The sequence below is a fragment of the uncultured Eubacterium sp. genome, assembly GCF_945980375.1.
Lineage (GTDB): Bacteria > Bacillota > Clostridia > Oscillospirales > Acutalibacteraceae > Eubacterium_R.
Map to the genome: position 1 here is coordinate 57,672 of NZ_CAMFQO010000002.1, position 57,671 is coordinate 115,342.

Here is a 57,671-nt window from a genome sequence, read left to right on the forward strand (position 1 = left end):
TATTGCATATATTCTTTCCGGGTCGGTAAGGTTTAACAGCTCCGGCAGTTCACCTGCCTTAAGGTTGAGCATTGAGCCCATTCCACCATCAAAATAAGTTATCATAAATCCAGTCCTATAAATGCCGTAACGCTTTTTGTAGGCACCATTTCGCAGGTGTCGGTCAGCGTTAAGCCAATTCTTTTTTGTAATTCAAGTAATGAAAAAAACTTTTTCTGTTCGGTTATATCAAGGTCAAAATATCCCGGTGAATATCTCTGACGCAGTGTACAGCCGTATTGTGCGGTAATGCTTTTTTCTGCATCGTCGCAAACCTCCTCGATTTTTTGTGCCGAGGCTGCCTGCAACGCCATTGCAAGCGCAACATCTGTTGCCGATGCGATTTTTATCTGCCTGTCACATTCTGCACCAAGCGTTGCACCAAGCAGGGCAACCCTTGTACAGCCCTTTAGGTTTTGTGCAAGGCGGGTGCTGAAAAATTCTGTATCACCGATAATCAGCGAGGTGTCCGTTACCGTGCAGTCGAAAATCCTGTACAGAGTTTTCGGCACACAGCTTGCTTCAATGGTTTCTATCGCTTTGTCAACAAGAGCCAATATTTGCTCGTTGTCGGTTTTTGACGATGTTCGCATATAGCGAAGAATTTCTGCCTTATTCATTGATAATGCTTGAAAGTCCGTTCATAATTGCCATTGCAACATCGGGCTTGTTCATTGTGTAAATGTGGATGTTGTTGAAGCCGTTTGCCATAAGGTCAATGATTTGGTCGGTGGCATAGATGATGCCTGCCTGCTTCATCTTGTCGGGGTCGTCACCGAAGCGCTCCATAATTCTAAAGAACTTTGCAGGCACGCTTGAATTGGAAAGCTCTATGCTTCGCTTAACCTGGTTTGCATTTGTAATGGGCATAATGCCTGCAATGATGGGCACATTGATGCCCTTGATTTGACACATCTCGTAAAAGTTAAAGAATTTTTCGTTATCAAAAAACATTTGAGTTGTAAGGAACTCAACACCACAGTCAACCTTTTCCTTGAGGTGTGCAATATCATCAACTCTGTTTTTGCTTTCGGGATGAACCTCCGGATAGCAGGCACCGCCTACGCAGATGTTGGGGTTGATGCTTTTAATCTCGTTTACAAGCTGATAGGCGTTTGAAAAGTATTGCCTGTCGGTAAATTCAAAGCCCTGCGGAATGTCACCGCGAAGCGCAAGGATGTTTTCTATTCCGTTTGCATCAAGCTCCGATACAACCTGATGAATTTTGTCCCTTGACGATGTAAGGCAGGTCAGGTGAGAAAGAGGAGTAATACCGCAATCCTTAACCTCGTTTGCAATCTCTGTTGTAAAGCCTGATGTTGTGCCTGCCGCACCGTAGGTAACAGACATAAAGTCGGGGTTGTATTTGCACAATTCCCTAACGGTTTGCTTGGTGGTTTCAAGCTTGTCCCACTGCTTTGGCGGGAAAACCTCAAACGACACCGTAACTCTGTTGTCCTTTAATATTTTGCTGATTTTCATACCCGTGTCCTCGTATATATAAATATGTATAAATTATATACTTTTAATACCCACTTTGTCAATAGGAATTAAAAGGACATATTTCTGCATAAATTTACTTGTTTTTGTTGCAAGTTGAGTATAATTGTGATAAACTGAATTTATATTATTCATATTATTTTGTATGGAGGCTATTTATGGATTTAACAAAAATTATCAACAAAAAAGATGAAGCCGCAAAGTATATGATTGATGAAATCACTCACATCATTAAAACCTTTGAAAAAAGAGACCCCGGCTCTGTCGGCGAGCGTCAGTCCTGCGAATATATGGCAGAGGTTCTCAAAAAGGATTGTGGCTGTGAAACTGCAGAGGTTGAATCGTTTAAGGAAAATCCGGGCTCATTCTACGGATGGATTTATTTTACAATCACATTTGTAATCGTAGGTATTGCATTATCATTCTTTGCGCCTATTCTCAGCATTATTCTTATCGTTGTAGGCTTGTTCATTGTTCTTGCACAATTCGGCTTTTATAAAAAGCTTATTGATAAGTGCTTCCCTGAAAAAACAGGACACAACGTAACAGCTATTAAAAAATGCACAAGCGGTGCTCCTAAAAGAAGAATTATGTTTAACGGTCACCCTGACGCAGCTTGGGAATGGCCTATGAACTACAAGTTCGGCGGTGTCGGCTTTGAGGGACACGCAATCCTTTGCGGTGTCGGTGCAGTGTACTACGCTGTTCTTTGCATAATCAAATGCGTAAAGTACGGCTTGTTCGGTACTGTTCCTGTGTCAGAGCCTATCGTTAAGGCAGGCCTTATCGGTCTTTTGTTCCTCATTCCTCTTGTTGGCCTTTATTGGATGGTTAACTATCGCAGAGTTGTTGACGGTGCAAACGATAACCTTTCGGGTTGTTATATGGGTATTGCAGTTATGAAAATGCTAAAGGACGAGGGCATCGACCTTGAGGATACCGAAATCGGTTGTATCCTTACAGGCTCAGAGGAGGCAGGCCTTCGCGGTTCAAAGGCTTGGTGCGAGGCACATGCAGGCGAATTTCAGGATTGTCCTACTATGATTATTTCGTACGACACTATCCATGATCCAAAGTATCTTATGGTAAATTACCGTGACCTTAACGGTACAGTAAAGGCAGACAAGGATTATTCGGATTTGTTTATGGAGGCTGCCAAGGCTGTTAATGTTCCTTGCAAGAAGGGTTGGGTTCCTCCACTCGGCGGTGCAACCGACTCGGCAGCATTTGCACAGGCAGGCTTTAGAGCAGCAGGTATCACAGGCCTCAACCATAATCTTGAGGATTACTATCACACCCGTCGTGATACATATGACAATATGAACGAGGAAGGCCTTGCAAATTGCTATGCCGCAACAGTAAAGGCAGTAGAAATGTTCATCAACGGCGCAAAGCAATAAGCTTGATAAAATGGTCTGAACCACGCCAAATAAAATAAAACAAACCAAATTGGCTCCCCTTGTTGTAAGGGGAGCTGTCACCGCAGGTGACTGAGGGGATAAAAAAACAGATTGAACATCGTGTTCAATCTGTTTTTGTTTATTATTCATTATCGTTGTCGCAGCAGTCACAGCCGTCTGATTTTTCCGGCGGGAAAAATTGCTCCACAGGGAAGTCGATGCCCTGAAATGCTGTGCAAGGGTCCTGTGTTGAACAGCTGCATTCTCTGTCGGGGATGCAAAAATCATATGCAGGGATTGTCATTTGCACATCTCTTTCCATCTGGATGATAGAGAATAGGCCAAGGGTAACAAGCACTGCTCTGCTTGACGCAACGGGGATAGGACCCTCGCCTGAGCTCTGCATAATGCATTGCGGGAAGCAGGTGCACAACGGCACAGGACAGTTGCAGGTGTCCACAACATCGCAGGCAAGCACAACAGGGTCAACTGCCTGCACCTTTGCGGTTGGGTTTGCATATTGCGGAGCCTCGGGGCAATCTGTTTTTTCGTCGCAGTAATTGGATGTAAAAATTTTAACATCGCCCTCTGAGCCGTACAAAATGCACTTCTTTTCAAATTCGGCATAGCCCACGGCAATTTGAGGAGTTGTGCACGGTGCCGTATAGCAATCAAAGCAAAGCATAAAGTAAAAGTGAACCGTTGCACTGTAAAAGCCTCGGTTAAAAGGCACCTCGTCAACATCAATGCTGACTGCCTTAATGGTGGCGTTACGGCATTTTACCGATGCTGCCTCGTCAATAAGTCTTTGGCTTGAGCCGAAAAATGTAACTCTTAAATCCTCAAGGCAGTCCTTGCTGACGCAGGAATCGTAGATTCGCTTTGTATCTATGCACACTGCCTCATTTATTTTTCTGTTGCAATCGTTAATGATAGGATTGTCGGGCATAAAAAAATCTCCTTCACGGTAATGTAAGATAAGGATTTAATCCTTTACTTCAATCCATACTATGAAGGAGCTTTTATTTTGTGAATATTAATCCGCAAAGAATCTGAATTCCGTTACGGTTTTGAATTCCTCGTTTGCCTTTACAAATTTTGCAGGGAATTTGTCGGCGTGATGCAGTGTGTCGGGATAAAACTGGGTTTCAAGGGCGGCACCTCTGCGGAAGGTAACCTTGCCGTTTGATGCCTTGCCGCAATCGCTCTCTCTGTCAAGCCAGCCGCCGCAGTAAAGCTGAATACCCGGCAAATCGGTGTAAACCTCAAGCCTTCTTCCGCTTTCTCTGTGTTCAAGCACGGCAGCCTGCTGCATGGTAAAATCCTTTTTGTACAAGCAGTAGTTGTTGTCGTATCCTATGCCGTCAATGACAGCCCTAAACGGCTCGTCAATTCTTTCGCCGATTTTTGTGCTTTGGGCAAAATCCATCATTGTGCCCTTTAGCTTGCCGAGCTCACCTGTAGGGAGCTGGTCACCGTCGGTCTCTGTAAAATAATCGGCATTGATTTTAAGGTAGTGATTTTGCACATCCTCGTCGGCATTGCCCGAAAGATTAAAATACGCGTGGTTTGTAGGGTTTGCAACCGTGTCCTCGTCACACAGTATTGTGTATTCAACACGCAGGGTGTTGTCGTCGGTTAGGGTGTACTTAACCTTCATTGTAAAATTACCGCCGAAGCCGTCCTCACCGTCGGGAGAAAAGCGAGAGAAGGTTACAAAATCATCGCCGACCTCCTCTACATCCCAAGGCGTAAAGCTGAAACGACCTCCGCCGTGCAGGGTCCATCTTCCTTGGTTCATAGGTGTTTTGTATTCCTTGCCGTTAAAGGTGAATTTTGCATCTCTGATTCTGTTTGCCCATCTGCCGACAACAAGTCCCTGATATCCAAGGTCGGGATTTGTATAGTCCTGCGGATTGTCAAAGCCGAGAACAACATCGGCGAGAGTGCCGTTTTTGTCCGGCATATAAAGGGACTGAATACCTGCGCCGAGGGTTTGGAGCGATACGCACGCACCGTTTTTGTTTGTTATTTTGTAAAGGTCAATTTGAGCTCCGTCGGCAAGAGTGCCGAATATTGATTTGGTAACCATAGCAATTCTCCTGTTAGGTATATAAATGATTGTATATTAATTATAGATTAAATCTTTTTTAATTTCAAGTAGGGTAACTTGACAATTTAGGTTAAAATTATTAATATTGAGATGTTACAAAGGAGAGTAAGCTATATGGATACTATTATTGCTGTGTTGCGTTATGTGGCACCTGTTGCGGCAGTTTTTATTCTTGCAACGTGTGTAATATCGTTGTTTCGTAACCGTCCGCGAGTGCACAGGCTTGCAAGACTTATTGACCAAAACGACGGCACGATAATTGAAATTACACATTGGGAAACGTCAATAGGCAAAAGCAAGGCAAACGATATTGTTTTGCCGTTGCCGACTGTTGCGCGCTTTCACGCGGTTATTGCAAAAAAGCGCAGGGATTGGGTTGTTACCGACACATCTGCAAGGGCAATCGGTATACTTGTAAACGGCGAAAAGGTTGACGGCAGTGCCGTTATTGAAAATGAGGACATCATTACCATCGGCAACATTCCGCTTAAGTTTGAGTGTGAGGAGGCATTGAGCGCAAGCAGTAAAAGGGAGCTTCGCAATCAGGCACAGCCGACAGCTCAAAAGGGCAAAAATGTTGCATACGGTGTGCTTGTGGATATAAAAACCAAAAAGCCGATTTACCTGAAAAAGCAGGATGTGCTTATCGGCAGAGGTGAGGATACCGATATTCGTATCCCAAATCAAACGGTCAGCTCACATCACGCGCGTATATACAAAACCTCTCGCGGCTGGGCTCTCACGGATTTGGACAGCCACAACGGCACAAAGCTAAACGGCAGGTATCTGTCACAATCTCAGCTTATTTTTGACGAGGATATGATAACCTTCGGAGACAGGGTTTTCATCTTTTATGAAAGGTAAATTATGGAAGAAAAAAGAAAAAGGCAGGTAAGAATAAAGCCTGTTAACAATTTTGCATTGATGATATTGCTGTCGTTGTTCCAGCTTGCAACAGGCTTTGCCGGAGCAAACTGCACAGGTGCTTTTGAGCCAAAGGTCTTTTTGTCGCTTGTGCTTTTGATAGCAACCGAATGGGTGTATCTAATCTTTTTTTACACCGTTTTTCACAGAAGAAATTTTGAGCTTGAAATAATTGCGTTTTTCCTGTCGGGTGTAGGTCTTGTAACGGTAGGCAGTCAAAATACCGACCAGGGCTTTAAGCAATATTTTATGATATTGGCAGGGTTGTTGGTGTTTATCTTTTTGATGTTCCTGCTTGGCCACGTTGATTTTTGTATGAAGATACGTGTTATTGTTGCGGTGGGTGCGTTGCTTTTGTTGCTCGTTAACCTTGCTATTGCAAAGACAACCCTCGGCGCACGAAATTGGATAAGTATAGGCGGTATCACTCTTCAGCCGTCTGAGTTTGTAAAGGTTGCCTTCATCTTTGTCGGCTCCGCAACGCTTGAAAAAATACAAACCTCAAAAAACATTATTGCTTTTATCGGATTTTCGCTTGCTGTTGTGGGCTCGCTCATTATAATTAAGGATTTCGGCACGGCGCTTATTTTCTTTGTTACGTTCCTGATTATTGCGTTTATGAATTCAGGCGACATCAAAACAATCATCCTTGCCGTTGCATCGGGTGTAATGGGCGGTGCGATTGTGCTTAAATACAAAAGCAACATAATGCGTCGCTTTGCCGTTTACCGTCATGTTATGGAGGCAGAATATTACAACACCTCCGGCTATCAGCAAAGCCGTGTGCTTGTTGGCCTTGCAAGCGGTGGATTGCTCGGTCTCGGCATCGGCAACGGTAATGTTCGTAATATCGGCGAGTCAACAAACGACCTTATCTTCGGCGTAATTTGTGAGGAGTGGGGCTATCTTTTCGGCATAGCACTTGTGCTTTCGTTTGTATGCATTGCGGTGTCGGCTCTGGTTAATTCAATAGCATCGCGTTCAACCTTTTATTCGATAGCATCAATTGCCGGTGCAGGTATGCTGTTGTTCCAGACAGCACTTAATATTTTCGGCATTACAGACATTTTGCCTCTCACGGGTGTAACCCTGCCGTTTGTCAGTCAGGGTGGCTCAAGTATGATTTGCTGTTGGGCAGTGCTTGCGTTTATTAAGGCTTCGGATGTTCGTACCTACAATTATCTTGGGGGTGCAAGGAAGAAATGAAAATGATTACCAAAAGAGGTATTTTCCTCTGGATTATGTCTGCTGCTTTTTTGGTGGGGCTTGTGTTTATGACAGTGTCACTTGTGCAAAACGGCGACACTTGGGTTATGAAAAGGTTTAATCACCATGTTTACAGTAACGGTGAGCTTATCGGCGCAGGCACAATTTATGACAGGGACGGCGAAATCCTTGCTCAAACCGTGGACGGTGACAGAGTTTATTCCGACTCTGCAACTACAAGAAAAGCCACCCTCCACGTTGTAGGTGACCCAAAAAACTTTATCTCAACAGGTGTTCAGTCTGTGTATTCCGCAAGGCTTACAGGCTACAGCCTGATGTTCGGCGTGCATAACATTCAGCGCTACGGCAAGGGTAACGACCTAAAGCTTACCGTTGACCGTGAGGTTTGCGACGAGGCTTACAAGGCACTCAACGGCAGAAAGGGCACTGTAGGTATAGTAAACTACAAAACAGGAGATATTGTTTGCTCGGTTTCGTCTCCGTCGTATGATGTTGATGACGTTCCGGACAATCTTTTAACAAGTGACAAATACGAGGGTGTATATATCAATCGTCTTTTGGGTGCCCATTATGTTCCGGGTTCAACCTTTAAGCTTGTTACGGCGATTTGCGCGATAGAGAACATACCCGATATTTATTCAAGAGAATGGGCGTGCCACGGTGAGTATCAACCCGAACAGGGCGTGCCTATTAAGTGTAACGCAAACCACGGCGGACACATTAACTTTAACGACGCCCTTGCAAAGTCCTGCAATGCGGCATTTGCACAAATTGCTATTGAGCTTGGGCAGGACAAGCTTTCCGCTACTGCAAGGGAGCTTGGCATAGGCTCTGCCGTAACTGTCAGCGGAGAAATAGATTCCTACGCAGGTTATTTTGAATTTTCCGACAAGGTAAAAATGGGTGTAGACTCTCTTGGTTGGACAGGTATCGGTCAGGGCAATACGCGTATTGCGCCTATCACAATGCTTCGTATTGTATCTGCTGTTGCCAACGATGGCACAGCCGTTTCGTTCAATATCGTTGATTCTTTAGCCAATCAGGCTGGCAAGGCACTTGACTTTACACTGCCAAGCAATCGACTTGCTATGATAAGTCCCGATGTTGCCTCCAAAATGAAGCAAATGATGAGGTATAATGTTACGGACCATTACGGCGAGTCAAGGTACAAGGGCTTAAACCTCTGTGCAAAATCAGGTACGGCACAGATTGACAGCAACGACGACCACAACATTGCGTGGTTTACAGGCTTTATGGATGATGACAAGCATCCGTATGCGTTTGTTGTAGTTGTGGAAAACGGCAATTCAGGCTCGCAAACAGCCGGTCCGGTTGCAAAGCGAGTTCTTAATAAGCTTGTAGAAGTAGGCAATAAATAGCAATCCGAACCTTGGTTCAAATTACTTTTTATTGCATAGATTAATTGGTATTTTGCAGTTGGCATTCGCATATAATTCCACGGTGATATTATGCGGATGTTAACTTTTAAGCTAAAGCCAAAAACAGCCTTTGGCATTATTTTACTTCTTACGGGAGTGGTGGTGATAGCCGTGTCGTTCATCGGCAACCATCCTGCAACACCTGCGTCAAAGCAGACAACCGTGTCCTGCAAAACAGCAGAAGAAAGAGTAAATTACATTAACTCCCTCGGATTTGAGACCGATTCAAGCGAGGAAAGCAAGGAAATCATTATCCCTACAAGGTTTAATGATGTTTATAACAAATATAACGAAATTCAAAAAAAGCAGGGGCTTGACCTTGCGGAGTATAAGGGCAAAACCGCGGTTATGTACACCTATCATATTACCAATTACGGTGATAATGATAATGTGATAGCAAATCTCATTGTTTTTGACGGTCAGCTTATCGGAGCGGATTTGTGCGATACCTCTGCGGACAACGGCTTCTTGGTGGCACTTAATGACAAGACTTGACAAAATTTTATCCACACAGCTTAATATTTCACGCACCGATGCAAAGCAGATGATTAAAAAGGGCAGGGTGAGCGTTAACGGTATCCCAGCAAAATCGGGCGATGTAAAGGTTGCCGATGCCGATATTGTGGCCGTTGACGGCAATAAAATATCGTACAGTCGGTTTGTCTATATTATGATGAATAAGCCCAAGGGCGTCATTTCCGCATCTGAGGGCAAGGGCGAAAAAACCGTTGTTGACCTGGTGCCGAGCGATATGCAAAGGCGTGGGCTGTTTCCTGCCGGCAGACTTGATAAGGACACGACGGGCTTTGTGCTGTTAACCGATGACGGTGAATTTGCTCACAGCATTTTGGCACCGTCAAGGCATATTGATAAAACCTATGTTGTTACTCTCGACAAGCCCGTAACACCCGAGGCAGTGGCAGATTTTCGTTCAGGTATGGAGCTGAACGGCGAAAGGCTTTTGCAGGCAGATGCCGAAATTATCAGCGAGGACGCAACTGTTTGCAGGGTTGTTTTGAGGCAGGGGCTTTATCATCAAATTAAGCGAATGTTCAAAAAGCACGGCTTAACCGTGCTTGAGCTTAAACGCGTAAAAATGGGCAATTTGCCCCTTGATGACTCACTTTTGCCGGGTGAATGTAGATATTTGTCACAAAAGGAGCTTGATTTGATTTGTAGCAGATAGGGCAATTTTGGCAGATTTGGCACAATATATTGTGGTTATTTTGACGCGTTAGTCAAATAGCACAAAAAAATAAAAAATAATTAGTAAAAAGGTTGCAATTTTATCAAATCTCTTGTATAATGTATACAATAGGTTTGATATTTTTTTGTGCAGTTATGTGTTATAACTTATGGAGGAGATTTTATGCCTAATAGATTATTTCAAAGCATAATCAATCAAATGCGTGATGCAATCGACAGAACTATCGGCGTGGTAGACGATACCGGAACTGTCATTTCCTGCAGCGAGCTCGGCACAATCGGCGAGGTTCGCAAGGGTGTAGTTGCTGCCGGTGTGTTCGGCGGTGCACAGGTTTGCGTTGACACCTGCACCTACAAGGCATTTGGTGACAGCGTTCATCCGGAATATGCCTGCTTTGTTGACGGCACGGACGAAATCAGCCGTCGCTTTGCTTCTATTATTGCGGTTGCGCTTGACCAAATTAAAAAGAATAATGATGAAAAATTTGACCGTTCAAATTTCATCAAAAATGTAATTCTTGATAATATTTTGCCGGGTGATATTTACATCAAATCCCGTGAGCTTCGCTTTAACAACGATGCCACAAGGTGCGTGTTTATCATCCGTACGGCAGAACGCACAGACGTTTCTGTTTACGATGTTGTTCAAAATTTCTTCCCGGATAAAACCAAGGATTTTGTAATTTCTGTCAGCGAAACCGACATTGCCCTCATCAAAGAGGTGCGCCCAAATGTAGAATCAAAGGATTTGGAAAAGCTTGCGCAGTCCATCTGCGACACCCTTTCAACCGAGTTCTACTGCAAGGCCACCGTGGGTATCGGCTCCTGCGTTCAGGGTATTAAGGATCTTGCAAAGGCGTTCAAGGAGGCACAGGTTGCCCTTGAGGTTAGCAAGGTGTTTGATAACGAGCGCACAATTATTAATTATGACAATCTCGGCATTGCCCGTCTTATTTATCAGCTTCCTACAACTCTTTGCGAGATGTTTCTTAAGGAAGTGTTCAAAAAGGGCAGTATCGAATCTCTCGACCAGGAAACCCTGTTTACTATTCAAAAGTTTTTTGATAACAACCTTAACGTGTCGGAAACCTCAAGAAAGCTTTTTGTACACAGAAATACACTTGTTTACCGTCTTGAAAAAATCAAAAAGCTCACCGGCCTTGACCTGCGTGAGTTTGATGACGCTATCGTTTTCAAGGTAGCACTTATGGTAAATAAGTACCTTGATTCCACCCCGGTTAAGTACTGATTCTCTATACCTATTATATCGCTTTTCGGCTCCCCTTATAGCAAGGGGAGCCGTTTTGTTTTTTAGGCATATTATTTAGGCTAAATGTTTAATATATACAGTACTGTTTCACCTTTCACATAATCATTTTTCTGTATTCGGTTGGTGTCATATTTTTCTTTCGCTTAAACAAGCGATTAAAATAGCTGAGGTCGTTAAATCCGCAGGAAAAGGCAACATCCGTTACCGACAGATAAGGCAGTCTTAACTGCTCCGCCGCACATTCTATGCGATAGTAATTCAGATAATCTATCGGGGTTTTGCCGGTTGCCTGCTTAAATGCACGGCAAAAGTATTGCGAGTTCAGGTTTGCCTCTCGTGCCAAATCATCAAGCGTTAACGGCTTTGCGTAATCGTTGCGGATTTTGGTAAGCACACGTTTGATTTGCTTGTTCTTTCGGTAAACATTGCCTGACGATGACGGCTCCGTCTGCTGTCTCTGCTCAAGCAATCCGCCCACTAACTGCCACAAAAGCCCCGTGGTGTTGAATGTGTAGGCTTCGCTTTCCTTTTCCATATTCTCAAACAGCTCGTCAATAATGGCACCGCACCTGCTGCCGGCGTCAAAAACCAATTCGCACACAGCGCCGGAGTCGATTGATTTGTTGTACTTTTCAACACATTGAGGCGATTGTGCCAAAAAGCTTTCAATATCAAAAACAACACATTCGTATATGCACCTTTGCGGTGTACCGCCGTGAATCAGCCCTCCGGGGATAAAAACACTTTGCCCCTTTTCTACGCCGTATTGCTTGCCGTTAACGGTGAGCTCAAGCCTGCCGTCAAGGACAAGTATCAGCTCACATTCCATATGCCAATGAAACGGCATTTCGTACTGAGGGTGGCTTTTGTCAACATAGTACAGTTGAATGGGAAAGCCAAATGTTCCACGCCTTTGATTTTCCTGATAGCCCAAATATCTCATACTGCTCTCCAAATATTATCCGAAAAAAGTCAATATTGTCCTATTACATATCATTATACGCCTTGTAGCATACAAAAATCAACAGTATAATATAAATATAATATTGTTTTGAAAGGAAATGCAATATGGATATTGAAATTATTAAAGACCAAATATGTGATGTTTGCCACAAAATGTGGCAGCTCGGCTGGGTTGCCGCAAATGACGGCAATGTCAGCGCAAAGCTTGACGACGGCACAATCCTTGCCACTCCTACGGGAATGAGCAAGTCCTTTATCACACCCGACAAGCTTATCAGAATTGACGCACAGGGCAATGTGCTGGAGGCGGCAGAGGGCTTGCGTCCTTCAAGTGAAATCAAAATGCATCTTCGTTGCTACGACAAACGCCCGGATGTTACAAGTGTTATCCACGCTCATCCGCCGGGAGCAACAGGCTTTGCAGTAGCTCACAAGGCAATGGATATGTACAATATGATTGAAGATGTTGCGGCTATCGGTGCCGTTCCTCTTACACCATACGGCACACCGTCTACAACAGAGGTGCCGGACGCTATTGAGCCGTATCTTGATGAGCATGATGTTATGCTTCTTGAAAACCACGGTGCCTTGGCAGTCGGCAGTGACGTTATTACAGCATTTTACAGAATGGAAAGTCTTGAGCTTTGGGCAAAGATTACAATTAACGCAGTTATCCTCGGCGGCAGCTGTGACATTAATAACGAGAATATTCAAAAGCTTATTGATTTAAGAAGCTACTACAAAATCACAGGTCGTCACCCGGGCTACAAGGTGTTCAACCCTGACGACGAGCTGTTGCACAAAAAGGAGGATTAATTATGCTAAAGGGCATTAATCCTATACTTTCACCGGAGCTTCTTAAGGCTCTGTGCGAAATGGGGCACGGTGACGAGCTTGTAATTGCCGACGGCAACTTTCCCTGCGAAAGCGTTGGCAAAAACGCTATTGTAATCAGGGCGGACGGTCACTCCACAACAGACATACTTGATGCTGTTTTGTCGCTTATTCCGCTTGATACATACACTGACAAACCGGTTGCGCTTATGGAGGTTGTAAAGGGTGACAACACCCCGACACCGACAATTTGGGCAGAGTACGACAAGGTGCTTAACAAATATGAGCCCGACCATCACGATATTGATATGACAGAGCGCTTTGCATTTTACGAAAGAGCAAAGAACGCATACTTAATCATCGCAACAGGCGAAACCGCTATCTATGCAAACATCCTGCTTAAAAAAGGAGTAGTAAAGGTATGAGCCGAGTATTAGCATTCGACTTTGGTGCGTCAACCGGAAGAGCGATTGTCGCCGAGTACACAGACGGCAAAATCAATTACAGCGAGGTGCACCGCTTTGACAACGAGCTTGTGCAGAAAAACGGGCATTTGTGCTGGAATTTTGAGTACCTTTTGGGCGAGGTGAAGAAAGCCATTGAGCTTGCAGGCAAGGTGGATTCGTTAGCCTTTGATACCTGGGGTGTGGATTACGGCTTGATTAATGCAGACGGCAGTATTGCCGATTTGCCTGTATGCTACCGTGATGACAGAACAAAGGACGTCCCTCAAAAGGTTTTTGAAAGCATCGGACCAAAGGAGCTTTACAGTTTGACAGGCAATCAAATTATGCCTATTAACACTCTTTTTCAGCTCGTGGCAGAGGAAAACAACGATGCCGATATGCTTTTGTTTATGCCTGATTTGTTTGCATACGCGCTGTGCGGTGCAAAATCGGCAGAGCAAACCATTGCATCAACCTCACAGATGCTTGATTTGAACAATGTAAAATGGCAGAGTAAGGTGTTTGATGTAACCGGCAAGGATGCAAAAATCCTGCCGCCTATTGTTGAAAGTGCAACCGTGGCAGGTGAATACAACGGTATTAAGGTTATTAAGGTTGCTGGGCACGACACCCAATGTGCCGTATGCGCTATGCCGAGCACAAGGCAGGAAAGCCCTGCATTTTTGTCCTGCGGAACCTGGTCGCTTATAGGCTGTGAAAACGACGAGCCTATCTTGACCGAAAAGAGTATGGCAGACGAGCTTTCAAACGAGCTTGGTGCAAACGGTAAAATAAACTACCTAAAGAACATCAGCGGTCTTTGGCTTATTCAGGAGATCAGACGTAACTTTAAGGAGGAGGGCAAGCAGTATACATATAACGATATGGAACAGCTTGCAAGAGAGGAAAAGGCATTTGCTTTTTTCATTAATCCCGATGACGATGTGTTTGCTTCTCCGAAAAATATGCCTCAAAAGATTCGCGATTATTGCGAGCGTACAGGTCAGGGCATACCTCAAACCGACGGCGCGCTTGTAAGGTGTATCTACGAAAGCCTTGCAATGAAATATCGATATGCTATCAGGCAAATTGAGGAGAACACGGGCAAAAAATTTGACGTGCTTCATCTTCTCGGCGGCGGTACAAAGGACAGCTTCCTTTGTCAAATGACAGCTGATAGCCTTGATATGCCTGTTATCGCAGGTCCTACAGAGGCAACTGCACTCGGCAACATCATTTTGCAGTTTATTGCTCTTGGCGACATTGCCGATGTTGACGCAGGCAGAGAAATCATTAAAGCACAGGAAAATCTAAAGGAATATAAGCCGGTTAATTCTGCTGAATTTGAAGAGGCTTATCAAAAATTCTTAAACGTAATTAAGTAAATGTAAAGGAGTAATTTTATGAAGTATCCAAAAATAGGCATTCGCCCTGTTATCGACGGCAGATGGGGCGGAGTACGCGAAAGCCTTGAGGCACAGACAATGGGCATGGCAACATCTGCCGCAAAGCTTATCAGCGACAATCTTTGCTATCCCGACGGCACACCTGTACAATGTGTAATCAGCGACACAACAATCGGCGGTGGCGCCGAGGCCGCAAGATGTGAGGAGCAATTTTCAACAGAAAATATTGTTGCAACCCTCACTGTAACACCGTGCTGGTGCTACGGCATGGAAACCTTTGATATGAACCCAAAAACAATTAAGGCAGTTTGGGGCTTTAACGGTACGGAGAGACCGGGTGCCGTATATCTTGCCGCAGTTATGGCTGCATATGCACAAAAGGGTATGCCTGCCTTTTCTATTTACGGTCACGATGTTCAGGATATGGATGACAAGTCTATCCCTGCCGACGTTGCACAAAAAATTCTTAATTTTGCAAAGTGCTCTGTAACAGTAGGCTGGATGAAGAACAAGGCATATGTAAACCTTGGCGGTGTTTCAATGGGTATCGCAGGCTCATATTGCAATGCAGAGTTCTTCCAAAAATACCTTGGTATCCGTCCGGAGTGGGTTGATATGAGCGAAATCATTCGCAGAATCACTCTTGAAATATACGACCATGACGAATTTGACAAGGCTTTTGCCTGGGTAAAGGCAAATTGCAAAGAAGGCTTTGACGTTAACGCAGGCAAGGACCTCCCTGAAATCATTACAAAATCAAAGGTTGTAAATCCCGATAAGGATTGGGAATTCATCACAAAGATGACTATTGTTATCCGCGACATTCTTTTTGGCAACAAAAAGCTTGACGATATGGGCTGGCACGAGGAGGCACTTGGCAAAAACGCAGTTGCAGGTGGCTTCCAGGGTCAAAGAAATTGGACCGACTGGCTTCCTAATGCAGATTTTACAGAGGCTATTATGGCTTCAACATTTGATTGGGACGGCAAAAAGATGCCAACTCCTTTTGCAACAGAGAACGACACTCTTAACGGTGCCGCAATGATTCTCGGCAGCCTTGTTTCCGACTCTGCACCTTGCTTCCATGATGTTCGTACATATTGGAGCCCCGACGCTTGCGAGCGAGTAACAGGTCTGCGCCCTGACGGTGTTGCAAAGGACGGATTTATCCACCTTATCAATTCCGGTGCAACAGCGCTTGATGGCTGCGGCGCATCAAAGAACGAAAACGGCGAGGGCTGTATGAAGCCTTTCTGGAAAATGACAGCAGATGATATTAAGGCTTGCATTGATGCAACCGATTGGTGCCGTGCAAACTATGAATATTTCAGAGGCGGCGGATTTTCATCACACTTCCGTTGCAGAGCAGAAATGCCTGTTACAATGCTCCGTGTAAATATTGTTGAGGGCATCGGACCTGTTCTTCAAATTGCAGAGGGCTATACTGTAGACCTTCCCGATCAAATCCATACAACTATTGACCAACGTACTGATAAGACTTGGCCGACAACATGGTTTGCTCCGAGACTTACAGGCAAGGGTGCATTTAAGGACGTATACAGCGTTATGGCAAATTGGGGTGCAAATCACGGTGTTACCGTTTACGGTCATGTGGGTGACAAGCTTATCACTCTTGCATCAATGCTTCGTATTCCTGTAAATATGCACAATGTTGAAGGCGACAGAGTGTTCCGTCCGCATTGCTGGTCGGCATTCGGCACAGATGATGTTCAGGCTGCGGATTACTCTGCATGTCAAACATACGGCCCACTTTATAAGTAATATACATACAACAAAAACTTCAGCTCCACTTATATCAAGTGGAGCTGTTTCGCTGTACAAAGCCTTGATGTCCATAACAATTCTCCTTGTAATATGATAATTATTACATCACTATTTTTTTTATGTTCAACATAAAATCTTTAGACAATGCGGTGAATTGCCGTGTCGTTTTTTAAGCCTTGACATATTATGAAATGGTGATTAATATGACATTTTGGGGAATAATGATTCCTTTTATCGGCACAAGCCTCGGCTCCGGGTGTGTGCTGTTTATGAAAAAAAGAATGAGCCCTCGCATTGAGCAAATTCTTCTTGGCTTTGCGGGCGGAGTGATGGTTGCCGCGTCGGTTTGGTCGCTTCTCATTCCGTCTATTTCAAGGTGCGCCGGTCTTGGCAGGCTTGCGTTCCTGCCCGCTACAATAGGGTTTGTTTTGGGAGTGTGCCTGCTTCCTGCGGTTGACAGAATTACTCCGCGCCTAAAGCTTGGCAAAACCTCTCTTCTCGCACTCGCTGTTACAATTCATAATATTCCGGAGGGTATGGCGGTTGGTGTTATATTTGCCGGTGTGCTGTATGGCAACTGCGGTGTAACGCTTGCGGATGCTATGGCGTTGAGCATTGGAATAGCTATTCAAAATTTTCCCGAGGGAGCAATAATTTCCATGCCCGTTATGGCGCAAACGGGTTCGAGAAAAAAGGCATTGCTGTACGGCGTGCTCAGCGGTGTGGTTGAGCCTGTAACAGCAGGGGCGACGCTTGTTCTGTTTGGCTTGGCGTCGGTGGCATTGCCTTATCTTCTTGCCTTTGCGGCAGGCGCTATGATATATGTTGTGGTGCAGGAGCTGATACCTCAGGCAAGTCGTCCCGACAATCCCATTGCCTCAACCCTCGCCTTTTCTCTCGGCTTTTTGGTGATGATGATTCTCGACGTCGCCTTTGGATAGTCAACGAAAAAAACCGACTATATACTTAAAAAAGAGCAGGCACGAAACCTGCTCTTTTTGATTGGATTTATGAATTATTGTTTACTCGATGTTTTCAATATATCTGCATTTTGGATAGTTTGAGCAACCATAAAATTGATTACCCGCATTTGCACCTCGAGTAGCCGTTCTTAAAACAAGCTCGGCATTGCATTTTGGACATTTTCGAGGCTGATTATCACTATTGCTTTCTGCCTGTATTGTTTCATTGCAAGTCGTGCTTTTGGCATCATCGTTTGTTTTGATGTTTTCGTCTTTGACAGCGTCGTTATCGTTTGATTGCTCAACCGATTCGTCTTGAATTGATGGCAAGGCATTTGATTGGGGTTCTTTTACGGATTGTGAATCCATCTTGCTTTGAATGTCGGCAATGTGCTGTTGTTTTGTTGCCTCGTCAACTTGTGTGCACGGATAAAGCTTATCATAAATATCGGCAATATCGTTTTTGCTTAACAACGCCGTATCGGTACGGTTGCAGATGTCCGATATAGTAGATGAAACATCGTATCGATTAATTACAAATACATCCTCGCTCGTTGTTTTTATGTCTTTTAATGTGCACCTGTCAGAAAAAGTAATTATTGACCACATTTGAATATCTTCACCGAGAAATGCTTTAAGGTGTTTAATATGAGTTCGGTTTTGCTTTATGGGATTATAAAAGTGTTCCTTGTGGCTTTTGCCCCTGCCTCTCGGCAAGGTTTGGTACCAATTTTTTTGATTTTCATTGCCAAATATCCAACCGCTGTAATTCTTGCTTTCAAAAACGAATATTCCTTTTTGATGAATCATAATAACATCTATTTCCGATGTTTCATCGTTTTCCTTTGGAATATAAACATTGAAAAGGAATTTCGCTCCTTTGTCTTCAAAGGATTTGAGGTATTGGTATGTAAGATATTCACCGTATTTTCCGGTATTGTTCAGCAAAGAAAAATAAGGCGTTTTTGTGTTTTTATAATATGTTCCGGATTTGTATTTCCTAACCTTCTTTGCAAGTGCTATTGCAACTAATATAACAGGAATTAAAATTGCAGGAATAAGATAAATCGCAAGCCGTACAAGCATTTCCACTATTGGTTGAAAAACCTGTTCAATTATTGACATAACTTCACCTCATTTGTACTTGTTACTTACTATTATAGCATATATGTATATAAAAATCGAGTGTTTATAACTCAAATCAAGGCGAAGCCTTGTATATCATCTATTCCGCAGGTAATACAGCCATATGTGCCTACGGCGATGATATACACGCCGACGCGTGATGATATGCCAAGCCTGCGGCTTGGATAAAAAAGAAGTAACTTTTGGCAGACAAAAGTTACTTCTTTTTTGGTCGGAGTGACAAGACTTGAACTTGCGACCCCCAGACCCCCAGTCTGGTGCGCTACCACCTGCGCTACACCCCGATTGCTTTTATTTTTTTTGAAAGGGAGCAGGCATTTGACCTGCTCCCCGTTGGTCGAGGTGACAAGATTCGAACTTGCGACCCCCACGTCCCGAACGTGGTGCTCTACCAAACTGAGCCACACCTCGATGTATTCAGCCCCACACCGTTTGATGAGGGCTGTTTTTTAGTCCTTTTGTTGTGCTTTTGCAAGCTCCTCTGCGAAGGTCATAATCTTGAAGCCGTTTGCATCAGCCTCAGCCTTGTCGGTAATGATATTATAGGCATCAACAAATGCCCACACATATGCAACAACAAAGCCCAAGCCCAATGCCAATGAGCCGATAAGTGCTATCAAAAGCTGTGCAACACCCTTACTGCTGTTGCCGAGATAGAAATTGTGCAATCCCAAAAAGCCGAAGGTTACAGCCAAAAGCACTGCAACATACTTTTTCTTTGGCTTATAGCCGTTTGGATAATCTGTTGATGGTGCAGGATTAATGAGCGCCGGGTCAAAATACGGTGGCTGATTTGGGTTATAATAATTTTGCTGTGCCTCGTATACAGGCTGTGTGTATGCGGGGTTTTCCTGATATGTAGGTTGGTATACAGGCTCCTGCAGCGGTGTTGTTTCAGGCTGCTGAACAGGCTCCTGCTCAGGTACCGCGTTTGCAACGTTTTCGGTATTTGCAGTACAGGTGCAAACCTCACCCTCATATAATTCTCTGCCGCAATTAGGACAATTCATAGTACAACCCCCTTGTTTTAATTTTTGCATATCTATATAATATGCTTTTACACATCAAATGTCAATTTTATTTTGCAGAAAATTTTATAATTTTTTGTTAATAATAAATAAACTAATAGTTATTTGACTATTGAAATATGCAAAAGGTAGGTATATAATATTTTTGATTAAAATCAAAGGAGTAAAAAGGGAGTAGCTATGACAGAATTTATCGGCAAGGATTTTTTACTTGATACCGAATGTGCAAAAAAGCTTTTTCACGAATATGCAGAGAATATGCCTATTTGCGATTACCATTGTCACTTAAGTCCAAAGGAGATTTACGAAAACAAGCAGCCAACGGATATTTCACAGCTTTGGCTGTCGGGCGACCATTACAAGTGGAGAGCAATGAGGAGCGCAGGAATTGATGAATACTACTGCACAGGAGACGCGTCGGGTGAGGAAAAGTTTATAAAATTCGGCGAGGCTTTGCAGTACTGTATAGGCAATCCGCTTTACCATTGGGCTCACATAGAGCTTCAAAGATATTTTGGCATAGACACACCGCTTAATGCAAAAACTGCAAAGGATATTTATGCAAGAGCAAATGAGGCTATCGCAAACGGTGATTTTCGTCCGCAAAGCCTTATTACAAAAAGTAATGTAAAGGTTGTTTGCACAACGGATGACCCTGTTGACAGCCTTGAATACCACGGACTTTTGAGGAACGTTGACGGCTTTGATTGCAAGGTGCTCCCGTCGTTCAGGCCGGACAAGGCACTCAACATTCACCTTGACGGCTTCGCTGAATATATTAATGAGCTCGGCAAAGCAGCAGGTGTTGAAATAAAATCATACAAGGATGTTATTACTGCCCTGCTTAACAGATGCGATTATTTTAACGAGGCAGGCTGTAAGGTTTCGGACCAGGCGTTTGAATATGTTCCGTTTGACCTTGCCGACGACGATGAAATAGAAAAAGTATTTCAGCAGGCAATGAACGGAAACATTCCGTCACAGGCCGACGGTGACAAATACAGAACTGCTGTTCTTGTCGCGCTGGGTGAAAAGTACCACGAGCTTGATTGGGCTATGGAAATTCATATCGGTGCAATACGCAACAATTCAAGTAGAATGTTTAACCTTTTAGGTGCTGACACAGGCTTTGATAGCGTGGGTGACTGCGAGATTGCAATTAATCTTTCAAGATTTTTGGACGCGCTTGATGTGAAATCTGCATTGCCGAAAACTATTTTGTTTAATCTTAACGACAAGGACAACACTGTTCTTGCAACTATGCTTGGCAATTTCCAGGGCACAGAGGCTGAGAGCAAAATTCAATTCGGCCCTGCTTGGTGGTTCCTTGACACTATGGACGGTATGACAAATCAAATGAAATCGCTCGGCAACCTCGGCGTACTCGGCAAGTTTGTCGGTATGGAAACGGATTCACGTTCCTTTACCTCCTATGGCAGGCACGAATATTTTAGGCGAATTATGTGCCGTTTGCTCGGCAGATGGGTTGAGGACGGCTGGTATGCCTACGATGAAGATATACTTGAGGAAATCGTTTGCGGTATCTCATACAACAATGCAATGAAATATTTTGGATTTTGATTTAACTTTATATTTTGAAAGGCTACGGTGATTGTTATGAATCTTAATTTAAGACCAAAGGAAGAATGTACGTTTGACGAGGTTTCACTCGGCGAAATTATGCTTCGCCTTGACCCGGGCGAGGGCAGAATAAAAACCGCTCGCTCGTTCAGAGCCTGGGAGGGCGGCGGCGAGTACAATGTTGCCCGTGGGCTTCGCAGATGCTTTGGTATGAAAACATCTGTTGTTACTGCTTTTGCAGAAAACGAAATCGGTTATCTTATGGAGGATTTGATTCTTCAGGGCGGCGTGGACACATCTCTTATCAAGTGGGTGCCGTACGACGGTATAGGCAGAACCGTAAGAAACGGTATCAACTTTACCGAGCGCGGTTTTGGTATCCGCGGTGCTGTCGGTGCGTCGGACAGAGGCAATACTGCCGCATCACAGCTTAAGCCGGAGGATATTGATTGGGATTACATTTTCGGCACACTCGGTGTTCGTTGGCTTCACACAGGCGGTATTTATGCCGCTTTGTCCGAAACAGCTGCTCAAACCGTAATCACCGCTGTTAAAAAGGCAAAGGAATACGGCACCGTTGTATCATATGACCTCAACTACCGCCCGTCACTTTGGAAGGGTATCGGCGGTCAGGCAAAGGCTCAGGAAGTTAACAGAGAAATTGCAAAATATGTTGACGTTATGATAGGCAATGAGGAGGACTTTACTGCATCTCTCGGCTTTGAGGTTGAAGGCAACGACGCAGACCTCAAGGAGCTTAATATGGACGGCTACTACAAAATGATTCAAACCGTTACAAAGGCATATCCAAACTTTAAGGTTATCGCAACAACTCTTCGTACCGTTAAAACCGCAACCGTTAACGATTGGAAGGCTATCTGCTGGGCAGACGGCAAAATTTACAATTCTCTTGAATTTCCCGGTCTTGAAATTTTGGACAGAGTCGGTGGCGGTGACAGCTTTGCATCAGGTCTTATCTATGGCTTGATGACATATGAGGACGCACAAAAGGCAGTTAATTACGGCGTTGTTCACGGTGCACTTGCAATGACAACACCCGGTGATACCTCTATGGCTTCACTTAAAGAGGTAGAGGCAAAGGTTAACGGCGCAGGTGCCAGAGTACAAAGATAAAACAAAATAACAAAAAGGAAGTATTAATTATGGCAAATAAAATTGAAACCCTTGCAAAGATTCAAGAGGTAGGCATTGTAGCAGTTGTTCGTGCAACATCTCTTGAGCAGGCAGAAAAAATCACAGATGCTTGTATTGCCGGCGGAGTTGCCGCTATCGAGCTTACATTTACCGTTCCTCACGCAGACAAGCTTATTGAAGCAATGCGTGCAAAGTATAATTCAGGCGAAATCATCATCGGTGCAGGTACTGTTATGGACGCAGCCACAGCAAGAATTGCTATCCTTGCAGGTGCAGAATACATTGTGTCACCCTACTTTGACCCTGAAACAGTTAAGTGCTGTAACAGATACGGTGTGCCGTCAATGCCGGGTATTTACACACCTACCGAGGCGGTTCACGCTATGGAGTGCGGTGCAGACGTGCTCAAGGTTTTCCCGGGCGACATTGCAGGCCCTGCGTTCATTAAGGACATTCATGGCCCTATCCCAAATGCTGTTATGATGCCGTCAGGCGGTGTTGATGTTGACAACGTTAAGGATTGGATCAAGGCAGGTGCTATTGCCTGCGGTGCAGGCTCATCGCTTATTGCAGGCGCAAAGACAGGCGATTACGATAAGATCACCGAAACAGGCAAGCTCTTTGTTCAAAGAATAAAGGAAGCAAGAGCAGAAATGGCAAAATAATAGCTTACCTCGGCTTTTTATTCGGCTGAGGGGATAAAAAAGGATTGAACCCGATGTCAAGTTCAATCCTTTTTTTATTATTCTTCATTATTTTCTTCGTCATCAACAAGTGTGCCGAGCAGCCTTATTGCCTTTTTAACCTTTTCGTTATCATCCTGCAGGCCGAGCTCACGGATGTTGTCGCCGATAAGCGTTTCAATTATATCCTCAACCCGTGACAGAGTGGCGATGTATTCGGTTTTGCTTTCGTTTCTTGCCTCTCTGTTTTCAACATCTGCCGAGAATTCCTGCGTAGCCAGACTTTCCTTAAACTCAAGGCGGTCGTTGTGAGCGCTGCGAATAATTTGAGAATCCTTTTCAATTATGAGTGACATAATGCCCTCGGAGTCCCTGTTCATCAGGCGCTTCATTTTTCTGAAGATAAATGTTGCGTCAAACAGGCTTGTAAAGGTTATGTGCTCGACAGAGCTCACCTTGTTTATATATAGGTGTACGCACTCGTTTGAATTTTGTGTTACAATTTCATTGACCTTTTTTAAGAAATCATTGTCCGAAAGTGCAAGCTGTGATGTTTCAAAATTGTACAAAAGATTCATATCACTGTCAAAAACAAGCACCGATTCTTTAATAGCAACAAAATATTCGTTACCATCAAATTCAAATGATATGAGATTGTTTTTGTTTGATATTGCGGATTGTACAGAGTCGGTTTGATTTTTACTTCTGCCAAGCAGCCTTTCAAGCTTTGTTCCCATTTACAACACCTCTTATAAACGTGGATTTATCTTTTTTAATATAGCACAATATGTTTTGCAAAACAAGTATTTGTACAAATTATCGGTTGCAATTTTGTTATTTTTGATAACGGTATAGCCTTGACACGGATACTTTGTTGTTGATACAATAGGATAGGATTATTACCGTTACCCTAAGATTTTTTTGAGAGGTTATTTTATGCAAACATACGAACAGGTAGATAATTATATGAGGGCTCTTGACCTCAAATATTACAAAAACACAAACGACTTTTTGGCAAACCTTATGATGAAAACAGACAAAAATTATGTTAAGGAGCTTGCCGAAACCTTGAATTCGCGTGCACAGGGACAGAATTCGGACAATACATATTTTTACAAGCTGAAGAACAAAAGCCTCGACGGCTCACTTTGTGTGTCGGCTGCGTTTGACAGCGGATTGTTCAGGCACCTCGGCAATATGATAATAGACGAGGCGCAGTATTTTAACGGCACGGTTCTTGACATTGGCTGCGATTGCGGTATGGTAACCTGCTTTATTGCAAAGCAGTATCCTGATTGCAGAGTGGTTGGTGTTGATTGCAATGAGCTTGCCGTTAACAACGCAAGGGAGCTTGCACAAAGACTCGGACTTAACAATGTTGAATTTGCCGTTGCGGATATTTACGATTATACCCTTGATACAAAGGCTGATGTTGTCACCTCCTTCAGAGGTCTGCTTGATATTGCACAAAGGCAAACAAGCGGTGTCAGCGTTATCGGTGAACGCGGTGCAAGAGAAAATGCATATCAGGCTGCCTTTTCTCCGCTTGCAAAATCCATAAGTAATAATATTGCGGATAACGGCATTATAATAAGTATAGAAAGATATACTGCAATGTACGGATGGCTTGGATGGATGCAGGCACTTGCAGAGCAGAATATTTGCCCCATTGTTGACAAATGTGACAAAATGGTGGCGCAGGACATCTCATCCGCAAAAAATTATTCTGTTACATTTGCACAAAAAAATCTAACCTCAACTCCTTTGGAGGCATATAGTAATGTGATGGTAAAATCCTTCAAAAGCGGAGCAGGATGCACCGATGCCGATGCAGAGTTTGCACTGTGCTATGATTCCGATGAGGTTGATTACATAGATGTGTATAAGGGCGAAAAGCTTATCCATCAGTTTGCACATGCCTTGTCAAAGGGCGGAAAGCAGATGTTTTACGAGGCAGATTTGGATTACAGAAAGCTCAAATACTGCAACGAAAAAAAGAGCATCAGGGCTCAGGAGGACTTTGACAGAAAGCTTGCAATGTACAATCCCGAAGAGTTTACGGTAAAGAAGTACAAGGTTAAATATTAACTAAAAATAAATTAAGTCTGCTTTTTATTGTGCAATTTGCACAAAATCGTTTTTTGAAATTGATTAACACGACAAAAATTAATAATTTGTGAATTTTTTCATTGAAAATTGGCAGAAAAAGTATTATTCTTAATTTACAGGGAGCAATCCCCGCAGGAGATTAAATGTTTACGGATTCAATTTTAATTAAGCTTTTAATCGGCGCGGCTTACGGAATCTTCCTTGGAGTTGTTACAATTATTGTTTCAAAAAAGCTAACTCTCAAGAGAACGGACGATCCGGTCAAAGCGGCTCCGATTGATACAACACTATTTAAGATAATGGCTGTTGTTGTGGGAATCATTGCCTCGGTTGCAGTGATGCTAACCTCAACCGACACAGCCCTCGCAATCAGAAATGAGCTTTTGCTCATACCAATCGCATCTATTGCAGTTGTGGACTCTTTGGTAAGGAAAATTCCAAATCCGCTTCTGCTTTATATGATAATTGTTCAGGTAATATATCTTGTGTATTATTCGGTAACAAATGATCCACAGATATTGCTTGCCGCAGGGTTTGGATTTTTTGTAGGATTTGCATCCTGTGCATTCACAACCTTGCTTAAGGTGCCGGTAGGCAACGGGGACACTAAATACTGTGCCGTTTTGGGTATGTGTATTTATCTTCAGTCGTTCCTGCAGTCTATGGTGCTTGTGGGATTAATAGCCATCATTTGCCTTATCTATCTTAAGGCAACCAAAAAGGGCGGAATTAAAACCATGATTCCCCTCGGTCCGTTAATCTCTTTAGCTACAGTAATTTCTATCTGCTTCCCGTATTTGCCGAATTTCTTGGCAGATATGGTGTCGCAGATTGAGATTTAATAAAATCATAATTAAAAATAAATATAAAGGAGTAAATTATTATGATGAAGTTTATCAAAGACGAAAACGGTCAGGGCATGCTCGAGTATGTACTTATCATCGCACTTGTTGCACTTGTACTTATCGCTGTACTTGTTGTAATCAACCAGAAGTCTAAGAAGGCTGGCGACAAGACAAACAATCAGATGGATGCAGTAGAGAACGCTCTTAAGTAATCCTAATTGAAGTCTAAAATCTAAAAATGAATTTGGGGCAGGTTATCCTGCCCCAATATTCATAATTAGGCATAATGTTAAACTTATGTAAATGAATATTAAGAGGTGAAATCTCTTGAAAAAGCTTTATAGCCGATTGTGGCAACACGGAAAATCCGAGGACGGACAATCTATGATAGAATTTGTCATCGTCTTCCCCATATTTATGCTGATACTTGCCATGATTCTCGACTTTGGATGGCTGTTTTATAACAAGCTTAATGTTGAGAATTCGGCACGAAATGCAGCCAGAGTAGCTTGCGTTGAATACACGGAGGTTGCGTATGACGACGAAAACCAGCGCCCTGATGTTACATATAACAATTTGGGTGTGGCAACGGCATACAGCAAAACCTACAACCTCGGCGACTATGCCGCTGTTTTGGGCGGTACGGCGTCGGAGGAGGAACTGGAGAGCTGCGTGCTGTCCGGTCAGGAAATTCGTGTTTTAAGGCAGGTTTCAAACACCGTGCCTATGGATGTTTCGGATGTAACCGTTACAATTGCGTATACCTATGACAAGGAATATCTTACCTCGCCGTCGGTTGCGGAGTATAATGTATCTAACCGTTCAAGAGGTGACGTGGTTGTTCTTGTAAGAGGTACTCATCACGCAATCAGTCCGTTTGTAGCCCTTGCCACAGAACCCGGAGAGGGCAGCAGAATGACACGAATTATAGGCGCAAAGTCTGTCTATAAGGTAGAGGCTAACAGCCTTTCCGAGCAGGAGGGCTCATAAGCACACGGTTATTTCGGCGCTTAGTATTTATTTATAATTCATAATTGAAATAGAGCAGTTATCTGCTCTATATATATAATAAAAAGTTTTGTCAAGACAAAACGAAAAAAGGAGAACAAAATGAAAAAGGTTTATTTAATCGCAGTTGTATTTGCTTTGGTAGCAGGATTTGCTACATATTTCTTTGCAAGCGAGATTGACAAGAAATCAACATTTAAGGATGCCGAAATGGTAACGGTTTTTGTTCCTGTTGCAGATATGGACAGAAACGTTACAATCACCGAGGATATGTTCCTTGAGGATGCAGGCGTGTTTGAGGAAAAGACAGTTGTTGCTGCCGACGTTACAGCTGACGTAGCCACATCAAAGGACCAGCTTATAAATCAGGTTGTTGTTTATCCGCTCTATGCAGGCGAGCCAATCAATGTGAAAAGACTTGAATCTATTGACGGTGCAGACGTTGCACTTTCAATCAAGCTTCCAAAGGGCAAGGTTGCTTATTCATTCAGCGCAGGCAGCGTTACAAGTGTTGACGGATATATCAACGAGGGCGATACGGTAAACGTTTTGGTTTATGACGGCGATGACAAAAAGGCAAATGTAGCCTACAAGGACCTTAAAATTTTAAGGGTTTCAACAGCTACCGCAAGTAAGAATGCTTCAGCCTCCGGTCAAAAGATTACAGATTACAGCACACTTACCGTTGAGGTAACGGAAAAGGAAGCGCTTGAGCTTTACGAGATTGAAAATCAAGGCTCCTACAAGCTTATCCTTAACCACAGAGAATCATAAATTTTGTACAGGAGAATGGAGAAAATAGTATGGCTGATTTAATTAACATTGTTGTTTGCGCCGAGCAAACAGAAATTAAGGTAAACATCAAAAACAAGATTGACCCCGAAAAGCTTGAAATCATCGGCTACACCGAATTCAGCGACGAGGCAAAAACAAGAATTTTGGGATATTCTCCCGATGTGGTAATCTTTGCCGCAGAAAGCGCAGATATTGATGAAAAATTCTTCCAATTCATCGAGGATATGGAGCTTGCATCAAACGGCTGCTCACCCGTTATTATGACAGATGATGTAACCGTTTCGCTTGTAAACAGTGCTGCTCGCTACGGCGTGCGTCAGGTTATGGATTTGGAAATCAGCGGCCGTGAGCTTACCGAAAACCTTGAGGGCGTTCTCAGCAGTGAGCGCAAGCTCAGCAAGAAGATTAACGTTGAGCGCAAAACAAGGTCCCATGTTTACTCCTTTTTCAGCGGTAAGGGCGGTGTCGGCAAAACAACCGTTTCCACCAACCTTGCAGTTAACCTTGCAAGCCGAGGCAAAAAGACATTGCTTATTGACCTTGACCTTCAGTTTGGTGATGCCGATATGGCACTTGACCTTAACCCAAGCGAAACAATTGTTGATGTTGTAAGGGATTCGCTCGGTATTTCCATTGACAACCTTACAAATTGTGCCGTTACTCATGCGTCGGGACTTTCCGTTCTTTCTTCTCCGTCATCACCGGAGCTTGCAGAATACGTTCAGTCTAATCATGTTAAGCAGATAATTGATACAGCAAGAAATTATTATGAGTACATAATTCTTGATTGCGGATGTAACCTTACAGACCCTGTAATCACAGCGCTTGAATCAAGCGACACCATATTTATGGTTAACGATGTTAACATCCTTTCGCTTAAGCGCGCAAAGCTTTGTCAAAATGTATTGCTCCAGATTAATCAGGGCGACAAGATTAAGCTGATTATCAACAAAAATACAAAGAAAAATAATGTTAAGATTGCCGATTACGAGAGCATTTTGAACATGGACGCTTATGCAATCTTTTCAAGCGACCTAAAGACAATTAACGATTCGCTCAACAGCGGCCAGCCTGCTATTTCCTACAAGCCGAGAGCAGCCTTTTCAAAGGAGCTTAATGCCTTTGCAGAAAAGATAATTATGGAAAGAGAAGGCAAGGAAGGCCTTGCAAAGCTTGGCGCCAAAGGCAAGAAAAAGGGCAAGTTCGGTAAATAAGCCTAGGCAATAAAGAGTAATCCGAACCTGCCAAAAATGCAGAATTAAAGCGACTTTTGAAATTTTCGCTGTCGCCTTGCGTCAGCAAGGCTTCCATCTCAAAATCCAAAATTCATCTTTACTTCAAGCATTTTTGGTCTGCGAGTTCAAATTGTGCTGATTTGTTCTTAATCAAGGCACAAAAACGCAGGAATACTTTATGTATTCCGAGTATTTTTAACATAGAGAAAGGGCAAATCAGCCAATTTGAACCACGGTTCGGATTGCTATTTATTGCCTAAGTAAATTTTGAAAATCTAAACAAGGGAAGAAACACAAATGGGATTGTTAGACAGATACACCGTCGGCGGTGCAGATGAAGCCCTTCAGGGCTCTGCGCGCAAGGCAGAATCGACAGAAAGAATTAGACCCGTCATTGAGGATAGATACTCTGATGTTAAGGGGCGTATTCACGCATTAATCATTGAGCAGCAGCTTGGCTCGGAAAATGCAGATATTTCCGATGACGGTATGAGAAAGCTCATTGACGAATATGTGGAACGACCGGATTTCAACATTCCTCGAGTTGACAGAGAGATTGTTAAAAAGGAATTATTCGATGACATTATGGGCTTCGGCCCCATTCAGCCTCTTATCGACAGCGATGTGTATTCCGAAATTATGGTTAACGGATACGACCATGTATATGTTGAGTCAAAGGGTAAGCTTGTCCTTACCGATATTCAGTTTAAGGACGATGCTCACCTTATGCAGATTATCGACAGAATCGTATCAAAGGTTGGAAGACACGTTGATGAATCAAGCCCTATGTGTGACGCCCGTTTGCTTGATGGCTCCCGTGTTAACGTAATTATTCCTCCATTGTCATTGGTTGGTCCGGTCCTTACCATTCGTAAGTTCGGTAAAACCCCTATTACAGCGGAAAACCTTGTATCCTGGGGCTCTATATCAACAAAGATGCTCGATTTTTTGGAGGCTGCCGTTAAGGGTAAGCTAAACATTATTGTATCAGGTGGTACAGGCTCGGGTAAAACAACACTCCTTAATGTTCTTTCATCATATATCCCGTCCGATGAAAGAATTATCACAATAGAGGACTCTGCCGAGGTTCAGCTTCATCAGGAGCATGTTATCACCCTTGAAAGCCGTCCTGCCAACATGGAGGGCAAGGGACGTATCAGTATTCGTGATTTGGTAGTTAACGCACTTCGTATGAGACCTGACCGTATTATCGTAGGTGAGGTTCGTAGTGAAGAGACCTTGGATATGCTTCAAGCTATGAACACCGGTCACGACGGCTCACTTACAACAATCCACGCCAATTCTCCAAGAGACTCTATTTCCCGTATTGAAACAATGGTTATGATGTCCGGCTCGGAGCTTCCGTCAAAGGCTATCAGAGACCAGGTTTCATCAGCTATTAATATTATTGTTCAGCAGGCCCGTCTGCGTGACGGTTCAAGAAAGGTTACCTCTATTTCGGAGATTGTCGGTATGGAGGGTGACGTTGTCAGAATGCAGGACATTTTTGTTTATGATACCGATGGCGAATTTGACTCAAACGGCAAATTCAAGGGTACATTTAAGCCAACAGGTATTATTCCGAAATGTGTTGAAAAGATTAAAGAAAACGGAGTAGTGGTATCAAATGACTGGTTCAATGATTAGTGTTATCGTAATAACGGCGGCATTTGCCATGCTCGCTTTCATAGTGGCATTTATTTTATCCTATACCTTGGGTGCCTCAAAGATTGAAACAGATAAGAGAATGGAGGAGCTCAAAAAGCAGGAAGGCTATGTCGATGTTTCACTTGTAAAAAACAAGAAGAAGGAGCGCAAAAAGAGAGAGGCACAAAGCGACCTTTTTGTAAAGCTTGCAACCGCACTTTACAAGCAGCTTCAAAGTGCGGACATTAAGATGCGCCCCGAGGAGTTTATGCTCATTTGGGTTATTGTTGCGGTTTTGCCTGCCTTGTTTGTCCTTCTTATTTCGGAAAAGCTTGCAGCCGTTGCCTTGGGTGTTGGCATAGTTGGTGCCGTTGCCCCGTATATGCTTATCAAAATTAAGCAAAAGCAAAGGGTTAAGAAGTTTGACGTTCAGCTCAGTGATGCACTTATGATTTCGTGCAGCTCGCTTCGTGCAGGTCTTAGCTTTACTCAGGCTATGGAGGCTATATCAAAGGATATGCCGGACCCTATCGCATCGGAGTTTGCAACAGTTCTTGATGAGATGGCTATGGGTATGCCAATGGATGAGGCACTTGAAAGACTTAATACAAGAATTAAGAGCAAGTATCTTCCGCTTATGGTATCATCTGTGCTCATCCAAAGACAAACCGGTGGTAACCTTTCATCAATTCTTGAGGGTATCGCAGATTCTATTAAGGAAAAAATGAAGCTAAAGCAGGAGCTTAAGTCGTTGACCTCATCGGGTAGAACAACCGCTACGATGGTAGGCTCAATGCCGGTTGTGCTTTGTATTCTTTTCTTCCTTGTTAACAGAGAATTTATTATGCCTTTGTTTACAACAAGTACAGGCCATATCTTTTTGGGTGTTGCAGCAGGGCTTGAGGTTCTTTGCTTCATTGTTGTAAAAAAGATTATTACTATAAAAATGTAGGAGGCGCCTTATGATTCCTTTTTTGGTAATAGCATATTCGTTGTTGATCCTTGTGCTTTGTATCGTAGTGTTTGGAAAAAAAGGCGCAGAAGAGGACAATAACCTTAAAAGAATGAAATCTATCGGCAAAGAGGTTGTCAATGCCGAGTACAAAAATATTGAAACATCGTTTTACGAGCGTAACATAAAGCCTATTATCGCAAAGATGTCAAACCTTGACAGTCAGGGTAACAAGCAAACAAAGAATGCCCGTAAAAGACAGGAAAGTGAAAAGCTTGCCCTTCAGCTTAGAAAGGCCGGTATACATATGTCGGCAGGCAGCTTTACATACCTTAAGACTGCCGTATCAATTGTTGGTGTAATTGTGTCGGTGGGCATTGGATTTTTGCTTATGGATGTTACATCGTACTTTTGGCTTGTTATGCTTGTAGGTGCAGGCCTGTCGTTTTTTGCACCTAACCTTGTGCTTAACTCAAAGGTTAAAAGCCATCAGGGTGCAATTAGGGCACAGCTTCCGGATACACTTGATTTGCTCAGTGTTTGTATGGAAGCAGGCTTGAGCTTTGATGCATCCCTCCTTAAAATTTCGGAAAGAATGGAGGGCCCGCTTATTGACGAGCTTGTAACTGTGTTTAAGCAAATTCAGCTTGGTAAAAGCAGAAATGATGCACTTAAGGCGCTGTCGGATTCAACAGATGTCGACGAGCTTAAAACCTTTGTGTCTGCCGTAATTCAGGCGAACACCTTGGGTATACCAATCACCAACGTTCTTGCCGCACAGTCGGAGCAGCTTAGAGTTGCAAAGCGAGAGGAAATCAGAGAAAAAGCAGGTAAGGTACCTACAAAGATGACTATTCCTACCGTACTTTTGATATTGCCTGCTATTATATGTATCATTATGGGCCCGGTTGTTATTCAGGTAATGGATAGCGGTGCATTGAGCTCAATCTCATTGTAGTAGTGTTATGAAAATGTTAGGATTGTACAAGGATGATAACCTCCTTGTTGAAGAAATTGAAAATGCAAATCATTTTGTGCGTAGGTTTATGGGGCTGATGTTTAGGCGCAGTATGGCAGAAAACCACGGCCTTTTGCTCACCCCGTGTGACGAAATCCATACCTTTTGTATGAGGTTTGCCATAGATACCGTAGCACTTGATAAAAACAACAGGGTGCTTTTTGTGGACCCTGCTGTTCCTCCGCATAAGGTAAGAAAAAGGGTTAAGGGATGCAAAAAAATCCTTGAGCTGAATGCGGGTGCTGCCGAAAGGCTCGGCATTAATGTCGGGGACGTTTTGGCATTCAAATAAAAAATTGGAGAGAGAATAGTAATGAGCAATAGGGAAATTGTAGACAGAAATCAAATATTGGGCACTAATAAGGTAGAGTTTGACAAGGCACTCAGAGGATACGATGTTGGCCAGGTAGACGAATACATTGCCAACCTTATCAACGTTCAAAAAAATGCCTCGGAGAATTTTGACAGTCAGGTTAAGGATTTAAGGAATCAAAACTCTATGCTTCAGTATGAGGTTTCGGACCTTAAGGAGCAGGTTAAGAGCCTCACTGCAAAAAATGAGCATGCAGTTGAGGAAAAGGAAAGGTTGATGAAAAAAATCAACGAGGCTCCCCGTGAGGTTAAGGTTGTTGATGACAGTCAGCTTAAGGAGCTTCAGGAAAAATATGATGCCCTTGTCAGCAAGCATAGACTTTTGGGTGAGGAGAACAGAAGGCTTGCCAAGGAAAATGAGGGTCTAAAGCGAGATGTTGCCCACCTTACCAAAAAGGTAGACAAGAACAGAAGCGAAATCAATAACCTTCGAACAAGTGCCGAGGGTAATTATACAAACGTTACCGATGAGCGCTTCATCAAGGTTTCAAGAATATACGAGGAAGCTATCGATAAGTGCGAGGACCTTATCTTTAGGCTTCAAACCGAGCTTTCTCTTGCTCATTCAAAGGCAGAGGATATAGAATAATTTGTGCCAAACGGTGCAAATAACAAAGCAACAAACCCCCAATCAATCAGCAGGTAGCTTACAACGCGTTTAACAAGGAGTGTGATTGCCTTGAAAAAATTATTCAAAAGGAAGGAAAACGGTGATATTGCCCTTATATCGATATTTGCGTCTATCGTAATATTGACTATTTTGGCTCTTATCATCGATTTTGGCTTAATATATTATCAATCGGCAAGGTTGCAGAATGCAGTAGATTCTGCGACTGTTGCTGTTGCGCATAATCTTATGGCAGATGATGCGTCCGTAAAGAATACGGTTGAAACCTATATGAAAGAAAACGGCGTTGATATTACCGAAAAGGGTTACGGTGCAATCACCCCCGGTACCCTTACCACTAAGATTACATATGGTGACGAGGACGCTATCGTTTTGATTGATAAAAAGGGACTTCTTACCGAGGAGGCAGAGAATGCCGACGACGGTAGGTACATAACGGCGGGTTATCTTAAGGTGACCGTTGCCGTAAAATGCAAGGGCTATTGGTCCGCATTTTCAGGACTTACAGGCAAGCAAATAGTTAAAAGCGGCTACGCAAAGTGCGATATGCAGTACAATGATATGCCTGAAGCACTTAAGTATACAATTTTCGGTAACTCACCAAACACAACCGATGATTACCGCAAAATGACCGTTAGGATAGACGGTAGAACAAACAACACACAGGCTGTTGTGAATGTATTTACGGACATTATTAACGGTATTAATGAGAGCTTTGTTCAGCCTATTATCGGTGCGTTCGGCGGCGAGCCAAACTACAACACATTGCTCAACGCAAGCCTTTCGCATGCAATTATTAACGGCGACGTGCACTCTAATTCAGACATCAGCATAGGTGTAAACACCATCCAGGCGAGCAGAGCCAAGGATGGCGACTTTAACGGTAAAGCGGAGGAGTGTATCTGCTCCATTAAATGTAAGGAAAATTCAGTTAACAGATATTGCACCGTTTGCCAAAACGATTACAGAAAGTGCGACGGCGACGAGCAAACAAATGACGACTATAACCAGGTTATCTTTACTGCCGTAAACAAGATTGACTTTTCGGCAGGCAAGTACGCAAACGATAGCTTTATCGGCTCCATTATCGGCTCTGATAACGACTTTGAAACAAGAGTTTATGTAAGAAATTTCCAGTATGTTGAGCAAACACAGGTTGTTCTTTATGTGCTTAACCAAATTGATTTTGATACCATTTCAAGCACGGAAACATTAAGAAGCGTGTTTACCCAAACAGCAACAGAGTATTTTGAAAACAGCATTACCTTGCCCGAATCGCAAAAGAATGCAATTCTTGCACAGGCAAACAACCTTGAGTATATCAGCAAAAACAAGTATCAGCTTAATGCTCAAAAATCTATCGTTTATGCTGCGTCAAACGCAATGGCAAACGATGTTATGCTTGCCGTTCAGTCGGGCAACACACTTGTTAATATGCTCCAGCCGGTGCTTGACAGCGGTGGTATAGACCCAACCGCAACACCTGAAACTCTTTTGAAATACGACGGCACAAATCTTGATATAGAAAACAGCGTTATCACCTTTACAAAGCCGGATAGCGACCAAACAGCCGAGCTTTATATTGTTGACAGTGAAAATACAAACAGAAGCGTTATTGATATGACAAAGCAGAGTTTAGTTACAGATTCTGCCACTGCCGGATATAGATTTGCTATTGCAAAAACCTTCCATCAGTTTGCAAATCATATTGATGCTCCTAATATGAAGCCGTACTTTATCAGAGCAATTAACCGCTCCGTAAAGAACGCAACAACCACCAAGGACAGCGATTCCACAGCAACCGAATACGAGGATGCAAAATCCGTTAAGGACGCTGTTAAGAAATCACAGACTCGCCTTGTAAACACAATTAATTCAAAGAACACAATGGCGACTATCAATAACGGTGACGGTACCTTCAGCAAGGGCTCCGCAGATGCCACAACAGACCCAAGCGCTGTTGCAGACGGACGGTCGGATACCTATATTGATAATACATACAGGACAAGTGCGTCCGTTACCAGACAGGAAACCTCACCGTTGTTTAGGTACAGGCTCAATTCCACAACCAACGATAAGAATAAGCTTGTAACAAATAACGATAACGGCAAATCACCGTACACCCTCATCAAGTACGGCAATAATGACGCAGGCCATACCACCTATAATGGTGTTAAGGTCTTTAACGACGAGGGCAATTTGTCAACCGCCAAGGAGGTAGTTGACGACTATGCCCAAAAGAACAACAGCAAATACGGCAAGAATGCTGTTGATAAGTTTGAGCAAACGGATGTTCTTGTTGACGCAGATGCAGACGATCCGTCTGTACACGACTACGAAAGTCACTATGGCGATGATGCCGTAGCAAAGAAAAAACATTATATAGAAAATACCCTTATGCTGTCGGAGGATAGCAAATTTAATGATGCTGCGCCTAAAAAGGACGATGTTTTCCTTATGAGCACCGGCACAAAGAAGAGCTATCTTGAAAAGAAGATTACCGACATCAAAAATATTGCAGGGGCTATCGGCAGCACGGCTCTCGCAATCCCTGCAGATTTAAGGGTGGACCCTGTTGCATCAAGGTACAGAACCCTTATTGATGCAACCGTTGCCGACCTCGGCTACACCCTGCAAAACAGCACAGGCCTTTCTTACACAGGTGAAGCGTCTATTTCTAAAAAATACATCACACCTAACGGTACAACCGTTGAAGAGGCTTATTCGTACGAAGCTCTGCTTCCGGGTAGGGATAATACTGTTTCAAAGACGGTTGATGCGATTCTTACCGAAACACGTAATGATTTCAAAAAGGTTGAGCCATCGCTTGATGCTTCATTAAACCCGGTAGAAATGAATCAGGCTAACCTGCTCACCCTTGTTAACAATAAGTATAACGAGTATCATCAGATAAAGAGCACTTCGGGTTGGACATCAAGAGGTTCAGCCGGTAAAGACCCAAAAGATTCAGATTTCCCAAGAGAGGGAAAGCAGATGATACTTCATGATAAGTCGGTCTACGCTTCTATTGATAGTGCATGGACTACTAATTGGATTGGAGCTCTTTCGGAAAGATTGGGTGTAACAATAAAGTCAGGTAGATCAGTACAGATTAACGGTCAATTTAAGCTTGACAGCGACGACTCAAGCACTCAAGTTATTATTGGTGATAATTCCGATATATCAAAGCCAACATACCTTTATGTAAAAGGAAACGTTATTGTAAGTAGATGTAATGTTACAATAGGTGACAATACAACCGTTATTGTCGACGGACATTTTAAGGTTACAAATGGATACAATCTTACTATCGGTAATAATTCCAAGCTTATCGTTAACTATGAAATGTTCATTGACGGTAATGTTAATGTTGGTGAAAATTCTATCGTTGTAGTAAACAAAACAGAAACCGGCTCAAATTACTCTTTGAAGTATGGCAGTTTGACAACAAGGTCGGGCTCAAAGATGTACATCTATAAGGATGTATACAAGCAAAACGGTGGTGATAATCACCTCGGCGGCGAGTTCTACACCGGCGGTGCTATGTGGCGCGAAGGTGCAGGTGGTAACACATATTTTGACAGCAACTCGCTTACATACCTCGGCAGAGACCTTAACACAAACGGAAAAGGCGACCTTTACCTGCAGGAGAATGCAATAGTAGTTGTTAACACTCCTCCGGAGGCCGGCACAAACTACGAAACCGTTAAGGTTACCGGAGGTAAAACAATAAATATGGCAGCAGGCTCTGTGCTTGCTACCTTGGGTAGTGTATACCACAGAGTTGACGCTTCAATCTATAATATGGAGCCGGGCTCACTTATAGTAACCGATATGGTTAAGTGCGGTAACAGCTCCAATACCTCTTGGCTTTCAAATGTCATTGCCAAGAAGATTGACACCAACGCTCTTGTTTTCAAAAAGGGTGCTCACGTATTCTGCTCCGATGAAATCTATATTGCCAACAACAAGACAATAGAGATTAACAACAGTGTTAAGATTGTTGCAGGTAAAAACGGTGACGGTGAAAGTGTAAGCGGTAACAGTGCGTTTACATTCTCTGACAACTACAACAATGCAACCAATAAGGAATTTGCTATCGGTTGTACAGGTACAATTAGAAACTTTGGCTCGGGCGACTTTGTTCTCGGTGCAAACTGCTTCCTTTCTGCTCAGGGATTAAGCATCGGCAACCTGACCATCAACGAGGGCGGCGGCTTCCTTATCCCTCACGACAGCAGTACAAATACAGATATTACCAAACTTACGGTCAATGATGGTGATTCCACCTACATAGGCAACAACCTTAATGTTAGGGATGAAATTACGGTTAATGCAGACCTTAACCTTTACAAGGTTGCAAGTGCAAAATTAATCAAAGTAAACAGCGGAAATCTTGTTGTTGACACAGATTGTACGGCAACAAATGTTACGGTTAATGGCGAAATGAATGTTGCCAACACATTCAACTGCTCAGGCACTATTGAAAACCAGGGCAAGCTTTTGGTAGGTGTTGCACCTAACGGCTCAAATTCGGGTAATACCGGTAGCTTTAGCGGTTCGTCGGGTACAATTAATAACTACGGCACTGTGCAGATATACGGCGATGCTTCGTTTGGTACGGTCAATAACAAGTACAATACCGCAAAGAGCAAGGGCTCTGTGTTCTACTCGGGTGTTGACATCTTTAACCCTGCAACCACAAGCATTACAACATTTAACAACGAAGCAAGCTGTCAGCTTATCTGCCCTGATATGCTTCAGGTGCAAACAGTTGTAAACAACGGCTTTGTTGAGGCGGGCACACTTTCGTGCACATCGTCGTTCACAAACTATCAGTACGGTCAGGCCAAGCTTCGCAGCGCAACCTGCTCGGGCGGTATCACCAACGACGGTATCATTCAATGTACAGGCAGCTTTAGAGTAAGCGGTGACGTAAACAATACAAAGAACATCAGGCTCGATAGCGGCTGCAACATTACCGGCAAGCTTACAAACTCCGATTCCGGTAATGTACAGGTAACAGGCAACGATGCTAACTTTAAAGATGTTGACAACTCGGGTAACATCAGCGTTTACGGTCAGATTATCTCAAGCGGAAAATTCGTTAACGACGGCTTTACCTGCACGGCGAGCCAGTCGAAGATTTACAGGCTTGAAAACAGCGGTACGTTCAGCACAACGCTCCTCAACCGCGACGGCAGTACGGAATCGAATATCGTAAACACCGGTACCATTGAGCTGTACAGCACATCAGGCGGTGCTTCGTCAAACGTTACAAGCATTGATAATAGCGGTGATTTTGTATCAAACAGATCGGTTTACACCGGCAATCTTGTTAACACAGGCAAGCTTGAGGTGTTTGAATCGCTTGATTCATCCAGCGACATTACAAACAGCGCAAAGCTTTATGTACACAAGAGCATAAAGGCGACATCAACAATTAACAACAATTCCAACGGCTCAACCGGCGAGGGTAATTCTACAATCTATGCCGGAATGGGCAACGGCTCCGATTATGCAATTTATGCAGCAACCATAAACAACGGTGCAAACATTGTTGTCGGCAGGGATGACATTTATGTTACCGGAATATTTGTCGTGCTTGAATCGAGTATTGTTTGCGTAATTGACGGTGGAATTGATACAAAAGATTTTGAGCTTAACAATAATTGCTCGTTAAGCTATAGCAATGACCTTAATATAAGAGAAAAGCTTATTAACAAGGGCAACGTCTTGTTAACAGAGGCAAAGGCAAAGCAAATTGAAAACTACGGCAACCTTTACATAGAATCAAACGGAAACTTTAGGCTTGATTATTTGTATAATAGAGGAACAGGAAGCATTGCGTTTGATGGCGGCTCGCTTGAGATAAACTATCAGGATAAAAATGCCTCAATTCTCAACGAGGGTAAGCTTTATGTTAAGGGCAATGTTTTCTGCCACGGTGCGTTACATAGCAAAGGCGGAGAGGCATACATCTACGGTGATTTGGATGCCGCAAACACTGTTGCATTAAACAACGCGTGCGTTTACCTTGAAAAAGATGCACAGCTTTATGTATACGGCGATGTGCCTACAAATGATGCGGGCAACGGCGTTTACATCATGGAAAAGACAGATGTTAACCTGCCAAATGCTGTTTACAGTGTTTACGGCAGAGGCAACACAATCAACAGCGGTACCATCAACAGCGACCAGCAGTCGTCAAAGCTTTACTTTGGCGGTGATGTTAAGGTAACCACCACAAGCAACACCCAAACAATGAAGGGTCAATCGTTCTTCTACGGCAAGTACACCACCGAAGCAACGATGAACTTTAACATCGAAAACGAGGGACTTGTTTACATCGCAGACAATGTTGACGCACAGGAAACAAGCGTTTATGTAAGAAGCTCCGGCTTGTACTGCTACGGCAGATCTGTAAAGTTCAAGAACATTGACGGTGATGCAGGACGTATTTACCTTATCAATCTTCCTATTTCGCAATATACGGGTGTTTCGGGTGTAATCAACCTTAAAAACGCAAGTATGATTTACATGCCAAAGGGTGTTACTTTACCTGCCGGAAAGCTTGTTATGACAGACGACTGTCTTGATCTTTCAGACCCGTCTACGATTATACCGATTACAAACGACAATTTTGCAAAGGCAAATTCAGGCTTTGTTACATCGGGTAAAGTAAAAGTTATGAATACTCTTACAATTCCGGAGGGCTCAACCCTTTGCGTAGGCGGTAACCTCTATCTCCTCGGTATAAATGCAAGGATTGTAGTTAAGGGTAACCTTTATGTTACGGGCAAGATTTATTACAGCGACAGCATTACACCGACAACATTTAACTCAACGGAAATATCCGAATTAAGCAATGTTAAGTTTGACGATTTGATTACTATGAATGGTCAAAATGCCGAAATGTTTATCGGCAAAACAAATTCCGGCACGGTTAACCTAAAAGATCAGCTTAACCTTTACGGCAACCAAAAGCTGTATATGGAAAACAACCTGTCAACGACAGGTAACCTTTCCAATGCCGGAAAAAGTAAGGGCGGTATCAGCGGTGGAAGCCTTGTTCCTAACCGTGGAGAGTCTGTAATTATTGAGGGCAATTCAAAGGTTTGCATCTCGGGTGACTTCTTCACTAACGGACCTAACAACAACCTCGGCAATGCCGTATATGTCGCAAAGGATGCATCGCTCAGCTGCGGCGGTAATCTTTACAACGATTCTGCAATTTACAACTACGGTACATTATTTGTATTCGGCGAAATGGTTAACTACAAAAAGGCAGACGGCACAGAGGCAAACGATGCAAGGAAGTATTCATCCGATAATTCAGATAGTAAAAAGAATTATTTGGGAATTTCGTTGCTTAACGGTAACGACGGTGTTCGCACGGCTCGCTTCTTTGTAGGCGGACATCTTAAGGACGGAACCGTATCGCAGAAAACAATTATCTTTGAGGGCTATGCTCAAAACTGGGGACAAATTAATATTAATCAGCCGATATATATCAAAGGCCATAGAATGAACGGCTATTTGTATATGAGAGCAATTGGCGAAAATACTAAGGCGGAGTTTTACACTCGTGGTAACAGCAGCCCTGAGGGTATTAGACCTAATTCTCCTATGTCTTCAATCGTAGCTGAGCAGGGTTCACGTGCAAACTTTGGTAACAATGTTGCAATGCTTGGAGGATACATCACCTTTAACAGAGATTCAACCGGAAACAAGGATGCAATGCCTGTATTCTCGGCAGAGGGCGATGCAACCTTTGGCCAATGTATCCTTAACGGTGGCATCTTTTATGCTAAGGGTGCAGTTGGCTACACAGGAGAGGTGGGTCATACTGCAGACGTAAATCGTCTTGGAGAAAAGGATCAATACAGGAATTATTATATTAGACATCTTGATATTCTTTGGGGTGAATCAGAGGGTAGAAAGGGCTCATATTCTATCGTAAACGGATACACACTTTACGATAGAAGCCAAAGTGGCGGAGATTGTCCGCAAAACAAAAAGGCATTGTTCTATTCCGGTAGCGGCATTAAGGTTGGCAAGAACGAGAATTCAACCGGTAACGATATCGGTGGCTCAGTTCAAAACTGGGGTGATATGTATATTGATGGTAGCCTTATTGTTTACTCTAACGGTGATGCTGCTGTAAATAAGATTGCTGTGGCTGCTGAGCCTGATTCAAGAACCATTATCGCAGGCGATTGCTGGAGCAGTGGCGGTACTGTAACAATGCGTAACACCATATTTATGTGTGACGGCGACTTTATGGCAAAACGTTGTGCAAGAATCGGTGTATCTGAATTTGTAAAAAGTGAGGATGACATTAACAGTAGCTCATACACCTATGTTGGCGGCAACATGGTTACAAGTACTGAAGGTACAAGTGGCAAAGGTGACCTTGGTAACGGTGTCGATCCAAAGATTTCAACATGGAACTATCTTGACATTTTCTCCAATGCAAATATTTATGTAGGCGGCTCGTTCTTCACCAACAGTATTTTCCACCCGTTCCAAAACGTAACCATTGTTGTTGACGGTAAGAATAAGGGCAAGGTTAATACGTCTACAAACTTTATAACCTGGCTTCAAACAATAGCGAACGGTGTTTCGCTGTCGATTAGCGGATACAATATGGATGACTTTAAGTTTATCGTAAATGATAGATTTGACGTTCAAAAAACTATGTCCGAGGGTAGAACAACCTCTATGCTCGACAGGTACTACATTCACGGCAGCGTTTACCTTAACGGCAGAGCAAAGATTGCCGATATGACAAAGTTCTATGTTTACGGTAACTTTGTAAACAGAACAGGCCTTATCGCAAAGCTTTCGTCATTTGAGGTCGGCAGAGCGCTTGATGTTAAAAACGACGGTGACACATGGGCTTCAAAGGGAACATTTGTAGATTCTAACGATAAGCCGAGAACAATCAGGGACAGCAATGGTAACTATATCCTTAACCCTGATTACGACTATAATTATGCAAACGCAACCTATGTTTATGTTGAGGATACCCTTGATGTTGACAGACAGATGGATATTTATCCGGGTACCACAATCAAGATAGGCAAGAACTACAAGCTGTTCGGAAGAGTAAAGCTTGACCACGATACAAGGCTGTATTGCGGCGGCAAGATTGACTCAAAGAGATATATTGATGTCGGCCAGTACGCAGACCTCTTTGCAAAGGGAGGCCTTAGCGCTTGGAACTATGTTGTAATACGCGAGCATGCTATGCTTTACAGCGGCGGCGATGTTAAGTGCGGTACCACCTACGAGGGCAAGACTGCATCGACAACATACACAGAGGGCTCGCTTAAAGCAACTCTTTCAAACATTAAGATTCGCGACGAGTCAACTGCATTTGTCAGCGGTAATATGAGCGCATTCAGCTATATCGAGCTTGGCAAGAAGGATGAATCCTACAAAGACAACCTTCGTAAGCCGGAGGATCCTTCAACGGGCAATGTATGTACCTGCTCAAGCAGATGTACCGGCTCGGGCGATGAACAGCACGACGGCGACTGCCCTGTATGTAAAGGTGATTACAGCAGGTGTACCGCTCCGCTTGAATGTATTTGCGAAAGCGAATGTACATCCGAAAGCTACAATGCAGACTGTCCGGTATGTAATGCAAATATTGCAGAATGTAAGCATGTTAACCCTGAAAATCAAGAGGGTGTACAGTGTACCTGTAAAGATACAAGATGTACAGCCGCAAATCCGGATTGTCCGGTATGTAGCACGGATTACAGCAAGTGCGAGGTTGCATCTGAAGAAACTGTGCTTGAAAACGACATTACAAGGGATTTGACCGACAAGGCTGACGGTGGTAACTTCTACATAGGCAAGGCGCTTGTGTCCTACACAAGCTACATCAGGCAGTACGGCTTCTCAAGTACGTTGGTCGGAAAATATGTATTTGCCAACAGGTATTTGACTCTTCGAAGCAATTCGGATATGTGGGTGCTTCCTGAGGCATTTAACAACGATACGTATAAGCATGTTGACAAAACATTTGAAAGTGACGGAACTATCCTCGGTGATATTATAAAGTTCATCAAGGAAACTGCGTTTAAGGTGCAGGATAAGCTGTCGCTTAAGAACGGCTCAATATATACAATGGGCGATTTGTCGCTGAACAAGAATGCGTCAATAATGGGTACGCACGATTGTTACGTATTCGGCCAGGCAACATTGCTTCACGATTCGTTGATGTACTTTGGCCATGATGTTAAGTTCTACGGTCCAAGCTTTGATTTGAGCGGTATCTTTACCGGCAACTTTACGGGCTTTACCGCAGCCGGTGATGTTTACACCACTATGAAGTGTAACAACAAGGCAAAGCATCCGTCCGGCTACACAATTTACACAAAGAATTACGACCCATCAAAGTCGTATGTTTGTGACAAGTGCGGTGCGGCATTGAGCAAGAAAACAGTTAGGGAAGCGGTAACATGTCCTGTTACTGTCTATGCAAACAACGATATTGTAATGGCAACCTCTGTTAATATGAGCCTTTGCTATGCAGTTGCCTGCAACGGTGATGTTACAATATCCGACCCGTATTCAAGCAATACCTATGACGACAGAAACCTGTATCAGCTTCCAAACGCTATTGCTTCGTACAACGGTAACATTACCTATGCAACAATGTACGGCAAGATTGCGGCATTGTTCTACGCACCGTCCGGAAATTCAACTCCAGAAAAGACGGTTGGTAATGTTAAGCTTGACGGCTTCTATCAAGAGGTATGGGGCTCAATTATCGGTGATACCGTAACGGTTGATACCTTCTACATCAACCTCCACAGGTTCAATAACTGGAGAACTATGGACCTTCAAATTGCCGAATCAGGTAATGTATACTTGATTTCAAAGGAAGAATATGACAAGTATGTCAATAATGTTGACGAGGCCTTTATGACCAGCGGCAACACAGAGGACGAAACAAAGGGCGGTGCATCGCTGTTCTTTGACAAGGATATTCTTAACAAGGGCGAGGTTTCCGGCGGAGGACTGGAGCAAACTACTAATTAATTTACAGGCAAAAACGATGATGCTATATTGTCGTTTTTGCCTTGTTTTAACAAAGATTGGATAGGGTAAATTTAATGGCAAAGGGAATTTTACGCTCAAGGGCGGCAAAAATTATTATATCGGTTTTGGTTGTTGTTGCTTTGGCGGCGACGGTATTTTTGAGCGTTGGCTCAAGCAACGGTACTATCAGTAAGGGCAACTCAAAGCAGTACGACGCGTCCGAATTGATAAAGAATGAGGACTCGCTTATGCAGGACGACCTCATAGCTTTTTTGGGCTCCGATTTTGTGTACGGCGCAAAATCAGACGGTCAATCATTTGTGGATTACTTGGTTAAGGTTGACGGCATAAAGGCAAAAAAATACGGCGGCGAGGGCTACACCCTTAACGGCAAGGGTGAAGGCTCGCTTGTTGACAGCCTAAATTCCGTTATCAAAAACGGGCTCAACCCAATGGTGCTGTTTTGCGAGGTGCCTGTCTGCAACGAAAAAGGCAGGCTCAAGCTCGGCGAGCTGACGAATAATTACTTTATCGGTGATTATGACACCTCAACGGTTATCGGTGCAATGGAATATATCTGTGCCAGCGCCGATATGAATTGGGGCTGCAAGGTGGTGTTCATCACCTGCCCAAACGACGATAACAAAAAGTATGCCCAAATTGTTGAGGCAACAAATCAGGTGGCTCAAAAGTGGAATTCCGGTATCCTCAATTTTTACAATAACGAAGAAAACATCCTTGACAAAAAGCAAAGGAGATTGTACTTTGTCGATTCCTCATCACCCACAAAGGCGGGATATAATGCGGTTTTCGGCCCTATGGCAGAGGAATATATAAACGACAAATTTCATATGTAATGGTAAAAACTTTTATGATTTCCGCCTCACAGGCGAGGGAGGCAGATGAGGATTTTTTTATTGCCAACTACCCTTTGAGGTACAGGCAGTCGCTTCAATACAGCGATAGTAATGACGCCCTGCGTTGCCTCGCGGTTGCCCTTTTGCTTGACAAAGCGGGTATAAAGGAAAATGAGGTGGCGGTTGACGAAAACGGCAAGCCCTCCCTTAAAAACGGTGGATATATCAGCATTTCTCACAGCGGGGAACACTGTGCCTTGGCTGTTGCAGATGCCCCTGTCGGCATAGATATTGAGCAAATCGGTAGGGTGGATGACAGAATTGCAAGCCGATTCTTTACCGAAACCGAAAGGCAGTGGGCACACGGTGACGCCGTACGACTTACTGCTATTTGGACTGTTAAGGAGGCTCTCGCAAAGCTTGACGGCACGGGTATAAAAATGCTTTGGAACAGCGTTGATGTTACACCGCTTGTTAACGGAAATGAGCTTGATTTTAACGGCAAAAAAATAAAAGCCGAGATAGAAAATCTCGACAATAATTATATAATATCTACAGTTATGTAATAAGGCTCCCCTTGTTGCAAGGGGAGCTTAGACTGTCGATAAAGTGGGCTGAAACACGCCAAAAGAGGATATAAATGGCTCCCCTTATTGTAAGGGGAGCTGTCGCATTTTATATGCGACTGAGGGGATAAAAAACAGATTGAACATCGAGTTCAATCTGTTTTTGGCGTTTTTCGCCTTTTGCTCGGGGGCAGTACCATCGTACAGCTCCCACTCGCAAGAATGCGAAATTCAGCTCCATTTCTCAACAGTCTACCAGCGTGTCGCATTTTATATGCGACTGAGGGGATAAATTTGGTGCGAAAACGAATATGCTCGTTTTTCGCTTTATTTATTTGGGTTTTTCATTGTCAGCGAAATTCGCTTTTTGTCAACATCAACATTCAATACCCAAACAGTCACTATGTCGCCTACCTTCAGCACATCCGACGGATGCTTGATGTACCTGTTTGTGATTTGGCTAATGTGCACAAGTCCGTCCTGATGAACACCGATGTCAACAAACGCACCGAAATCAATTACATTTCGTACGGTACCCTTTAGCTCCATACCTGCCTTAAGGTCCTCCATACCCATAACGTCGGTACGCAAAAGAGGCTTAGGCAGCTCGTCTCTTGGGTCTCTGCCCGGCTTTGAAAGCTCCGATACAATGTCAATGAGTGTTGGCTCTCCTATATCGAGCCTTTGTGCAAGTGCCGATGTTCCTATGCTTTGTACCTGAGCCTGAAGCTTTGTGATGTTTCCGCTTCTGATGTCCGCCTCGGTTACGGAGCAAACCTTTAACAGCTCCCTTGCGGCATCGTAGCTTTCCGGGTGAACGGCTGTGTTGTCAAGTACGTTCTTGCTTTCTGCAACTCGCAGGAAGCCTGCACACTGCTCAAATGCCTTTGGACCGAGCTTTGCAACCTTTTTTAGCTGACTGCGCGAGGTGAACGAGCCGTTTTCTTCTCTAAATACAACAATATTTTTTGCTATGGCACTTGTTACTCCTGCAACTCTGCCAAGGAGCTGTGGGGAGGCTGTGTTAAGGTCAACACCAACACTGTTAACGCAGGCTTCAACAACACCGTCGAGCGCGGCAGACAATTCCTTTTGAGGCATATCGTGCTGATATTGACCGACACCGATAGCCTTTGGGTCAATCTTTACAAGCTCTGCAAGAGGATCCTGCAAACGCCTTGCAATGCTGACAGCACTGCGCAGGCTGACATCAAATTGCGGAAATTCCTCTGCCGCAAGCTTTGATGCAGAGTAAACGGATGCACCTGCCTCGCTGACAACCATATAGCTTATGCCGCAGTCGAGCTCCTTGATAAGCTCGGATGCAAACACCTCGGTTTCGTGTGTTGCTGTGCCGTTGCCTATTGCAAACATTTTTACATTGTGTTTTTTAACAAGGCCTGTGATTATTTTCTTTGCCTCGTCAATTTTATTGTGGGGAGGTGCAGGGTAAATAACTCCCGTATCAAGCACCTTGCCGGTTTCGCTTATTACTGCAACCTTACAGCCTGTGCGGTATCCGGGGTCAAGACCAATGGTTACGTTGCCCTTAACGGGCGGTTGCATAAGCAGCTGCTTTGTGTTTTCGCCAAACACCTTTATTGATGCCTCACACGCCTTGTCTGTCAGCTCGTTTCGTATTTCCCTTTCTATCGAAGGAAATATCAAACGGGTGTATGAATCCTCAATGGCTTCAATAACAAGGTCGGTAGCCTTGGTGTTGTTTTTGCAATGCAGGTTGAATAATAGGTCGGTTGCGATGGTTTTGTCAAAGTCAATGCCAACCTTTAGCTTGCCCTCCTTTTCACCGCGGTTAACAGCCAAAATTCTGTGTCCTGCGATGGATTTTACAGGCTCGCTGTATTCCCTGTACATTTCGTAAACTCCAAGGTCATCATCGGTGCCCTTGCTTGTGATAACACCGTTGCTTTTTACCGCGTAGCGAATGAGCTTTCTGCCGTTTGCGTCATCGGATACAAGCTCGGCAATGATGTCCTTTGCTCCCTGCAGGGCAGAGTCAACATCCGGCACCTCGTCTGTAATGTATTCCTGTGCCAAAAGCTCCGGTGCAGGCGTACCCTTTTCCTGTGCGTAAATTGCGTCTGCAAGCGGTTGCAGGCCGAGTGCCTTTGCAACAGATGCCCTTGTTTTACGCTTTGGACGAAACGGACGGTAAATATCCTCAAGCTCTGTCATTGTTTTTGCGTTTTGGATAGATTGTGCAATCTCGTCCGTCATATTTTCCTGCTCGGTGATTGCGGCAATAATTTTTTCCTTTTGCTCCTCAAGATTGCGAAGATACGCAAGCCTGTCGCTCAATTCCCTTAACAGCTGGTCGTCAAGCGAGCCTGTTGCTTCTTTTCTGTATCGGGCAATAAACGGAATTGTGTTGCCGTCGTCAATAAGCTTTAGGGTGTTTTCCACCTGCCATGGCTTGAGCGAAAACTCAAGCTGTAATTGCTTTGAAATGTCCATAAATGCTTCCTTTAGCTTTCTTGATTTTATAACATATTCAGTTTATCAAAAATCAATGTGCGTTTCAAGAAATATTTGCTTGCTGTCTTTCGTTAATTTACATAAAAATAACAGGATATTTTCGCCGTTAAAAATAGTAAATAGTTCTTGAATATTGCCTTTATTATATATTATAATTGATATGTGTGAACATTTTAACAAAAAAGGTTAAAAGCATTGCCGTCAAAATTTGCTTTCGTATAATTTTGATATGGCTAAATTCCCGTTAAACGCCTTATTAGGCTACAATAACGGCGTTAGGGATTTTTATTTTTACTATTTGCAGCAGGAAAGGCTATGAGAATTATTATGAATACATTTTGTTTCACATCAAAGGATGAAGAAAGGTATGCAAGGGCGAGCTTAATTTTTGCCCAAAGGCTCGGACTGATTGACGACAGCAGTCTTGATGCAGTTAAGGTCAGATGTAATGCAGAAAACGAAAAACGCCAAAGGGCACTCGATGCCGGCGAGGTTGTTTACGGCTTAAAGCAATTTACCGTGCCTGTGTATCTTGATTATGAGCTTACTCGCTTTAGGCTTGATTTTGCAGCCGAGGTTGAAGCCTGCAAAAAGGTATTTAATTATCAGCCTATTGACAAAAAGCAGCTTAAGGAATACTACAAGGCAAACCGTGATTTGTTCACTCGCTACAACGGTGACAAGTTCAGGTTTAAGGAATCAAGCATGGTGATTTACAAAAAGATAAGGGAGGAGCAATACGATGCAGAAATCAACGCAATATTATGTCAGCTCGATTAACGGCAATGACAGTAACGACGGCTTGTCCCCCGAAACAGCCTTTTTAACTCTTGATAAAATCAATTCGCTTGCAATCAACGCAGGAGATAAAATATTGCTCCAAAGGGGCTCGGTGTTTAATAACCAATTTTTGCACCTTAAAAATTGCGGTGACATCAACGGCGAGCCTATTGAGATTGCTCCGTACGGCGACGGCGACAGATTGCCTGTTATTAACACAAACGGCGAGGGTATTTGGTATCAGGATTACGGAACAAAGCTTGACTCTCCCGGTCATGTATACAAGGGTGATGTTTCGTCATCAATTTTGCTTTATGATGTAGAAAACATTGTTGTTCACGATATTGAGGTTGTAAACAAGGAGGAGTACACAACTCTTGAGGCGTACACCGCTCCTGAAAAAAGGGACAGAACGGGTGTTGCCGTTGTTGCTCAAAACAGGGGTACTCTGCATTCAATAACCCTTAAAAATCTTTTTGTTCACGATGTTAACGGCAATGTTTACAACAAGCATATGAACAACGGCGGAATTTATATGACAGCCTTTAAGCCTGCCGACGAGGGTGCAACGGGCGTTGCCCGCTACGACGGTGTAACCGTTGAGGGCTGTGTTGTAAAGAATGTCAGCCGTTGGGGTATCGCAGTAGGCTATACATATCGCTATGCAGAATTTTCATCAAAAGAGCTTGGCGAGGAGACCTTTAAGCAGTATGGTAACGAGAATGTTATTATCACCGGGAATTACTGCAAAAATGTCGGCGGTGACGCAATCACCCCTATGTATGTGTTAAAGCCTCTTGTGGAGCATAATGTTTCGGATTCCTGCGCAACAGAGATGAACGACCGCTACTATGTTAATCCGGGTAAGCGTATGGGCAAGGTTGCAGCGGCAATCTGGCCTTGGAAATGTAAGGACGCTTTGCTTGTTTACAACGAGGCAGTTGATACAAAGCTTAATCAGGACGGTATGGCATATGATGCCGATTCCGGTGACGGTACAACATATAAGTATAATTATTCAAGGCTAAACGAGGGCGGATGTATGATGTTCTGTCTTGGTCAGGCGGTACATAACACCTTTGTAAATAATGTAAGCTACGACGATTTGGGAGGCACCTTGAGCCCTGCCGGTAACCCGGATGCCTATGTTGCCGATAACGAATTCTATATGCGCAAGGGTGTTCCGCTTAGGCGCAAAAGAAATCACGGCAAAATGACATTGAAGAATAACAAAATAACTATTATAGATTAATACATATTAGCGAGGTACACTATGGCAAAAACAAAAGGACGTGTAACCATTCCAACCGATATGGACGTGGTGCCACAGACACTTGAAATTATGGAGGAGTGGGGAGCAGATGCAATCCGTGACTGCGACGGAACAGAGTTTCCGCAGGAGCTGAAGGATACGGGTGCAAAGATTTACGCAACCTACTACACCACCCGTAAGGATAACGATTGGGCAAAGGCAAATCCCGACGAGGTTCAGCAGATGTATATTATGACACCGTTTTACACTGCTGTTGACACCGTGCTTGAGATTCATCTTATGAATCATCTTTATCCCGATATGCTCAAGGTGAATAACCGTGACGACATCACAAGATGGTGGGAGGTTATCGACCGCACAACAGGAGAGGTTGTCAGCCCTGACAGCTGGTCGTACGATGAGGCAAGCGGTAACGTTACAATCCGCAATGCAAAAAGGTTTCACGAATATACCGTAAGCTTTCTTGCCTACATTATGTGGGACCCTGTGCATATGTACAACGCAGTTGTTAACGAATGGGATGTAGAGCCGCAGATTACATTTGATGTTCGTCAGCCAAAGACAAGGGCACATTCTCTTGAAAGATTGCGTCGCTTTCTTGACACACATCAATATGTTGACGTTGTAAGATTTACAACATTTTTCCATCAGTTTACCCTTGTGTTTGATGAATTTGCAAGAGAAAAATTTGTAGATTGGTTTGGATATTCGGCATCCGTAAGTCCGTATATTCTTGAACAGTTTGAAAAAGAGGTTGGATACAAATTCCGCCCCGAGTTCATCATCGATCAGGGATATATGAACAACACCTATCGCGTTCCGTCAAAGGAATTTAAGGATTTTCAAAAATTCCAGATGCGTGAGGTTGCCAAGCTTGCCAAGGAAATGGTAGACATTGTTCACGAATACGGCAAGGAAGCAATGATGTTTATGGGCGATCACTGGATTGGTATGGAGCCGTTTATGGACGACTTTGCTTCTATCGGCCTTGATGCTGTGGTAGGCAGTGTCGGCAACGGTGCAACCCTTCGTCTGTTCAGTGACATCAAAAATGTAAAATATACCGAGGGCAGATTCTTGCCTTATTTCTTCCCCGATGTTTTCTGCGAGGGCGGCGACCCTATTTACGAGGCAAAGGTTAATTGGGTTACTGCAAGGCGTGCTATTTTGAGAAGCCCTATTCAGCGTATCGGCTACGGCGGATACCTTAAGCTTGCACTTAAGTTCCCCGAATTTGTGGAGTATATCAAGGGCGTGTGTGACGAATTCCGTACCCTTTATGACAACATTCAGGGCGTTACACCTTACTGCGTAAAGAAGGTTGCCGTGCTTAATTGTTGGGGCAAGATGCGTTCATGGTCAAATCATATGGTGCATCACGGACTTTATTACAGACAGAATTATTCGTATTTCGGCGTTATCGAGGCCTTGAGCGGTGCTCCGTTTGATGTGTCGTTTATCAGCTTTGACGACATCAAAAACGACAGCTCGGTGCTTGATGATATTGATGTAATTATCAATGTAGGCGATGCAGATACCGCACAGACAGGCGGAGCGTATTGGGAGGACGAGCAAATCGTTACCGCAATTAAGAGCTTTGTATATAACGGCGGCGGATTTATCGGCGTAGGCGAGCCTGCGGCTCATCAGTGGCAGGGCAAGTTCTTCCAGCTTGACGATATTCTCGGTGTAGAAAAGGAAAACGGATTTACTCTTAACACACGCAGATACAATACCGAGGAGCACAGGGACCATTTCATACTTGCAGATACAGACGGAAATGTTGATTTCGGCGAGGGCAAAAAGAATATCGTAGCACTTGACGGCACAACTGTTCTTATACAAAATGCAACCGAGCTTCCGTTCGCAGTAAGGCATGCCGAGGAGGTGCAGATGGCTGTTAAGACCTTCGGTAAGGGCAGAGGCGTATACATCAGCGGACTTCCTTATTCGTTTGAAAACAGCCGTGTGCTTTACCGTGCGGTGCTTTGGAGTGCTTCGGCAGAGGATGAGCTTTTGCGTTGGTTCTCCACTAACTACAATGTCGAGGTTCACGCATATGTAAAGAACAACAAGTATTGCGTTGTTAATAACACCTACGAGCCGCAGGATACAACCGTTTATGTCGGTGACGGCACAAGCTTTGAGCTTCATCTTGAAGCAAATGAAATTAAGTGGTATCAGATAAATTAGTTACAAATAATAGGAAAAATTTTAACAAAATATATCCTATTTAATGTTATTATAAAAGAAAAAACGGAGGTTTTTATTATGGCAAACAGAATAGTACTTAACACAGTTTCTTATCACGGCAAGGGCGCAATTGCAGAGATTGTGCCTATTGCACAGGCAAAGGGATGGAAGCATATTTTTGTATGCTCCGACCCGGATTTGATTAAGTTCGGTGTTACTGCAAAGGTAACCGATTTGCTTGACGAAGCAAAGATTGCTTACACGGTTTATTCCGGAATTAAGCCAAATCCGACTATTGAAAATGTTGTTGAGGGTGTAGAAAGCTTTAAGGCTTGCGACGCAGATTCTATCATCACTATCGGCGGCGGCTCATCAATGGATACTGCAAAGGCTATCGGTATCATTATTACCAACCCTGAATTTGCAGATGTTCGCTCTCTTGAGGGCGTTGCTCCTACAAAAAATCACGCAGTTCCTACCATTGCAGTTCCTACAACAGCAGGTACGGCAGCAGAGGTAACAATCAATTACGTTATCACAGATGTTGAAAAGGAAAGAAAGTTTGTTTGCGTTGATGAAAATGATATTCCCGAATATGCGATTATCGATCCTGATATTATGTCATCAATGCCAAAGGGCTTAACCGCATCGACAGGTATGGATGCTCTTACTCATGCTATTGAGGGCTACACAACAAAGGGTGCTTGGGAAATGTCGGATATGTTCCACCTTGAAGCAATCAAGCTTATTGCAAAGCATCTTCGCGGTGCCTGCGAAAACAAGCCTGAGGACAGAGAGGGTATGGCTCTTGCGCAGTACATTGCAGGTATGGGCTTCTCAAATGTTGGCTTGGGCATTGCTCACTCAATCGCTCACACATTGGGCGCACATTATGACACACCTCACGGCGTTGCCTGCGCTATGATGCTTCCTATCGTTATGGAGTACAATCAGGAATACACAGGCGAAAGATACAGAGAAATTGCACGTGCAATGGGCGTTGACGGTGTTGATGAAATGTCACAGGAGGAATACAGAAGGGCTGCAATTGATGCAGTTAAAAAGCTTTCTGCTGACGTAGGTATCCCTGCCGTTAATGAAAAGGTAAAGGAAGAGGACCTTGACGTTCTTGCAGCAGACGCGTTTGCAGATGCTTGCCGTCCGGGCAATCCAAAGGATACAAACGTAGACGACCTTAAGGCTCTTTACAGAAAAATTATGGCATAAACAAAAAGCATAAGCTCCCCTTTTATACAGTAAAGGGGAGTTGTTTGTTATATATAGATTACCGTTACCCTATTGTAAAAATGTGTATTGTATGGTAAAATTTGTGCATAGGTATTGGAAGGGAGTGAATGGTGATGCAGGGACGCGACGGGCATCGTGACAGGATACGCAATGCGTACCTTAACGGTGAGTATGACGATGCCGAGGATACTAAAATCCTTGAGCTGTTTTTGTCGCTGGTTGTTCCTCGCAAGGATGTTAAGTACACCGTTTATGCTCTTTTTGAAAGGTTTGAGGATTTAGAGGGGATTTTCGGTGCGGATATTGAAGAGCTGGTGGCTGTTAACGGTGTGGGCGAAAATGTTGCTGTTGCCATCAAAATGTTTGATGAACTGATGAACAAAAAGGCTCCTCCCGTGGAATATAACCTTAATAATTACGAGGACCGTATTGAATATGCCAAGCGTAATGCAACGATTGAATATAGGTACTGCGTCTTTGCCATTGGGCACGACGGTGAGCCGGTTGACTGTGTTGGCTTTGACGAATACAACGATGATGCAATGAAGCGCACAATGGAGCTTTTAACCCTGCAAAGCTGTACGGGATTTTTTATTGCAAAGTTTAGGGAAAACGAATTTTTGCCCAACGATATAGATATGATTGCGGATTTTAAGCTGATGTCCATCGAGCTTAATGTTCCGCTACTCGACTACGTAACCGTTGGCTTTGGAACAGGTCAATCGCTGTGGAATTCGAAATATTTTCGCATTTTGGTTGTGTAAATAAGAGTGTTTTGAAAAAAGTGCAAAAAATATATTGAAATTTGTGTAAAAAATTGGTATAATATTACCAAAAGGGTGAGCAATCGCTCACCCGAAAATCGTATCATATAATTGCTATTAAGAGGGGGAAGCATTATGAACGAATATATTGAAAGCGTTATCGCTACTGTCGAAAAAAGAGACAGCGAAAAACCGGAGTACATTCAGTGCGTCAAGGAGGTTTTCAGATCACTTGAGGCGGTTATTAATGAGCATCCGGAATACGTTGAGGACAATCTTCTCGGACGTATGGCAGAGCCTGACAGGCTTATTTCGTTTCGCATTTCTTGGGTAGATGATGATGGAAAAACACAGGTTAACAGAGGCTATCGTGTGCAGTTTAATTCTGCTATCGGTCCTTACAAGGGAGGCTTGCGTTTTCATCCAAGTGTAAATCCGTCAATTATGTATTTTCTCGGATTTGAGCAAACCTTTAAGAACTCACTCACAGGGCTTCCTATGGGTGGTGCAAAGGGCGGCTCCGATTTTGACCCGCGTGGCAAAAGCAGGGGAGAAATTATGCGTTTTTGCCAGGCGTATATGACAGAGCTTTACAGACACATAGGCCCTAACATTGATGTTCCTGCAGGTGACATCGGAGTCAGCGGCAGAGAGATTGGCTTTTTGTTCGGTCAGTACAAAAGAATCGTGGATTCGTTTGATAACGGTGTGCTTACCGGCAAGGGCAGATCATACGGCGGCTCGCTCATAAGACCGGAGGCTACCGGCTACGGCGCTGTGTATTATACACAGGAGGTGCTTAAGCACGAGGTAGACAGCATCAGAGGCAAAACCGTTACGGTATCAGGCTTTGGTAACGTTGCTTGGGGTGTATGCAAAAAGCTGTCACAGCTTGGAGCAAGACCGGTTACAATTTCAGGCCCTGACGGATATATTTATGATGCAGACGGTATAGTTACTGATGAAAAGATTAATTTCCTTCTTGAAATGAGAGCATCGGGCAGAGACAGATGTCAGGATTATGCCGACAAATTCGGCGTTGAGTTCTTCCCTAACGAAAAGCCTTGGGGCGTTAAGGCAGATATTGCAATGCCTTGTGCAACTCAAAACGAGATTACCGCCCAAGAGGCAAAGAAGATAATTGCAAACGGTACAAAGTATTACATAGAGGTTGCCAATATGCCAACCACAGAGGATGCCCTCGAATTGCTTATGAATACAGACGGTGTTATCGTTGCTCCGTCAAAGGCAGTTAATGCAGGCGGTGTATGTGTATCCGGCCTTGAAATGAGCCAAAATTCGCAGCGCCTTTCCTGGACAGCAGAGGAGGTCGACTCTCGACTTCATCAGGCTATGGTTGACATTCATAAGAACTCTGTTTATGCTGCCGAAAAATACGGCCTTGGCTACAATCTTGTTGCAGGCGCAAACATTGCAGGCTTCGAAAAGGTTGCACAGGCAATGATGGAGCAGGGTATTTATTAATCAAAAATTTGAGCTACTGCATAATATATATTAGTACTTTGACGCTTTAGCACGCAAAAACTTTTTTTGAAAAAACTATTGACAAAGCCTTTTTGTTGTGATAGAGTTAAGTAAACCGATGAGAAAGGGTAAGTAAGTTTTTTACCGCTTTGCAGAGAGCTGCCGATGGTGGAATGGCAGTAAGTATTGGGAAAAGCCGAATGGACTTTTGAGGGCGAGCTGAATTAAAAGTAGGCAAGACGGAGCCGACACTTCGTTAACAACGGTCTGCGTATGACAGTACGTGCAAAGTGGGTACAATATGTACCAAGTGGGGTGGCACCGCAGGAGATTGAATTTTCACTCTTGTCCCGACAGTTAATGTCAGGACAGGAGTTTTTTGTTTATCAAATTAAGGAGATTGCGGCTATGGTTATTTTAACAAAACGATGGCAACGATGGTAAAAATAAAGCATAACATAAAACACAAAACAAAGTTTATTTTTATTATCGAAAGGAAAATTATTATGAAAAACTTTAAGAAAATTATCGCTGTACTTACATCAATCGCTATCATTTTTGCATTTGCTGCCTGCTCAAAGGGAGCAGCTCAGTCAGGTGACGCAAACGCACAGGCAAAAACCTACAAGGTTGGTATTTGCAACTATGTTGACGATGCTTCACTTAATCAAATCGTAGAAAATATCGAATCACAGCTTAAGGTTGCAGGTGAGCAAAACAACTGCACCTTTGATGTTACCGTTCAAAACTGCAATGCTGACGCAAGCGTTATGAACCAAATTATTTCAAGCTACATTTCAGAACCCGTTGACCTTATGATAGGTGTTGCAACTCCTGTTGCAATCGCAATGCAGGCTGCAACCGAGGACAACAAAATTCCTGTTGTATTTGCCGCTGTATCAGACCCTGTCGGTGCAGGCTTGGTAGCAAGTTCCGAGGCTCCGGGCGCAAACGTTACGGGCACATCGGATTACCTTAACACAGATGCAATTATGGATTTGATTTTTGCAAATGACGAAAAGGCAGACAACATTGCTCTTCTTTACGATATGGGACAGGACAGCTCAAAGACACCTATCGAAAATGCAAAGAAGTACCTTGATGCAAAGGGTGTTTCATACAAGGAATACACAGGCACAAACGTTACAGAGGTTCAGCAGGCTGTATCAACAATAGTTAAGGATAAGTGCAGTGCAGTATTTACCCCGACAGACAACACAATTATGACCGCAGAG

The 57,671-nt window shown here is 43.6% G+C and carries 46 protein-coding genes and 2 tRNA genes (2 of these 48 cut by a window edge); 36 read left to right on the forward strand and 12 right to left on the reverse strand.

The annotated features are described in order from the left end of the window. The 3 genes in view from Q0P34_RS01220 to metF are tightly spaced (each overlapping or abutting the next) and all read right to left on the reverse strand, a layout consistent with a single transcriptional unit that may run on beyond the window. Positions 1-105, reverse strand: partial view of a homocysteine S-methyltransferase family protein gene (locus Q0P34_RS01220; protein WP_294951686.1) — the 5' portion only. It extends 2,187 nt beyond the left edge of the window; 105 of the gene's 2,292 nt are visible here — the first part of the coding sequence; it begins with the start codon at positions 103-105; its stop codon lies off the left edge, out of view. Next, positions 102-659: a vitamin B12 dependent-methionine synthase activation domain-containing protein gene (locus Q0P34_RS01225; RefSeq protein WP_294951688.1), complete on the reverse strand. Its 558-nt coding sequence runs from the start codon at positions 657-659 to the stop codon at positions 102-104. The genes Q0P34_RS01220 and Q0P34_RS01225 overlap by 4 nt, the downstream gene beginning before the upstream one ends. Beyond that, positions 652-1,521: a methylenetetrahydrofolate reductase [NAD(P)H] gene (metF, locus tag Q0P34_RS01230; protein ID WP_294951690.1), complete on the reverse strand. Its 870-nt coding sequence runs from the start codon at positions 1,519-1,521 to the stop codon at positions 652-654. Before metF ends, Q0P34_RS01225 begins: the two co-directional genes overlap by 8 nt. 176 nt (positions 1,522-1,697) lie before the next feature. Between metF and Q0P34_RS01235 the strand changes: the two genes are divergently transcribed. Next, positions 1,698-2,939, forward strand: coding sequence for a M20/M25/M40 family metallo-hydrolase (locus Q0P34_RS01235; RefSeq protein WP_294951692.1), 1,242 nt, complete (start codon positions 1,698-1,700; stop codon positions 2,937-2,939). A 142-nt stretch (positions 2,940-3,081) separates the two neighbouring features. On the opposite strand, the gene Q0P34_RS01240 is transcribed toward Q0P34_RS01235, so the two are convergent. Both Q0P34_RS01240 and Q0P34_RS01245 read right to left on the reverse strand, forming a co-directional pair. Continuing rightward, positions 3,082-3,888, reverse strand: a complete 807-nt coding sequence (locus tag Q0P34_RS01240) for a hypothetical protein (RefSeq protein WP_294951694.1) — start codon at positions 3,886-3,888, stop codon at positions 3,082-3,084. Between the two features lie 87 nt (positions 3,889-3,975). Next, positions 3,976-5,031 carry an aldose epimerase family protein gene (locus Q0P34_RS01245; protein WP_294951696.1) on the reverse strand — a complete coding sequence of 352 codons (1,056 nt, stop codon included), beginning with the start codon at positions 5,029-5,031 and terminating at the stop codon, positions 3,976-3,978. Between the two features lie 135 nt (positions 5,032-5,166). Between Q0P34_RS01245 and Q0P34_RS01250 the strand changes: the two genes are divergently transcribed. The 6 genes from Q0P34_RS01250 to Q0P34_RS01275 all read left to right on the forward strand — a co-directional run bounded on the left by Q0P34_RS01250 (position 5,167) and on the right by Q0P34_RS01275 (position 11,097). Continuing rightward, the gene (locus Q0P34_RS01250) at positions 5,167-5,916 is read left to right on the forward strand and encodes an FHA domain-containing protein (protein ID WP_294951698.1); all 750 of its coding nucleotides are present in this window, start codon (positions 5,167-5,169) and stop codon (positions 5,914-5,916) included. Positions 5,917-5,919: 3 nt separating this feature from the next. Next, a complete protein-coding gene (locus tag Q0P34_RS01255) occupies positions 5,920-7,182 on the forward strand; it encodes an FtsW/RodA/SpoVE family cell cycle protein (protein WP_294951700.1) in 1,263 nt (420 codons plus the stop codon). 2 nt (positions 7,183-7,184) lie between these two features. Next, positions 7,185-8,582, forward strand: a complete 1,398-nt coding sequence (locus tag Q0P34_RS01260; protein ID WP_294951702.1) for a penicillin-binding transpeptidase domain-containing protein — start codon at positions 7,185-7,187, stop codon at positions 8,580-8,582. Positions 8,583-8,672: 90 nt separating this feature from the next. After that, entirely contained in the window at positions 8,673-9,137 is a 465-nt protein-coding gene (locus tag Q0P34_RS01265) for a DUF4830 domain-containing protein (protein WP_294951704.1), read from the forward strand. Further along, positions 9,124-9,828, forward strand: coding sequence for a pseudouridine synthase (locus Q0P34_RS01270; protein ID WP_294951706.1), 705 nt, complete (start codon positions 9,124-9,126; stop codon positions 9,826-9,828). Before Q0P34_RS01265 ends, Q0P34_RS01270 begins: the two co-directional genes overlap by 14 nt. 183 nt (positions 9,829-10,011) lie before the next feature. Further along, the gene (locus tag Q0P34_RS01275; RefSeq protein ID WP_294951708.1) at positions 10,012-11,097 is read left to right on the forward strand and encodes a helix-turn-helix domain-containing protein; all 1,086 of its coding nucleotides are present in this window, start codon (positions 10,012-10,014) and stop codon (positions 11,095-11,097) included. A 115-nt stretch (positions 11,098-11,212) separates the two neighbouring features. On the opposite strand, the gene Q0P34_RS01280 is transcribed toward Q0P34_RS01275, so the two are convergent. Continuing rightward, positions 11,213-12,061 (reverse strand): AraC family transcriptional regulator, encoded by an 849-nt coding sequence (locus Q0P34_RS01280; protein WP_294951710.1) that lies wholly within the window; start codon positions 12,059-12,061, stop codon positions 11,213-11,215. 125 nt (positions 12,062-12,186) lie between these two features. Between Q0P34_RS01280 and Q0P34_RS01285 the strand changes: the two genes are divergently transcribed. From Q0P34_RS01285 to Q0P34_RS01305, 5 genes are all read left to right on the forward strand, one after another. After that, positions 12,187-12,897: a class II aldolase/adducin family protein gene (locus Q0P34_RS01285; RefSeq protein ID WP_294951712.1), complete on the forward strand. Its 711-nt coding sequence runs from the start codon at positions 12,187-12,189 to the stop codon at positions 12,895-12,897. A 2-nt stretch (positions 12,898-12,899) separates the two neighbouring features. Beyond that, a complete protein-coding gene (gene fucU, locus Q0P34_RS01290; RefSeq protein ID WP_294951714.1) occupies positions 12,900-13,340 on the forward strand; it encodes an L-fucose mutarotase in 441 nt (146 codons plus the stop codon). Then, positions 13,337-14,746 (forward strand): rhamnulokinase family protein, encoded by a 1,410-nt coding sequence (locus Q0P34_RS01295; protein ID WP_294951716.1) that lies wholly within the window; start codon positions 13,337-13,339, stop codon positions 14,744-14,746. Before fucU ends, Q0P34_RS01295 begins: the two co-directional genes overlap by 4 nt. 18 nt (positions 14,747-14,764) lie before the next feature. Beyond that, complete coding sequence (locus tag Q0P34_RS01300; RefSeq protein ID WP_294951718.1) at positions 14,765-16,549, forward strand: L-fucose isomerase; 1,785 nt, start codon at positions 14,765-14,767, stop codon at positions 16,547-16,549. Positions 16,550-16,743: 194 nt separating this feature from the next. After that, positions 16,744-17,493: a ZIP family metal transporter gene (locus Q0P34_RS01305; RefSeq protein WP_294951720.1), complete on the forward strand. Its 750-nt coding sequence runs from the start codon at positions 16,744-16,746 to the stop codon at positions 17,491-17,493. 81 nt (positions 17,494-17,574) lie between these two features. On the opposite strand, the gene Q0P34_RS01310 is transcribed toward Q0P34_RS01305, so the two are convergent. The 4 genes from Q0P34_RS01310 to Q0P34_RS01325 all read right to left on the reverse strand — a co-directional run bounded on the left by Q0P34_RS01310 (position 17,575) and on the right by Q0P34_RS01325 (position 19,670). After that, positions 17,575-18,639, reverse strand: coding sequence for an NERD domain-containing protein (locus Q0P34_RS01310; RefSeq protein ID WP_294951722.1), 1,065 nt, complete (start codon positions 18,637-18,639; stop codon positions 17,575-17,577). A 229-nt stretch (positions 18,640-18,868) separates the two neighbouring features. Next, a tRNA-Pro gene (locus Q0P34_RS01315) sits at positions 18,869-18,944 on the reverse strand. A gap of 50 nt (positions 18,945-18,994) precedes the next feature. After that, positions 18,995-19,071 (reverse strand) — tRNA-Pro (locus Q0P34_RS01320). 38 nt (positions 19,072-19,109) lie between these two features. Continuing rightward, positions 19,110-19,670, reverse strand: a complete 561-nt coding sequence (locus Q0P34_RS01325) for a TM2 domain-containing protein (protein WP_294951724.1) — start codon at positions 19,668-19,670, stop codon at positions 19,110-19,112. A 198-nt stretch (positions 19,671-19,868) separates the two neighbouring features. Between Q0P34_RS01325 and uxaC the strand changes: the two genes are divergently transcribed. From uxaC to Q0P34_RS01340, 3 genes are read left to right on the forward strand one after another with little or no spacing between them, the layout of a single operon-like run. After that, on the forward strand, positions 19,869-21,269 hold the full coding sequence (gene uxaC, locus Q0P34_RS01330) for a glucuronate isomerase (RefSeq protein ID WP_294951725.1): 1,401 nt from the start codon (positions 19,869-19,871) through the stop codon (positions 21,267-21,269). A gap of 36 nt (positions 21,270-21,305) precedes the next feature. Further along, complete coding sequence (locus tag Q0P34_RS01335; RefSeq protein WP_294951728.1) at positions 21,306-22,403, forward strand: sugar kinase; 1,098 nt, start codon at positions 21,306-21,308, stop codon at positions 22,401-22,403. A 29-nt stretch (positions 22,404-22,432) separates the two neighbouring features. Beyond that, positions 22,433-23,089, forward strand: a complete 657-nt coding sequence (locus tag Q0P34_RS01340) for a bifunctional 2-keto-4-hydroxyglutarate aldolase/2-keto-3-deoxy-6-phosphogluconate aldolase (protein WP_294951731.1) — start codon at positions 22,433-22,435, stop codon at positions 23,087-23,089. Between the two features lie 77 nt (positions 23,090-23,166). Here the strand turns inward: Q0P34_RS01340 and Q0P34_RS01345 are convergent, their stop codons facing one another. Continuing rightward, positions 23,167-23,844: a hypothetical protein gene (locus Q0P34_RS01345; protein ID WP_294951733.1), complete on the reverse strand. Its 678-nt coding sequence runs from the start codon at positions 23,842-23,844 to the stop codon at positions 23,167-23,169. Between the two features lie 199 nt (positions 23,845-24,043). Between Q0P34_RS01345 and Q0P34_RS01350 the strand changes: the two genes are divergently transcribed. The 14 genes from Q0P34_RS01350 to Q0P34_RS01415 all read left to right on the forward strand — a co-directional run bounded on the left by Q0P34_RS01350 (position 24,044) and on the right by Q0P34_RS01415 (position 46,197). Next, on the forward strand, positions 24,044-25,195 hold the full coding sequence (locus Q0P34_RS01350) for a class I SAM-dependent methyltransferase (RefSeq protein WP_294951736.1): 1,152 nt from the start codon (positions 24,044-24,046) through the stop codon (positions 25,193-25,195). Between the two features lie 164 nt (positions 25,196-25,359). Next, positions 25,360-26,058 (forward strand): prepilin peptidase, encoded by a 699-nt coding sequence (locus Q0P34_RS01355; RefSeq protein ID WP_294951739.1) that lies wholly within the window; start codon positions 25,360-25,362, stop codon positions 26,056-26,058. A 41-nt stretch (positions 26,059-26,099) separates the two neighbouring features. Then, positions 26,100-26,273, forward strand: a complete 174-nt coding sequence (locus Q0P34_RS01360) for a Flp family type IVb pilin (protein WP_294951742.1) — start codon at positions 26,100-26,102, stop codon at positions 26,271-26,273. Between the two features lie 115 nt (positions 26,274-26,388). Beyond that, positions 26,389-27,051, forward strand: coding sequence for a TadE/TadG family type IV pilus assembly protein (locus tag Q0P34_RS01365; protein ID WP_294951745.1), 663 nt, complete (start codon positions 26,389-26,391; stop codon positions 27,049-27,051). Between the two features lie 120 nt (positions 27,052-27,171). Beyond that, entirely contained in the window at positions 27,172-27,843 is a 672-nt protein-coding gene (cpaB, locus tag Q0P34_RS01370; protein WP_294951748.1) for a Flp pilus assembly protein CpaB, read from the forward strand. Positions 27,844-27,872: 29 nt separating this feature from the next. After that, positions 27,873-29,078: an AAA family ATPase gene (locus tag Q0P34_RS01375; protein WP_294951751.1), complete on the forward strand. Its 1,206-nt coding sequence runs from the start codon at positions 27,873-27,875 to the stop codon at positions 29,076-29,078. A gap of 318 nt (positions 29,079-29,396) precedes the next feature. Continuing rightward, a complete protein-coding gene (locus Q0P34_RS01380; protein ID WP_294951754.1) occupies positions 29,397-30,746 on the forward strand; it encodes a CpaF family protein in 1,350 nt (449 codons plus the stop codon). Next, positions 30,727-31,698 (forward strand): type II secretion system F family protein, encoded by a 972-nt coding sequence (locus Q0P34_RS01385; RefSeq protein WP_294951758.1) that lies wholly within the window; start codon positions 30,727-30,729, stop codon positions 31,696-31,698. The genes Q0P34_RS01380 and Q0P34_RS01385 overlap by 20 nt, the downstream gene beginning before the upstream one ends. A gap of 10 nt (positions 31,699-31,708) precedes the next feature. Beyond that, positions 31,709-32,656 (forward strand): type II secretion system F family protein, encoded by a 948-nt coding sequence (locus Q0P34_RS01390; RefSeq protein WP_294951762.1) that lies wholly within the window; start codon positions 31,709-31,711, stop codon positions 32,654-32,656. Positions 32,657-32,663: 7 nt separating this feature from the next. Then, positions 32,664-33,008 (forward strand): DUF192 domain-containing protein, encoded by a 345-nt coding sequence (locus tag Q0P34_RS01395; RefSeq protein ID WP_294951765.1) that lies wholly within the window; start codon positions 32,664-32,666, stop codon positions 33,006-33,008. A 21-nt stretch (positions 33,009-33,029) separates the two neighbouring features. Then, positions 33,030-33,677, forward strand: coding sequence for a DivIVA domain-containing protein (locus Q0P34_RS01400; protein ID WP_294951768.1), 648 nt, complete (start codon positions 33,030-33,032; stop codon positions 33,675-33,677). A 90-nt stretch (positions 33,678-33,767) separates the two neighbouring features. Continuing rightward, positions 33,768-44,774: a pilus assembly protein TadG-related protein gene (locus Q0P34_RS01405; protein WP_294951772.1), complete on the forward strand. Its 11,007-nt coding sequence runs from the start codon at positions 33,768-33,770 to the stop codon at positions 44,772-44,774. A 74-nt stretch (positions 44,775-44,848) separates the two neighbouring features. Then, on the forward strand, positions 44,849-45,631 hold the full coding sequence (locus Q0P34_RS01410) for a hypothetical protein (RefSeq protein ID WP_294951774.1): 783 nt from the start codon (positions 44,849-44,851) through the stop codon (positions 45,629-45,631). Beyond that, a complete protein-coding gene (locus Q0P34_RS01415) occupies positions 45,631-46,197 on the forward strand; it encodes a 4'-phosphopantetheinyl transferase superfamily protein (RefSeq protein ID WP_294951777.1) in 567 nt (188 codons plus the stop codon). Before Q0P34_RS01410 ends, Q0P34_RS01415 begins: the two co-directional genes overlap by 1 nt. 327 nt (positions 46,198-46,524) lie before the next feature. On the opposite strand, the gene Q0P34_RS01420 is transcribed toward Q0P34_RS01415, so the two are convergent. Next, on the reverse strand, positions 46,525-48,672 hold the full coding sequence (locus Q0P34_RS01420) for a Tex family protein (protein WP_294951780.1): 2,148 nt from the start codon (positions 48,670-48,672) through the stop codon (positions 46,525-46,527). A 348-nt stretch (positions 48,673-49,020) separates the two neighbouring features. Here Q0P34_RS01420 and Q0P34_RS01425 point away from each other — a divergent pair, with 348 nt between their 5' ends. The 7 genes from Q0P34_RS01425 to Q0P34_RS01455 all read left to right on the forward strand — a co-directional run. Further along, the gene (locus Q0P34_RS01425) at positions 49,021-49,473 is read left to right on the forward strand and encodes a hypothetical protein (protein ID WP_294951782.1); all 453 of its coding nucleotides are present in this window, start codon (positions 49,021-49,023) and stop codon (positions 49,471-49,473) included. Continuing rightward, the gene (locus Q0P34_RS01430) at positions 49,436-50,725 is read left to right on the forward strand and encodes a polyhydroxyalkanoate depolymerase (protein WP_294951786.1); all 1,290 of its coding nucleotides are present in this window, start codon (positions 49,436-49,438) and stop codon (positions 50,723-50,725) included. Before Q0P34_RS01425 ends, Q0P34_RS01430 begins: the two co-directional genes overlap by 38 nt. A 21-nt stretch (positions 50,726-50,746) precedes the next feature. After that, the gene (gnpA, locus tag Q0P34_RS01435; protein ID WP_294951789.1) at positions 50,747-52,939 is read left to right on the forward strand and encodes a 1,3-beta-galactosyl-N-acetylhexosamine phosphorylase; all 2,193 of its coding nucleotides are present in this window, start codon (positions 50,747-50,749) and stop codon (positions 52,937-52,939) included. Positions 52,940-53,017: 78 nt separating this feature from the next. Next, the gene (gene fucO, locus Q0P34_RS01440) at positions 53,018-54,166 is read left to right on the forward strand and encodes a lactaldehyde reductase (RefSeq protein ID WP_294951792.1); all 1,149 of its coding nucleotides are present in this window, start codon (positions 53,018-53,020) and stop codon (positions 54,164-54,166) included. 128 nt (positions 54,167-54,294) lie between these two features. Next, entirely contained in the window at positions 54,295-54,951 is a 657-nt protein-coding gene (locus Q0P34_RS01445; protein ID WP_294951795.1) for a helix-hairpin-helix domain-containing protein, read from the forward strand. Between the two features lie 135 nt (positions 54,952-55,086). Further along, complete coding sequence (gdhA, locus tag Q0P34_RS01450; RefSeq protein ID WP_294951798.1) at positions 55,087-56,436, forward strand: NADP-specific glutamate dehydrogenase; 1,350 nt, start codon at positions 55,087-55,089, stop codon at positions 56,434-56,436. A 506-nt stretch (positions 56,437-56,942) separates the two neighbouring features. After that, a protein-coding gene (locus Q0P34_RS01455; protein ID WP_294951801.1) for an ABC transporter substrate-binding protein crosses the window boundary here: on the forward strand, positions 56,943-57,671 show its 5' portion. Its footprint extends 321 nt past the window's final position; 729 of the gene's 1,050 nt are visible here — the first part of the coding sequence; the start codon lies at positions 56,943-56,945; its stop codon lies beyond the right edge, outside the window.

Coding starts and splice junctions, on each gene's coding strand:
- Q0P34_RS01400 (WP_294951768.1), top strand. CDS start 33,030: ATGAGCAATAGGGAAATTGTAGACAGAAATCAAATATTGGGCACTAAT.
- Q0P34_RS01380 (WP_294951754.1), top strand. CDS start 29,397: ATGGGATTGTTAGACAGATACACCGTCGGCGGTGCAGATGAAGCCCTT.
- Q0P34_RS01250 (WP_294951698.1), top strand. CDS start 5,167: ATGGATACTATTATTGCTGTGTTGCGTTATGTGGCACCTGTTGCGGCA.
- Q0P34_RS01255 (WP_294951700.1), top strand. CDS start 5,920: ATGGAAGAAAAAAGAAAAAGGCAGGTAAGAATAAAGCCTGTTAACAAT.
- gnpA (WP_294951789.1), top strand. CDS start 50,747: ATGGCAAAAACAAAAGGACGTGTAACCATTCCAACCGATATGGACGTG.
- Q0P34_RS01240 (WP_294951694.1), bottom strand. CDS start 3,888: ATGCCCGACAATCCTATCATTAACGATTGCAACAGAAAAATAAATGAG.
- Q0P34_RS01375 (WP_294951751.1), top strand. CDS start 27,873: ATGGCTGATTTAATTAACATTGTTGTTTGCGCCGAGCAAACAGAAATT.
- Q0P34_RS01300 (WP_294951718.1), top strand. CDS start 14,765: ATGAAGTATCCAAAAATAGGCATTCGCCCTGTTATCGACGGCAGATGG.
- uxaC (WP_294951725.1), top strand. CDS start 19,869: ATGACAGAATTTATCGGCAAGGATTTTTTACTTGATACCGAATGTGCA.
- Q0P34_RS01410 (WP_294951774.1), top strand. CDS start 44,849: ATGGCAAAGGGAATTTTACGCTCAAGGGCGGCAAAAATTATTATATCG.
- Q0P34_RS01415 (WP_294951777.1), top strand. CDS start 45,631: ATGGTAAAAACTTTTATGATTTCCGCCTCACAGGCGAGGGAGGCAGAT.
- Q0P34_RS01430 (WP_294951786.1), top strand. CDS start 49,436: ATGCAGAAATCAACGCAATATTATGTCAGCTCGATTAACGGCAATGAC.
- Q0P34_RS01325 (WP_294951724.1), bottom strand. CDS start 19,670: ATGAATTGTCCTAATTGCGGCAGAGAATTATATGAGGGTGAGGTTTGC.
- fucO (WP_294951792.1), top strand. CDS start 53,018: ATGGCAAACAGAATAGTACTTAACACAGTTTCTTATCACGGCAAGGGC.
- Q0P34_RS01305 (WP_294951720.1), top strand. CDS start 16,744: ATGGTGATTAATATGACATTTTGGGGAATAATGATTCCTTTTATCGGC.
- Q0P34_RS01275 (WP_294951708.1), top strand. CDS start 10,012: ATGCCTAATAGATTATTTCAAAGCATAATCAATCAAATGCGTGATGCA.
- Q0P34_RS01310 (WP_294951722.1), bottom strand. CDS start 18,639: ATGTCAATAATTGAACAGGTTTTTCAACCAATAGTGGAAATGCTTGTA.
- gdhA (WP_294951798.1), top strand. CDS start 55,087: ATGAACGAATATATTGAAAGCGTTATCGCTACTGTCGAAAAAAGAGAC.
- cpaB (WP_294951748.1), top strand. CDS start 27,172: ATGAAAAAGGTTTATTTAATCGCAGTTGTATTTGCTTTGGTAGCAGGA.
- Q0P34_RS01295 (WP_294951716.1), top strand. CDS start 13,337: ATGAGCCGAGTATTAGCATTCGACTTTGGTGCGTCAACCGGAAGAGCG.
- Q0P34_RS01340 (WP_294951731.1), top strand. CDS start 22,433: ATGGCAAATAAAATTGAAACCCTTGCAAAGATTCAAGAGGTAGGCATT.
- Q0P34_RS01420 (WP_294951780.1), bottom strand. CDS start 48,672: ATGGACATTTCAAAGCAATTACAGCTTGAGTTTTCGCTCAAGCCATGG.
- Q0P34_RS01355 (WP_294951739.1), top strand. CDS start 25,360: ATGTTTACGGATTCAATTTTAATTAAGCTTTTAATCGGCGCGGCTTAC.
- Q0P34_RS01445 (WP_294951795.1), top strand. CDS start 54,295: ATGGTGATGCAGGGACGCGACGGGCATCGTGACAGGATACGCAATGCG.
- Q0P34_RS01260 (WP_294951702.1), top strand. CDS start 7,185: ATGATTACCAAAAGAGGTATTTTCCTCTGGATTATGTCTGCTGCTTTT.
- Q0P34_RS01385 (WP_294951758.1), top strand. CDS start 30,727: ATGACTGGTTCAATGATTAGTGTTATCGTAATAACGGCGGCATTTGCC.
- Q0P34_RS01225 (WP_294951688.1), bottom strand. CDS start 659: ATGAATAAGGCAGAAATTCTTCGCTATATGCGAACATCGTCAAAAACC.
- Q0P34_RS01285 (WP_294951712.1), top strand. CDS start 12,187: ATGGATATTGAAATTATTAAAGACCAAATATGTGATGTTTGCCACAAA.
- Q0P34_RS01390 (WP_294951762.1), top strand. CDS start 31,709: ATGATTCCTTTTTTGGTAATAGCATATTCGTTGTTGATCCTTGTGCTT.
- Q0P34_RS01345 (WP_294951733.1), bottom strand. CDS start 23,844: ATGGGAACAAAGCTTGAAAGGCTGCTTGGCAGAAGTAAAAATCAAACC.
- Q0P34_RS01245 (WP_294951696.1), bottom strand. CDS start 5,031: ATGGTTACCAAATCAATATTCGGCACTCTTGCCGACGGAGCTCAAATT.
- Q0P34_RS01235 (WP_294951692.1), top strand. CDS start 1,698: ATGGATTTAACAAAAATTATCAACAAAAAAGATGAAGCCGCAAAGTAT.
- Q0P34_RS01425 (WP_294951782.1), top strand. CDS start 49,021: ATGAATACATTTTGTTTCACATCAAAGGATGAAGAAAGGTATGCAAGG.
- Q0P34_RS01265 (WP_294951704.1), top strand. CDS start 8,673: ATGCGGATGTTAACTTTTAAGCTAAAGCCAAAAACAGCCTTTGGCATT.
- fucU (WP_294951714.1), top strand. CDS start 12,900: ATGCTAAAGGGCATTAATCCTATACTTTCACCGGAGCTTCTTAAGGCT.
- Q0P34_RS01395 (WP_294951765.1), top strand. CDS start 32,664: ATGAAAATGTTAGGATTGTACAAGGATGATAACCTCCTTGTTGAAGAA.
- Q0P34_RS01350 (WP_294951736.1), top strand. CDS start 24,044: ATGCAAACATACGAACAGGTAGATAATTATATGAGGGCTCTTGACCTC.
- Q0P34_RS01270 (WP_294951706.1), top strand. CDS start 9,124: ATGACAAGACTTGACAAAATTTTATCCACACAGCTTAATATTTCACGC.
- Q0P34_RS01335 (WP_294951728.1), top strand. CDS start 21,306: ATGAATCTTAATTTAAGACCAAAGGAAGAATGTACGTTTGACGAGGTT.
- Q0P34_RS01360 (WP_294951742.1), top strand. CDS start 26,100: ATGATGAAGTTTATCAAAGACGAAAACGGTCAGGGCATGCTCGAGTAT.
- Q0P34_RS01280 (WP_294951710.1), bottom strand. CDS start 12,061: ATGAGATATTTGGGCTATCAGGAAAATCAAAGGCGTGGAACATTTGGC.
- metF (WP_294951690.1), bottom strand. CDS start 1,521: ATGAAAATCAGCAAAATATTAAAGGACAACAGAGTTACGGTGTCGTTT.